The following is a 57,671-nucleotide window of genomic DNA, read 5'->3' as shown; positions in this document are numbered from 1 at the left end:
CGGCGCGCCGTTCGCCGGCGGCCTGAAGATGGTCACGCCGATGGGCGCGATCTACACGACCAACATCACGCCCGACCCGGACACGGGCATCGGCGGCTATACCGAGGCCGAGTTCGCGGGCGCGCTGCGCTCGGGTGTCGCGAAGGACGGCCATCACCTGTATCCGGCGATGCCGTATCCGTCGTACGCGAAGCTGCGCGACGACGACGTGAAGGCGCTTTACGCGTACTTCATGCACGGCGTCGAGCCGGTGAAGCAGTCGAACCGCGCGTCCGACATTCCGTGGCCGCTCAACATGCGCTGGCCGCTGGCGCTGTGGAACGCGGTGTTCCTCGACACGACGCCGTACACCGACAAGCCGACGAAGGACGCGACGTGGAACCGCGGCGCGTACCTCGTGCAGGGGCTCGGGCATTGCGGGTCGTGCCATACGCCGCGCGGCGTCGGCTTCCAGGAGAAGGCGCTGGACGAAAGCGGGGCGGCGTTCCTGTCGGGTGCGCCGATCGACAACTGGTTCGCGTCGAATCTGACCGGCGAGCACAATACCGGGCTCGGCCGCTGGAACGATGCGGATGTCGCGCAGTTCCTGAAGACCGGCGCGAACCAGCATGCGACCGCGTTCGGCTCGATGGTCAGCGTGATCAACCACAGCACGCAGGAGCTGACCGACGAGGATCTCGCGGCGATCTCGCGCTATTTGAAATCGCTGCCGGCGGCGGGTGGCACGGGCGCGCCGCCTTACCGTTACGACCCGAAACCGACGCAGGTTGCGTTGGGCCGGCCGGCGAACGATCCGGGCGCAAAGGTGTATAACGCTTTCTGCATGAATTGCCATGGCGCGGACGGTCGCGGCTACGCGCCGCTGCTCGCACCGCTCGCGGGCAATCCGAACGTGCTCGAGGCCGATGCATCGTCGCTGATCAACGTGACGTTGAACGGCAGCGAGTCGCTCGTGATCGGCGGCGTGCCGTCCGCGTATCCGATGCCGGCGTTCGCGAACCAGCTGAATGACCAGCAGATCGCCGACGTGCTGACGTTCATGCGCGCCGGCTGGAACAACGGCGCGCCGGCCGTGCAGGCGGCGGACGTCGCGAAACTCCGCAAGGCGACGGCGGCCGCGCGCTGAGCGCGGCCGAACGTGGCGGATGACGACGGGCATGCGTGCCGCGTGCGCGTCGTCGAAGGTTGCCGGGGGCAGGGCGCCCGGCAACATAGTGCTTTCTGTCAACCGGCGTGCGGCCGTACGCGGCAGCGCGCGTTTTATCGACGCAAAACTGGGGTGTCTGGATGGCTAACGTGACTTATACGGATACACAACTGCTGATCGACGGCGAGTGGGTCGACGCCGCGAGCGGCAAGACGATCGACGTCGTGAACCCGGCGACCGGCAAGACGATCGGCAAGGTGGCCCACGCGGGCATCGCCGATCTCGACCGCGCGCTGGCCGCGGCGCAGCGCGGTTTCGAAGCATGGCGCAAGGTGCCCGCGCACGAGCGCGCGGCGACGATGCGCAAGGCGGCCGCGCTGGTGCGCGAGCGCGCCGACACGATCGCGCAGTTGATGACGCAGGAGCAGGGCAAGCCGCTGACGGAAGCGCGTGTCGAAGTGCTGTCAGCAGCCGACATCATCGAATGGTTCGCGGACGAAGGCCGCCGCGTGTACGGCCGGATCGTCCCGCCGCGCAATCTCGGCGCGCAGCAGACCGTCGTGAAGGAGCCGGTCGGTCCGGTCGCAGCGTTCACGCCGTGGAATTTCCCGGTCAACCAGGTCGTGCGCAAACTGAGCGCCGCGCTCACGACCGGCTGCTCGTTCCTCGTGAAGGCGCCGGAAGAAACCCCGGCGTCGCCGGCCGCGCTGCTGCGCGCGTTCGTCGACGCGGGCGTGCCGGCCGGTGTGATCGGTCTCGTGTACGGCGATCCGGCGGAAATCTCGTCGTACCTGATTCCGCATCCGGTGATCCGCAAGGTGACGTTCACGGGCTCGACGCCGGTCGGCAAGCAGCTTGCGGCGCTCGCGGGCCAGCACATGAAGCGCGCGACGATGGAGCTGGGCGGCCACGCGCCGGTGATCGTTGCCGAGGACGCGGACGTCGCGCTGGCGGTGAAGGCCGCCGGTGGCGCGAAGTTCCGCAACGCCGGCCAGGTGTGCATTTCGCCGACGCGTTTCCTCGTGCACAACAGCATTCGCGACGAATTCACGCGCGCGCTGGTCCAGCATGCGCAGGGGCTGAAGATCGGCAACGGCCTCGAGGAAGGCACGACGCTCGGCGCACTGGCGAATCCGCGCCGGCTGACCGCGATGGCGTCGGTCGTCGAGAACGCGCGCAAGGTCGGCGCGAGCATCGAGACCGGCGGCGAACGGATCGGCTCGGAAGGCAACTTCTTCGCGCCGACCGTGATCGCGAACGTGCCGCTCGAAGCGGACGTGTTCAACAACGAGCCGTTCGGCCCGGTCGCGGCGATCCGCGGTTTCGACAAGCTCGAGGACGCGATCGCCGAAGCGAACCGTCTGCCGTTCGGGCTGGCCGGCTATGCGTTCACGCGCTCGTTCGCGAACGTGCATCTGCTGACGCAGCGCCTCGAAGTCGGGATGCTGTGGATCAACCAGCCGGCGACGCCCTGGCCGGAAATGCCGTTCGGCGGCGTGAAGGATTCGGGCTACGGGTCGGAAGGCGGGCCGGAAGCGCTGGAACCGTACCTCGTCACGAAGTCGGTGACGGTGATGGCGGTCTGACGACCGTTCGACCACGCGCGTGCCGCCGTTTGCGCGGTGCGCACGCGGGGTAGCGTTGCCGAAGGCCGGGCGTTCTGCCCGGCCTTGTTGTTTCTGCGTCGCTGGCGGTCGGTTTCGCCCGGGAATGGCGGTCGTTCCCGTCGCGCACGGGACCTGCGACGCCCGCCGCTCAATGCCGGCTGCTGCCGCGATAGCTTTCCACCTCCGCGTCGTACGCGGCGAGAAACGCCTTGCCGAACACCGACGCGAAATCGTCTTCGATCGCGAACACCGTGTCGCGATGCGTCGCCGCGTAGCGGTCCCACATCCTCGCCTTGTACAGCGCGGGCACGCGCTTCTCGTACCAGCGCATCGCATCGTCGCGCTCGCGCAGCCGTTGCGGCGAAAAGCGCGTCAGCAGGTCCATCAGCGCGGCGCGCATGCCGGCGACCATGCCGATCTGGTGCGCGTGCAGATCCTGGAACGCGTCGCTGACCGCGCTCTGCGGCGACATGAAGCCGGGCAGCGGCAGCCCGAACATCTGGCGCAGCACGGCGCCGCCGTCCGGCAGCAGCTTCAGCGGATTGTTCTCGCGATCGAGCAGCATCGTCATGTGCGCCTTCACCTCACGCTTCAGGATGCTGCGCGACGACAGCAGCTCGACCGTGCCGTTCGCGAACAGCGCCAGCAACTGCCCCGCGATGTACAGCTGTTCGGCCGACCATTGATGCGACTCGGCGGCGGTATCGAGTCCGGCGCCTTCGAAGAACGCGTTCAGCAATTCATCGGGCGTCGGCGCGCGGTTCGCCTGCGGTGCAGGCTCATCGACGGGACGTGGCTCGGCATGCGCCGTCGCCGGTTGCACACGTACTTGCTGCGTCCACTCGGGCGCATGATCGGCTTGCGTCGCGGACGACGACGCGGCGCGATCCGCCTCGCCGCGTTCGGGCGGAGACGTCGAACCCGATCCACCGATATCGGGCGACGACTGTACAAACAAGTCGAGCGGGTCGGTCGACAACTGATTCAGGTCGCGTGGCGACGGCGCGGCCGGCGCGGCGTGACTCGCGGGCTGCGCCGCCTCCCTGCGCGCCGCAGTGCCGGATCGCGTGCCGGTGTCCGCCGCCTTGCCGCGCGGAGCGAGGCGATCCTGCAGCAGGCCCCACAACCGATTGCCGGTCGTCTTCGCGTCGACGTGCGCGTGTGCGGCGGTTCCCGACGTGCCTCGCGGGTCGGCGCTCGCGCTGGAGGCGGTGGGCATGTCGACGACCGGCGCGTCATGTCCGTCGTCACGCTCGGCACGCAGCACGTACGGCCCGATGCGGATGATGTCGCCGGTATTGAGCGGGCGCTCCTGTGCATAGCCGACGGGCTCGCGGTTCACCTCGATCGTCGACACGCTGCTCAGGTTCTTCAGCAGGCACGCATCGTCACCGACCTGCAGCAGGGCCTGCAGCCGGGAAATCTGCCGGGTGTCGTCGCGCAGCACGAGATGGTTGTCGGTTGCCCGGCCGATGGTGCCGCCGGGCGGGTGGAACACGACGGCGTCGTAGGTGTCGCTTTCGACCGGCTCGCCGGCATGTTCGATCACGATCAGTTGCATGTCATACGTCGCTCGGTAAGGAAACGCTGGCGGGGATTCCGGTTCGGTCAGGATGACGACGCATGCCTGCGGCGCGCGAACTCGAACGCGGGCCCCCAGATCGGATGTCCCTTCTCGGCGGGGGACAAGTCGAAGCGCGGGTTGAGGTCGAGAATCTTCGAGAACTCGGCGCGGCACTGCGCGATGCGGTTCGTCACGCAATAGCTGAACGCGAGCAGCTTGTGCGCGGTGACCTGCGTGTCGGTATCGGCCCCGTCGATCTCCTTCGCTCGGCTCAGGACCGCGATCGTGCGTCCGTAGTCGCCGGCACCATACGCCGCGCGCGCGCTGTCGACCGCGGCGCGCGCCGCCGATTGCGTGGGGGACGTGCTGCACCCGCCGATTCCCAGCAGCAAGGCGCCGAGGAAAATCACGATCGATGAACGGCCTTTCATTCTGAAATGAAATATGTGCGTTATTGGAGGGTGGTGCACAAGCGCTGTTGGATTCTAGTGCCAATCAAGGCGGTCGATGTTGCCGTTACGTTTTGTTTCATTTTGAAAATTGCGTTCGAGTTTCCGCTCAAATCGATTCCGGGTTTTCGACTTGTTAATCCATAAAATCGATTCTATAGTTCGCTGTGCTTTTTGGGATTCGTCAGTTGTTTGCCCGGCACCGGTCAATGATCGGAAAATCCGGCCCTCCGTTCGGGCAGCGCAAACAGCGTGACATGACCCGCAGGGGCGTAGCCACCGACCGCCGACGGCCGTCAGGCTTGGGTTCAACGTCCATATCGCAAGTGAACCTGCAATAGAACCGGGCCGCCGTGGCGAACCGGTCGGATTAACGCGCCTTTTCAAAATGACAGAAATCAATCCAATTCATCGCCATTTCCCCAATTTCGATCTCGTTCCGTAATTGGCGATTTGACCCGTCTTTTTCCAAGAATAAATTGCCGAATGAAATTTAAGCGGAAGGATATGCAAGTCACATAATTACCGGTCAATTAATTGTCCCCTTTTAATTAGAGGTGTCGGTTTCGCGTACGGAAATCGACGGGGGAATTATTGCGCTGCGAGGATGAAATATGCGCTGGCGGTCGAGCGGGTTCATCGTATTGGGATGTGCATTGCTGTTGCCCGGATGCGGCGCCACCGAGCGTGCCGCCGCTGTGCCGTATGCGATCACCGTCGACGTGGCGCCCGACGTCAATCCGGACCTCAACCGCAAGCCTTCGCCGATCGTGCTGAAAGTGTTCCAGCTGCGCGCGGCATCGGCGTTCGACGGCGCCGACTTCTTCTCGCTGCAGGACAAGCCCGAGAACATCCTCGGCGCGGACCTGCTCGGCACCGACCGCGTGATCCTGCGCCCGGGCGAGTCGCGCACGTTGCATTACCGCGGCAACGTCGAGGCCGGCGCGGTCGGCGTGATCGCCGAATACCGGATGCTCGACAAGAACCGCTGGCGCCTGACGGTGCCGCTGCCGCGCGCGAAGCAGCTCAACGTATACAAGTTCTGGCAGACGTCGCCCGGCGAGCTGAAGCTGTCGATCGCGGTCAGGAACGGCGGTCTCGCGCTGAACGACACGCGGGGGCGCCCATGACCGAACCGACGATGTCCGCGACGCCGGTCGCCGCACTGCGCCAGCGCGTGGTGTGGACCGAAGGGATGTTCCTTCGGCCGCAGCATTTCCAGCAGCTCGAACGGCACTGGGAGCGCTACGTCGCGCTGCGCTGCCTGCCGCTGCAGGGCTTCTACTGGGGCTTCGACACGCTCGAGATCGACCGGGAGCAGCTCGCGCTCGGCAAGGTCGCGCTACGCGCGGCGGCGGGCGTGATGCGCGACGGCACGCCGTTCGACCTGTCGCATCCCGACGATCTGCCCGAGCCGCTCGACGTGCCGCCGGATGCGAAGGACCAGCTCGTCGTGCTCGCGTTGCCGTTGTGGCGCGGCGGCGGCGAGGAGGTGTCGTTCGGCGGGAACGCAAGCGGCAACGACGGCGCGGACGTCGCGCGCTACGTCGTTCGCGAATACGAAGTGGCCGATGCGAACGCGGTCGCGCTCGGCCCCGCACTGCTGCAAACGGGGCGCCTGAACGTCCGGCTGATGCTCGACACCGAGCTGACCGGCGACTGGCATGCGCTGGGCGTCGTGCGGATCGTCGAGCGGCGCACCGACGCGCGGCTGCTCGTCGACGACGGCTACATTCCGCCGCGCCTGGTCGCACAGCGCGACGCGGCGTTGCTGGCATACACGCGGGAGCTGCACGGATTGCTGACGCAGCGCAGCGACGCGCTGGCCGAGCGCCTGTCGGAGCCGGGGCGCGGCGGCGTATCGGAAGTCGCGGATTTCCTGCTGCTGCAACTGGTGAACCGCTATCTGGCGCTGACCTGGCACGCGCAACAGGACGTCGCGACGCATCCGGAGGCGCTGTTCCGCGACTGGCTGAAGCTCGCATGCGACCTCAGCACGTTCACGGCGGCCGGCCGGCGCCCGCAATCGCTCGCAGTCTACGTGCACGACGACCTGCGCACGAGCTTCGCCGAATTGATGACGGAACTGCGCCGGTCGCTGTCGACGGTGCTGGAGCAAAACGCGATCCAGATCGAGCTGCGCGACGCGGGCAACGGCATCCGGGTCGCGACGCTCGCCGATCCCGCGCTGCGCGACACGGCCGGCTTCGTGCTGGCCGTGCGCGCGGACGTGCCGGCCGACAGCCTGCGCGCGCGGTTTCCGGCGCAGGCGAAGCTCGGCCCGGTTGAGCGGATCCGCGACCTGGTGCAGTTGCAACTGCCGGGCATCACGATGCGCCAGTTGCCGGTCGCGCCGCGGCAGATCCCGTATCACGCGGGTCATACGTACTTCGAGATCGACAAGGGCAGCGAGCTGTGGAAGCAACTGGCGCGCTCCGGCGGTCTCGCATTTCATTTCGCCGGCGAATTTCCGGGGCTCTCGATGGAGTTCTGGGCGATTCGCGGGTGACGGCGGGGCAGCGCGATGAATTCTTCCTCCGATTCGATTTCCGCCGGCGCAGGCGGATTCGTGCCGCCGAATCCGGGCGGCATGCATCCATCGGCTGCGTCCGGCGCGGCCGGGCCGACGGCCACGCAGCCGCGCCCCGGCCGCTGGGCCGCGAGCGGCACGAATCCGCTCGTCGCGGCCGCCAACCCGCTGCTCAATCTCGTGCCCCAGATCCGCTCGACCGTCCATCATCCGAATCCGGCGTGGCTGCGCGAGCATCTCGTCGTCGAGATTCGTCAGTTCGAGGCGCGCGCGCAGGAAGCCGGCGTGCCGTCGGAGGCGATCATCGGCGCGCGCTACTGCCTGTGCACGGCGCTCGACGAAGCAGCCGCGCTGACGCCGTGGGGCGGCAGCGTGTGGTCGTCGCACAGCCTGCTCGTGTCGTTCCACAACGAAACCTGGGGCGGCGAGAAGTTCTTCCACCTGCTCGAACGCCTATCCCAGCAGCCGCGCCAGCACCTCGACCTGCTGGAGCTGCTGTATTTCTGTCTCGCGCTCGGCTTCGAGGGCCGCTATCGGGTGCTCGACAACGGTCATGCGGAACTCGACGCGCTGCGCTGGCAACTGGCTCACACGATCCGCTCGGTGCGCGGCGAATTCGAGCCCGCGTTGTCGCCGCACTGGCGCGACGTCGTCACGCGCGACGTGTCGCGTCGCTTCGTCGTGCCGCTCTGGGTCTGCGTGGCGCTTGCGCTGCTGATCGGCTTCGGCGTGTTCGTCGGGCTGCGCATTGCGCTGGCCGGGCATTCGGACCGGCTGTTCGCGTCGATCGACGCGCTGCACGTGCCGAAGCTGCAGCCTGCTCAGGCACCGCCGCGCCCGGCGGCGGCGCCGCGCGTCGCGAAGTTCCTGGCGCCGGAGATCGCGGCCGGCCTCGTGTCAGTGCGCGACGACGCCGATCGCAGCGTAATCGTGCTGCGCGGCGACGGGCTGTTCAAGTCCGGCTCGACGTCGGTGATCGACCGTTACGCGCCGGTGCTCGCACGCGTCGCGGATGCGCTCAACCAGGTGCCCGGCAACGTGCGCGTGACCGGCTATACCGACGACACGCCGGTGCACACGGCACGCTTCGCGTCGAACTGGGACCTGTCGCGCGAGCGCGCGGAGGCCGTGCGCGGCATGATCGCCGCGCGCCTCGACCATCCGGAGCGACTCGCGGCCGAGGGGCGCGGCACGCTCGATCCGGTCGCGCCGAACGATACGCCCGCGAACCGCGCGCTGAACCGGCGCGTCGAGATCACGCTGCTGCCGGCGCCCGGCAGTGCCGCCGTCGGCGCGACGCAGGGAGCGCACTGACATGAATCAGGCTGTCGCGCGTTTCGTCCGGCCGTTGCCGTCGCGGGAGATCTGGACCTTCGCCGGTCTCGTCGTGCTCGCGTGTTTCGTGTGGCTCGCCGGGCCGCTGTTCGCGTTCGCCGAGATCCGCCCGCTCGAAAGCGGCTGGGCGCGCACGGTGACGATCGCGGTGCTGTTCGCCGCGTGGGGCGCACGCGTGGCGTGGCGAAGCTGGCACGCAAGCCGCTTGAACGCGCAGTTGCTGAACCAGTTGCGCGAGGCCGCGCCCGGGCCGGCGAACGCCGACGATCCGGCCAAGGCCCAGCTCGACGAGCTGCGCAGCCGCTTCGACGAGGCCGCGGCGCTGCTGAAGAAGGTCCGCTTCGGGCAGGCGGACACCGCACGCAAGGGGCTGGCGCGCTGGTTCGACCGGATGTCGCGCCAGTATCTGTACCAGTTGCCGTGGTACGTGTTCATCGGCGCGCCAGGCTCGGGCAAGACGACCGCGCTCGTCAATTCCGGGCTCAGTTTTCCGCTCGCCGAGCAGTTCGGCCGTGCCGCGATTCGCGGTGTGGGCGGCACCCGGCACTGCGACTGGTGGTTCACCAACGACGCGGTGCTGATCGACACGGCCGGCCGCTACACGACCCATGAAGGCAACCGCGCACTCGACGAAGCCGAGTGGAAAGGCTTCGTCGAACTGCTGAAGAAGTACCGCACGCGCCAGCCGCTGAACGGCGCGATGCTGACGATCAGCGTCGCCGACCTGGTCGGCGCGTCGGAAGCCGAGCGCACGCAGCACGCGATGGTGCTGCGCAAGCGGCTGCTCGAGCTGCGGGCGCAGCTCGGCATCCGGTTTCCCGTCTACCTGCTTGTGACGAAGGCCGACCTGCTGGCCGGCTTCGCCGAGTATTTCGGCGGCTTCGGCCGCGCGGAATGCGCGCAGGTGTGGGGTTTCACGTTCCCGCTGGCGCAAAGCGAGGCGCCGGGCTTCGACCTGCGTGCCGCCTTCGACCGCGAATACCGGCTGCTGCACCAGCGGCTGAACGACGGACTGCCCGAGCTGCTCGCCACACAGACCGACGCGCGCCAGCGCGAGATGGCGTATCTGCTGCCGCAGCAGGTCGCCGACCTGCAGGACATGCTCGGCCAGTTCGTCGCCGAAGTGTTTTCCGTGTCGAGCTTCGAGCCGATGCCGATGCTGCGCGGCGTATACCTGACGAGCGGCACGCAGGAAGGCACCGCGTTCGACCGCGTGATGAGCGGCATCAAGCGCTTCCTGAAGATCGAGGGCGTGCCGCCGGTTGCCCAGGTCGGCTCGACCGGGCGCAGCTTCTTCTTGAAGTCGTTGCTGCAGGAGCACATCTTCCGCGAAGCCGCGCTCGCCGGCAGCGACCTGCGCTGGCATCAGAAGCGGCGCGTGTTGCAGATCGCCGGGTATGCGCTCCTCGCGCTCGCGAGCGTGGTCGTGCTGGCCGCCTGGCTGCGCAGCTATGCGAACAATCGCGCGTATCTCGACCGGATCGCGCAGCAGGTGCCCGCCGTCGATGCGCAGATCGCCGGTGCGAAGTTCTCGGATGCGGCCGACATCGCGCGGCTGCTGCCGGTGCTCGACGCGCTCGGCGGGCTCGCGAATGCCGGCGGCGTCGACCGCTCGCATCCGCCGCTCGCGTACCGCTGGGGGCTGTTTCAGGGCGAGAAGATCGACGAGGCCGTCGACGCCGTGTACCGGCGCGCGCTCGACGACGTGCTGCTGCCGATCGCCGCGCGCCGGATGGAGGCCGCGCTGAGCGATGCGCGGCCGGACGAAACCGACTACGCGTATGCGGCGCTGAAGGCCTACCTGATGCTGTACGACAGCGCGCATTACGATCCCGCGTTCGTGCAGGCCGTCGTCGACCTGGAAATGGAGCGCTCGCTGCCGCCCGATTTCTCGCCGGCCGAACGCTCGACGCTGCGCGCGCATCTCGCCGCGCTGTTCGGAAACCGGGTGGCCGTGTCGCCGTATCCGATGAACGAGCGGCTCGTGGCCGACGTGCGCGACCGGCTGCGGCAAGTGCCGTTCTCGCAGCGGCTGTATCGCCAGCTCACGCGCACGCTGCGGCCGGCGACGTCCGCACTCGATTTCAGCGTCGCGCGCGCGGTGGGGCCCGACGCGTCGCTCGTGTTCCGCCGCCAGAGCGGCAAGCCGCTGTCGGAAGGCGTGCCGGGCCTGTACACGCGCAACGGCTATCGGAACGTGTTCGCGCCGCGCCTCGCGGGCGAGGTCGACGCATACGGGCGCGAGGAGGTGTGGGTGCTGAATCTCGGGCTGTCCGAGATCCCCGGGCCGAACGACGCCGCCGCATGGGCGCGCGACATCCGCCAGTTGTACCTGAACGATTATCTGAAGATCTGGGACGACTATCTCGCCGACATCAAGCTGCAGCGCACGGCGACGCTCGCGCAGAGCATCCAGGTCGCGCGCGCGCTGTCGTCGGCGGATTCGCCGCTCACCCGGCTGATGATCGCGCTCGCGCGCGACACGGCGCTCGGCGATGCGCCGGGCGGCGCGCGCAATCTCGCGTCGCGCGCGCAGGACAAGGTCGACGAGGCGCGCAGTTCGCTGTCGCAGATCTTCGCGGGGCAGGGCGCGAGCGACGCGAATCCGTCAGCCGTGGCGCCCGCGAGCCCCGAGCAGGTGGTCGACAGCCACTTCGCCGGGCTGCGCGCGTTCGCGCCGGGCAGCGGCGATCAGGCGCAGGCGTTCGACGCGGTGCTGAAGTCGATCGACGCGCTCTATACGTACCTGACGGCCACCGACGATGCGCTGCGCAGCGGCGCCCAGCCGCCGCCGTCCGACGCGCCCGCGCGGCTGCGCGCGCAGGCCGGGCGGCTGCCGACGCCGTTCCGCGACGTGCTCGACGACCTGTCGAACGTCGCGAACGGCAGCGTCGCGACCGTCGAGCAGCGCAGCGTCGCGCAACGGGCCGGCGCGAACGTCGGCGATTTCTGCCGGCAGGCGATCGCGGGCCGCTATCCGTTCGCGCGCGGATCGTCGCGCGACGTCGCACCGGCGGATTTCGCGCAGATGTTCGCGCCGGGCGGCCTGATGGACGATTTCTTCCAGAAGAACCTGCAGTCGATCGTCGATACGACGTCGCATCCGTGGCGTTTCGCGAACCGCAATGCGGACGCCGATCCGGCGGCCGCCGCGATGCTTTCGTCGTTCGAGAAGGCCGCGGTGATCCGCGACGTGTATTTCGGCGGCGGCGCACGCACGGCGCAACTGAAGGTGCAGATCCAGCCGCTCGAAATGGACCCGTCGCTCACGGAGATGGTGCTCGACGTCGACGGCCAGATCGTCCGTTATGCGCACGGCCCCCTCGTGCAAAGCGCGGTGGACTGGCCGGGCACGCGCGGCAGCAATCAGGTCCGCCTGCAGGTGTCGGGGCAGGCCGGCGCGACCGACGGCTTCACGACCAACGGGCCATGGGCGCTGCACCGGCTGTTCGACCGCGCGGCCGTGTCGGCCGGGCGCGGGTCGGACCAGATGGTCGCGCGCTTCACCGTCGACGGCAAACCGCTCGTGCTGCAGGTGAATGCGGGCAGTGTCCACAATCCGTTCAGGCTGCCCCAGATGGAGTCCTTTACATGCCCTCCGAAGCAATGAGCCGCCTCCCGCCGCTCACGCGCGCCGATGGCGACGCCCCGGCCTGGTACGGAAAGATTCCCGGCGCCGGCGACTTCGTGAACAGCCGGCTGCCGCATGCGCTCGCGCAGTGGTGGGAACGCTGGCTTCAGCAGGGGATGGCCGCGATGCGCCAGCGCGGCCCGGACGAGATCGCGCGCCACTACACCGTCGCGCCGGTCTGGAATTTCCTGGTGCCGGCGGGCGCCGGCGCGTCGTGCGTGCAGGCAGGTTGTCTCGCGCCGAGCTGCGACCGCGTCGGGCGTTACTACCCGGTGATCGTCACGTTGCCGATGCCGGCGGCCGACTACTGGAACGGGCTGCCGGACGCCGCCGACGCGTTCTACTGGCAGATCGGCCATGCGTTGCTCGATGCGATCCGGCATGCGCGCGCGCCGGTCGACCTCGAAGAGACGCTCGACCGCGTGCGGCTCGCGCCGGGCGGCGGGCCGCCGGCGGAAGTCGTTGACGGGATGCCGGCGACGCTGCCCGAACGACCGGCGCTCGCCGCGTGGCCCGGGCTGTCCGGTTATTTCGATCCCCACGGCGGGACGAGCTTCTGGTGGACCAATCGCGCCGACGGCTCGCCGCTGCGCACGCACGCGCATACGGGTGCACCCGACAACGCGCTGTTCCTGACGCTGTTCGGCGGTAGCTGACGGTGCCGGTCGGCGGTCGGCGCCAGGCAACGCAGGCAATACGGATGCGGTATCGCGAGGTAGACATGAAGGACCCTTCATCGAGAGACAACGAGCACGATACGGCGACCCGCGGCGACGCGCCCGAATTCACGGTGCGGCCGCTGCCGCTCGGTCATCGCCTGGGCGAGCTGCAGCTCGACGAGGTGCTGGGCATCGGCGGTTTCGGCATCGTCTATCGCGCGTTCGACCGCACGTTGCGGCGCGCGGTCGCGATCAAGGAATACATGCCGTCGATGCTCGCGACGCGCGGCGGCGACTACACGGTGTCACTGCGCTCCGAGCGGTTCGCCCAGGCGTTCGACGCGGGACGCGGCGCGTTCCTCAACGAGGCGCGCCTGCTCGCGCAATTCGACCATCCGGGGCTCGTGAAGGTGCTGCATTTCTGGGAGAGCCACGGCACCGCATACATGGTGATGCCGTTCTACGAGGGGCGCACGCTCAAGCAGCTGCTCGACGGCGGTGTGCGGATGAGCGAGACGCAATTGCGCAACATCGTCGGCGCGCTGCTCGGCGCGCTCGACACGCTGCATCGCGCGCAGTGCTTCCATCGGGATGTCGCGCTCGACAACGTGCTGATCCGCCCGAACGGCAGCGCGATCCTGCTCGACTTCGGCGCGGCGCGCAAGCGGATCGGCGATCTCGTCGACGACGGCGCGATGATGATCAAGCCCGGTTACGCGCCGATCGAGCAATACACCGACGACCCCGCGTTCAGCCAGGGGCCGTGGACCGATCTCTACGCGCTCGGCGCGGTGATGCACGCGTTGATCACAGGTGAACTGCCGCCCGCGGCCGTCGTGCGCAGCATCAAGGACACATACCGGCCGCTCGCGTCGCGCGAGTTGCCGGCCGGCGAGGTGTACAGCCCGGCGTTCCTCGCGGCGATCGATCACGCGTTGCAGTTGCGGATCCCGGATCGGCCGGAGTCGGTCGCGGCGTTCGCGGCGGAACTCGGGTTGCGCGATCTCGACCGCACGGGCGGCGGGTATGGTGCGGCCTTTGTGCCGCCGGCCACCGATGCCGGGGGCGGCGGAGCAGGGAAAGTGGCTTCCGGTGTTTCGGGGGTGGCTGCGGTGTCGGGCGATGCGACACCGGATGTGCGGCCGTCGCAGCCTGAGCGGGCGGAAGGCCGGACGAGCACTTCCGATACGGCGTCTATCGGGTCCGCCGGGGCTGGCGACAAGCCGAACGATCGCGGGCCTTTGGCGTCGACGGCGGATGCGCGAGCCCTGGATTCATCGGCTTCGCCCACGTCTGCAACTGCTTCGTCATCCATATCGCAGGCGTTGTCGGCTTCCGCGAAAACAGGGCGATCCGACGGGCGTGAAGGTGATGAGGGGCGTGCAAAGGAAGAGGCGAACGACGAGCGGTCGGCTTCGACGCCCGAGGCGCGTGAGGATGCCGGCGTGCGATCGAGAAGCGCCGGGGCGGACAGCGGGCAGGGCCGTGCAACGGATACAGGAAACCTGAACGCAACTGCAGTGCCGATTGCTGGCGCTGCTGGCGCTGATGGCGCTGATGGCGCTGATGGCGCCTCCACATCCACGCCGTCGCCGGGTGCATCGCCTCCGATCCGCCCGCCGCGCCGCCCATCGTTCACCGCGGCGGGCAACCGGCGCACGAAGACCTACGTGGGTGGCGCGTTGGCAGCCCTGATCGTCGTTGGCATCGCCGCGACCTATCTGTCGCGTCCCGCGAAAGTCGCGGGCGAACCGGAAGCGGGCGCAAGCCAGCCGCTGGCGGGCGTTGCATCCTCGGGCGTGGCGTCGGACGCAATGCTCGCGCAGCGCGGCCCGACGCCGATCGTCGTGCCGCCGTCGAGCCTGTCGGCCGGATCGTCCGCGCAGGTGCCGCCGCCATCGCTGGCCGCCGCGCCGGCCAGCACGCCCGCTGCGGGGGCGGCCGTGCCCGCGCCGCAGGTCGCGACGACCGCAACGGACATCGCCGGCGTCACACCGTCGCATGCGGGCTCGAGCGCGACCATCGCACCGGCCGGCAGCCTCGACACATCGGAACGCGTCGTCAACGTGCCGCCCTCGGAGGCCGCTGCGACGCCGTCGCCCGCACCGGTGCCCGCACCGGTGCCCGCACCGGCGTCGCCATCGGAAGCGGCGACGGCCGTTGCCGCGATCAACGCGCCGGCCGTCGAGCAGCGCCCGCCGAAACAGGAGACCGTCCAGGTCCGTTTCAACGTGCGTCCGTGGGGCGACGTGTACGTGAACGGCGCACGGCGCGGCGCGAGCCCGCCGCTGCGCTCGGTGTCGCTGACACCGGGCGTCTACCAGATCGAGATCCGCAACGGCTCGCTGCCGCCGTTGCACCGCACCGTGGCGATCGACTTCGGCAGCAAACCGGTCAACATCGACTATGCATTCGAATGACGTCAGCCAGGCGGCGCTGGCTGCCGCCGCATTGTCCTCGCCGTCGCCCGGTTTGCCGGCCGCGACGCCGCGCGCCGAGTTGATCGGCCGGCTGCTGGCGGAGGTCTCGCCCGAAGCCCCGTGCGGTCGGAACCTCGAATACGACGCCGACTTCCTGCAGCTTCAGGAGCGGGCGACACCGCGCGCCGAGCAGCAATACGGCGACACCGTGATTCCGGCCGAGATGCCCGACTGGCGCGCGGTCGAGCGCCTTGCGCTCGCGCTGGGCGAACGGACGAAGGACTTGCGTGTCGCCGCGTATCTCGCGCGCAGCTGGACCGAGCAGCACGGCATTCCGGGCTACGCGGACGGGCTCGCGGTCGTCGCCGGCCTGATCGGGCGCTGGTGGGACGACCTGCATCCGCGCCTCGACGCCGATGGCGAACCGGATCCGACATTGCGGATGAACGCGCTCGCCGATGTCGCCGGCGCGCACGAATGCGCGCGCGCGGCGCGGCGCCAGCCGCTGTTCGACGGCGGCCCGAGCGTGCGCGACGCCGAACGCGCGCTCAACGGGCGCGACGAAGCGGGCGGCCCGGCCACAGTCAGCCGCGACGGCCTGGTCGCTGCGCTGTCGACCGCACGCGACGATGGCCGCGTACCGATCGACGCGGTGCGCGCGGTGCTGGGTGCGCTGAATGCGATCCGCGCGCACATCACGGACCAGCTCGGCAGCGAATGGTCGCCCGATGCGAGCGACACGGAAAAGGCGTTGCAACGGATCGTGCACGAAATGCCGGAGCCGATGCACACGGCACGGCCGGCGGACGGTTCGATTCCGGCGGCGCCGGCCGCATCCGGCGCCGCGCACGCCGCGTCCACGCCGACCGCGTTGCCGAACGGGCAGGCCTGGCGCGATGCCGAGGTCGCGAGCCGCGACGACGTGCGGCTCGGCATCGACAAGATGTGCCGCTATTTCGAACTGCACGAACCGAGCCACCCGGCGCCGCTGCTGCTGCGGCGTGCGCAGCGGCTGCTCGCGCTCGACTTCTACGAAATCATCCGGGATCTCGCTCCGGAGAGCCTGCCGAAGCTGGACCTGCTGAGCGGCGAGCGGAGCGAATGAGGCAAGCCGCCCGGCGGCGGCGACGTACACGCAATCTGATCGATGTGAAGGAGCGGACGATGACGGACAGAACCAAGGCGGCAGGCAGCGGACAGAAGTTCATCGCGCGCAATCGGGCGCCGCGCGTGCAGATCGAGTACGACGTCGAGACCTACGGCGCCGAGCGCAAGGTGCAGCTGCCGTTCGTGATGGGCGTCATCGCGGACCTGGCGGGCAAGCGCGCCGAGCCGCTGCCCGATTTACCGGAGCGCAAGTTCCTCGAGATCGACGTCGACAACTTCGACGAACGGATGAAGTCGGTCGCGCCGCGCGTCGCGTTCCAGGTGCCCAACACGCTGACGGGCGAAGGGATGCTCAACGTCGACATGACGTTCGAACAGATCGACGATTTCTCGCCGGCGGCGATCGCGCGCAACGTCGACGCGCTGCGCCGGCTGCTGGATGCGCGCACCGAGCTGTCGAACCTGCTGTCGTACATGGACGGCAAGCACGGCGCCGAGCAGCTGATCGAGCGCGCGATCAACGATCCCGACCTGCTGAAGACGCTCGTGCGCGAACCGCGCGCCGACGCGCAGGCCGGCGACGCGACCCAACCGGAGGCCCGCGATGAATGACCCTGTCCAGTCCCGCGCAGAAGCTCGCAACACCCGCGACGCCGCGCAGCCGGCCGTGGCGCACGGCGAGTTCGCCGCGCTGCTGCAGAAGGAGTTCAAGCCGAAGACCGCCGAGGCGCGCGAATCGGTTGAGCGCGCGGTGCGCACGCTCGCGCAGCAGGCGCTCGAACATACGGTCGGCATGACGACCGACGCATACGGCAGCGTGAAGCAGATCATCGCGGAGATCGACCGGAAGCTGTCCGAGCAGATCAACCAGATCCTGCATCACGACGAATTCCAGACGCTCGAAGGTGCATGGCGCGGCCTGCATTACCTCGTCACGCACACCGAGACCGACGAGCTGCTGAAGATCAAGGCCTTGCCGGCATCGCGCAACGAGGTTGCGCGGATGCTCAAGCGCTACAAGGGCGTCGCGTGGGACCAGAGCCCGCTGTTCCGCAAGATCTACGAGGAGGAATACGGGCAGTTCGGCGGCGAGCCGTTCGGCTGCCTCGTCGGCGACTTCTACTTCAATCACAGCCCGCCGGACGTCGAGATGCTCGGCGAGCTGTCGAAGATCGCGGCGGCCGCGCACGCGCCGTTCATCGCGGGCGCGTCGCCGGAACTGATGCAGATGGATTCGTGGCAGGAGCTGTCGAACCCGCGCGACCTCACCAAGATCTTCCAGAACACCGAATACGCGGGCTGGCGCAGCCTGCGACAGTCGGAGGATTCGCGCTACGTCGGCCTCGCGATGCCGCGCTTTCTTGCGCGGCTGCCGTATGGCGCGCGCACCAATCCGGTCGACGAATTCGACTTCGAGGAAGACACCGACGCCGCGAATCACGACCGCTACACGTGGGCGAACTCGGCTTACGCGATGGCCGCGAACATCAATCGCTCGTTCAAGCTGTACGGCTGGTGCTCATCGATTCGCGGTGTCGAGTCGGGCGGGGCGGTCGAAGGGCTGCCGAGCCACACGTTCCCGACTGACGACGGCGGCGTCGATCAGAAATGCCCGACCGAGATCGCCATCAGCGACCGCCGCGAGGCCGAGCTCGCGAAAAGCGGCTTCATGCCGTTCGTGCACCGGAAGAACTCGGATTTCGCGGCCTTCATCGGCGCGCAGTCGCTGTACCAGCCGGCCGAGTATCACGACCCCGACGCGACCGCGAACGCGCGGTTGTCCGGCCGCCTGCCTTACCTGTTCGCGTGCTGCCGCTTCGCGCACTACCTGAAATGCATCGTGCGCGACAAGATCGGCTCGTTCCGCGAGCGCGACGACATGGAGCGCTGGCTCAACGACTGGATCATGAACTACGTCGACGGCGACCCCGTGAACTCGTCCCAGGAAACCAAGGCGCGCAAGCCGCTGGCGGCCGCGCAGGTGGTCGTCGACGAGGTCGAGGACAACCCCGGCTACTACACGTCGAAATTCTTCCTGCGACCGCATTACCAGCTCGAAGGGCTCACCGTGTCGCTGCGGCTCATCTCGCGGCTGCCATCGGCGAAGGCGGCGAACGAGTGAGCGGCACGCGGCATTCGATACGGCATTCAACGTGATTTCGCACCGAAACGGAGACGGCAATGGGCGTGGCAATGTTTATGAAGGTGGACGGCGTGACCGGCGAATCGGCCGACGCGCAGCACAAGGGCTGGACCGATATCGAATCGTTCACGTGGGGCGCGAGCCAGCCGGGCGCGATGGCGAGCGGCAGCGGCGGCAACGCGGGCAAGGCAAGTTTCAACGATCTCGTCGTGGCCGCGTACATGGACAAGGGCGCGCCGGCAATCGTCAAGAACTGCGCGAGCGGCAAGCACTTGCCGAAGGTCGAGATCTCCGCGTGCAAGACCGGCGGCACGCAGGTCGAGTTCATGCGCGTGACGCTGCAGGAAGTGCTCGTCACGTCTGCGCAGGTCGCGGGCATCGACCCCGGCGACGCGGCCGACCGGCTGATGATGCACTACGGCTTCCAGGCCGCGAAGGTGAAGAAGCAGTACTGGCAGCAGAACGACAACGGCGGCAAGGGCGCCGAGGTGTCGGTCGGCTGGAACATCAAGGAAAACACCGAGATGTGACGGCGGAGCGATGACGATGGACGCCCCGCAAGCCCGCGCCGGCCGCCACGCCGGAGTGCGCGACCGGCTGCAGCCCGCGCTGCTCGACCGGCTGACCGACGACGCGCCGCAGCGCACGGCCGATCCGCCCGGCACGCAAGGCGTCGGCGCCGAGCGCCTGCGCGCGGCCGTGCTGCGCGATCTCGCGTGGCTGCTCAATACGCGCAATGCCGAGGACGGCTTCGTCGACTGGGCCGCGTTCGCGCACGCGCAGGCCTCGGTGCTCAACTACGGAATGCGGCCGCTCGTCGGCAAGCCGATGTCGGGCGTCGAGCGGATGTCGGTCGAGGCGTCGATCCGCGACGCGATCGTGCGCTTCGAGCCACGCATCGCGCCGGACAGCGTCGAGGTCCGCAGCGTCGCCGATGCATCGGACGGGCGTGCCGGCGAACGGCGTCACAACGTGCTGCTGTTCGAGATTCGCGGCACGCTGTGGTCGATCCCGCATCCGGTCGAATTCGTGCTGCGCTCCGACCTCGATCTCGAGACGGGCGCGATGTCGCTGCGGTCGGCGGCGGGAAACTGACACGATGGATACGCGCCTGCTCGACTACTACAACCGCGAGCTCGCGTACCTGCGCGAGCTCGGCGACGAATTCGCGCAGCAGTTTCCGAAGGTCGCCGCACGGCTGCGGCTCACCGAACCCGGGCCGCCCGATCCGTACGTCGAACGGCTGCTCGAAGGCTTCAGTTTCCTCACCGCGCGCGTGCAGCTGAAGATGGACGCCGAGTTTCCGCGCTTCACGCAGGCGTTGCTGGACGCGGTGTATCCGGGCTATCTCGCGCCATTGCCGTCGATGGCGATCGTGCGGTTCGCGCCGATGCTCAACGAAGGCAGCCTCGCACAGGGCTGGCGGCTGCCGGCCGGCACCGCGCTGCGCGCGCGGCCCGCCGCGTCCGAGCAGACCGCGTGCGAATTCCGTACCGCGCACGACCTGACGCTGTGGCCGCTCGAGCTGACCGATGCGGCCGTCACCGGCGCGCCGTCGTGGCTGCCGCGCGGCGCCGTGCCTGCGCGCCAGGACGTGCGCGGCGCGCTGCGCATCCGGCTCAAGGCGCGTGGCGGCGCCAGGCTGTCGCAACTGCCGCTCGAGCGGCTGACCTTTCATCTCGCGGGCCCGGAACGCGATGCGCTGCACCTGCTCGAACTGATCGCCGCGCATGCGCTCGGCGCTGTCTGCCACGATCCGGGGCAGCCGCCGCGCTGGCTGCATGCGCTCGACGCCGATGCGATCGTCCATGAGGGTTTCGATCCGGCGCAGGCGATCCTGCCCGACGACGGGCGCAGTTTCCACGGCTACCGGCTGCTGCGTGAGTATTTCGCGTTTCCGGCGCGTTTCCTGTTCTTCAGTATCGGCGGGCTGCGCGCCGCGCTCGCGCGCGCCACCGGCGACGAATGCGAGCTGACCGTGCTGTTCGATCGCCACGACGCCGCGCTCGAAGCGGCCGTCGATGCGCGGCATCTGGCGCTGAACTGCACACCGGCCGTGAACCTGTTCGCACGTCGCGGCGACCGGATCCTGTTGCAGCCGGGCGCACGCGAGCATCATGTCGTCGTCGACCGCAGCCGGCCGCTCGATCACGAGGTCTATGCCGTGCAGCGGCTCGCGAGCGAACAGCGCGACGATGGCCAGTCGCGCGAATTCAGGCCGTTTCATGCGTCGTTCGCGCGCGACGACGGCAACTACGGCGCGTACTACACGGTACGGCGCGAGCCTCGGCTGGTGTCCGCGCAGGCACGCGCGAACGGCACGCGCACCGGCTACGTCGGCAGCGAAACCTACGTGTCGCTCGTCGACAGCCAGTGCGCGCCGTACGACGAGACGATGCGCTATCTGTCCGTCGACACGCTGTGCACGAACCGCGATCTCGCGCTGCTGCTGCCGCCGGGCGACGCGAACGCGTTCACGCTGCGCATTTCGGCGCCCGTCGAGCGCATCGTCGCGATTCGCGGCCCGTCGCGGCCGCGCCTGCCGATCGCCGATGCGCAGACGGCCTGGCGGCTCATCCGCCATCTCGGGCTCGCCCGGCAGACGCTGACCGATCTCGACGACGCGGAGGGCGCGCATGCGCTGCGCGAGTTGCTGGGCCTGCATGCCGACCCAGCCGATGCCGCGATGCGCCGGCAGATCGACGGCGTGCGGCGCGTCGCGTTCTCGCCGGTGTTCCGGCGGCTGCCAGCGCTCGGCCCGCTGATGTTCGGGCGCGGCGTGCAGGTCGACGTGACCGTCGAGGATCATGCGTTTTCCGGCGACAGCCCGTTCCTGCTCGGCGCGGTGCTCGAACAGTTCTTCGCGCGGCATGTTTCGATCAATGCGTTCGCCGAATGCGTGCTGACCAGCGTGCAACGCGGCACGCTCGCGCACTGGCCCGCGCGCATCGGCCGGCGGCCAGCGATATGAAACACGGCACGCCACCCGGCGCTCGATCGGCCGCCGAATCCGCCCGCCGCGATGCGTGGTGGGCGCGACTGCGCGCCGCACCGCATGGCTACGACCTGTTCCAGGCGTTGCGCTGGCTCGACGCGCTGTCGTCCGGCCGCGCACCGCTCGGCCATGCCGCGCGGCCGCGCGACGAACCGGTGCGGCTCGGGCAACAGCCGTCGCTCGCGTTCGCGGCGTCGATGGTGGCCGGCGCATACGATGGGGACGGCAGCGCCACGCGGCCGCGCATCGCGATCCACGGTTTCGGGTTGTTCGGGCCGAACGGTCCGCTGCCGACCCACCTGACCGAATACGCGCACGAGCGCGCGGCCCAGCACGACGACCCGACGTTCGCCGCATTCGCGGATCTGTTTCATCACCGGCTGATCCTGCTGTTCTACCGTGCGTGGGCCGACGCGCAACCGACGGTGAGCCTCGACCGTCCCGGGCGCGCACGGTTCGACGCGTATGTCGCGAGCCTCATCGGGCGCGCCGCGCATGACGACAGGCCGGCCGCGCAGGCCGACGCGGAACGCACGGCCGCAGACACGCTCGCGCCGCATGCGCTTTATTTCCACGCGGGTCATCTCGTGCGGCACACGCGCAACCCGGAAGGGCTCGTGCAGATCCTGAGCACCCATTTCGGCGTCGACGCGCGCATCGTCGAGCACGTGCCGCGCTGGGTCGCGATCGAGCGCTCGCAGCGCTGCGTGATCCGTGCGACGCGGCCGACCCTGCGCGTCGGCGGCGTCGCGCTCGGCATCGCGGTGCGCGACGCGCAGTCCCATTTCCGGATCGTGCTCGGGCCGCTGTCGCTCGACGCGTACCGGCGCTTCCTGCCGGGCGGCCCGCACGCGCGGCAACTCGCGCACTGGGTCCGCGAATACGTCGGCATCGAGTTCGACTGGGACGTCCAGCTCGAACTGGCGGCCGACGCGGTGCCCGCGATCGCGCTCGGCGCGCCGCAGGGCCTCGGCCGTACCGCATGGCTCGGGCAGCGGCTCGACGCGGGGCCCGCGCGCGATCTCGTCGTCCGTTACGACGCGCGCCGTGGCGGGCCGCCGCGCACCGGCGCCGTCCCTCATCGCGAAACCGCCTAAACGGGAACCGTCATGTCCGATATCGGCCGCGTCAACCTGTTCGGAAAGCTCAACCCGCTCCTCTACGAAACGCTCGAGCAGGCGACCGGATTCTGCCGGCTGCGGGGCAATCCGTACGTGGAGCTCGCGCACTGGATCAAGCAGCTCCTGCAGCGGCCCGACGGCGACCTGCAGCGCGTGCTGCGCCGGTTCGAGATCGACGAGGCCGCGATCGAGCGCGGCCTCGTCGCGTCGCTCGATCGGCTGCCGCGTGGCGCGGGATCGGTGTCGGACCTGTCCGTGCACATCGACGACGCGGTCGAACGCGCGTGGGTCTATGCGACCTTGAAATACGACGCGACGCGGATTCGCGGCGCGGTCCTGCTGCTCGCGATCCTGAAGACGCCGCAGTTGCGCAACGTGTTGTACGCGATCGCACGCGAGTTCGAGCGCATCGTGCCCGACGTGCTCGCCGACGAACTCGCATCGATCGTCGACGGTTCGCCCGAGGCGCAACCGGCTGCGCGTGCCGATCCGGGCTCGGGTACCGGCTCCGGCGACGCCGCGATGCGCGGTGCGCCAGCCGCGGAAGGCGCGGCCCTGGCGCGCTTCGCTGTCGACCTGACCGCCCGTGCGCGGGCAGGCGAGATCGACCCCGTCGTCGGACGCGACGCCGAGATCCGCCAGATCGTCGACATCCTGCTGCGGCGACGGCAGAACAACCCGCTGCTGGTCGGCGAGGCCGGTGTCGGCAAGACCGCCGTCGCGGAAGGCTTCGCGCTGCGCATCGCCGCCGGGGACGTGCCGCCGTCTCTGCGAGACGTCGCGCTGTACCTGCTCGACATCGGGCTGCTGCAGGCCGGCGCGAGCGTGAAGGGCGAATTCGAGAGCCGCCTGCGCGGCGTGATCGACGAAGCGATGTCGTCCGAGCGGCCGACGATCCTCTTCGTCGACGAAGTCCATACGCTCGTCGGCGCGGGCGGGGCGGCCGGCACCGGCGACGCCGCGAACCTGCTGAAACCGGCGCTCGCGCGCGGCCTCCTGCGCACCATCGGCGCGACCACGTGGTCCGAGTACAAGCAGTACATCGAGAAGGATCCCGCGCTGACGCGGCGCTTCCAGCTCGTCCACGTGCTCGAACCCGAGGAGGCCGCCGCCGTGACGATGCTGCGCGGCCTCGCCGCGAAGCTCGAAGCCCACCACTGCGTGCTGGTGCTCGACGATGCGCTGCAGGCCGCCGTGACGTTGTCGCATCGGTATATTCCCGCGCGGCAGTTGCCGGACAAGGCGATCAGCCTGCTCGACACGGCCTGCGCGCGCGTCGCCGTCAGCCAGCACGCGGTGCCCGCGCCGATCGAGGATGCGCGCCGACGCATCGACGGCCTGCGCGTCGAGCGGGAACGGATCGCGCGCGAGTGCGCGCTCGGCAACGGCGACACCGCGCGGCGCGACGCGATCGATGCCGAGCTTGCCGCCGTGCAGACGGAGCTCGATCGGCTCGAAACGCGCTGGCAAGCCGAGCGCGACGCATTGGCCTCGATCGTCGAATCGCGCGCCGCGCTGCTCGACGACGCGCCGTCGAGCGAGCTCACCGGCGACGCACGCGCCGATGTCCTGTCGCGCCTCGCCGCCGCGCAGCAGGCGCTCGCCGAGATGCAGGGCGACGCACCGCTCGTGCTGCCCGCCGTCGACACGCATGCGGTCGCCGCCGTCGTCGCCGACTGGACCGGCATTCCACTCGGCCGGATGGTGCGCGACGAGACGCAGGCCGTGCTCAAGCTCGCCGAGACGCTCGGCGAACGCGTCGTCGGCCAGCACCATGCGGTCGAACTGATCGCCGAACGGATTCAGACCGCACGTGCGAAGCTCGACGACCCGACCAAACCGCACGGCGTGTTCCTGCTGTGCGGGCCGTCCGGCGTCGGCAAGACCGAGACCGCGCTCGCGCTGGCCGACACTTTGTACGGCGGCGAGCGCAACGCGATCACGATCAACATGAGCGAATTCCAGGAGGCGCACACGGTATCGACGCTGAAGGGCGCGCCGCCCGGCTATGTCGGCTACGGACAGGGCGGGGTGCTCACCGAGGCCGTGCGTCGTCGGCCGTACAGCGTCGTGCTGCTCGACGAGATCGAGAAGGCGCATCGCGACGTGCACGAAATTTTCTTCCAGGTGTTCGACAAGGGCTGGATGGAAGATGGCGAAGGGCGCGACATCGACTTCCGGCATACCGTGATTTTGCTGACGTCGAACGTCGGCGCCGATCGCGTGATGCAGCTGTGCCGCGCTCCCGAGCGCCTGCCCGACATGCAGACGCTTGCCGATGCGCTGCGCGCGCCGCTGCTCGACGTGTTCCCCGCCGCGCTACTGGGCCGGCTGACCGTCGTGCCGTACTACCCGCTGACCGATGCGACGCTCGCGCGCATCGTCGAGTTGCAGTTGCGGCGCTTCGAGAAACGGATCGACCTGCATCACGGCATCCGGCTGCGCTGCACCGATTCGGCGACCGCGCTGATCGTCGCGCGCTGCCGGACGATCGAATCCGGCGGCCGCATGGTCGACGCGATCCTCACGCATACCGTGATGCCGCGCATCGGCCGCGCGATCCTCGAGGCCACGCTCGAAGGCCGCGCGCTGAGGTCGATCGAGGTGAGCGCCGCCGGCGGCGAATTCGCTTACCGGTTCGACGAGGAGGGAACGACGTGAATCGCGTATTCACACTCGACAGCCCGCATGGCGACGACTTGAAATTCCATACGCTCGACGGCAGCGACGAACTCGGTCGCCTGTTCGAATTCCGGATCGAGGCGCTGGCTGACAGCCACAGCCTGTCGCTGAAGGACATGCTCGGCAAGCCCGTGACCGTGCGGATCGAACAGCAGGACCTGTCGACGCGCTATCTGAACGGAATCGTCGTTCGGGCGACGCTAGCCGGCCGGCGTGCCGAGCGGCACTACGGTTACGAACTGGTCGTGCGGCCGTGGCTGTGGCTCGCAACGCGCCGCTCCGATTGCCGGATCTTCCAGAACCGCACCGTGCCCGACATCGTGCAGGAAGTGCTCGCGCCTTACGGCTTCCCCATCGAAAACAAGCTGACCGAAGCGTACGTGCCGCGTGAGTTCTGCGTGCAATACAACGAGACCGACACCGCGTTCGTGATGCGATTGATGGAGTTCGAGGGCATCTATTTTTATTTCCGGCACGCGGCCGACAGTCACACGCTCGTGCTGTGCGACGCGATGTCGTCGCACGTCGCGTTGCCCAGCTACGAAACGATCCCGTACATCGCGCAGGATCGCACCGCGATCGCCGACGAGGAGCACATCGACGGCTGGCTGCCCGCGCAGGCGGTGAGCGTCGGCAAGCATCAGACGACCGACTACGACTATACGAAGCCGCGTGCCGATCTGTCGTCGCAGAAGGTCGATCCGCGCGGCCACGATCACGACAGCTTCGCGTCGTTCGAATGGCCGGGCGGGTACCGCGACGATGCGCCTGGTGCGCATTACAGCCGCGTGCGGCTCGAGGAGCAGCAGGCCGAACATGAGCGGGCGAGTGCAGATACCGACGTGCGCGGCGCCGCGCCGGGTTATCTGTTCACGCTTGCGCATTGCCCGCGTGCCGATCAGAACCGCGAGTACCTGATCGTGCGGTGTCGGTACCGTTTCCAGGAGAACGCGTATGCAAGCGATCAGGGCGCGGAGGCTGTGGTGCATCAGACGATGATGCTCGTGCAGCCGTCGAGCCTGCCTTATCGATCGCCGCGTGAAACGCCGCGGCCGCGGACGAACGGGCCGCAGACGGCTACCGTGGTCGGGCCGCCGGGGGAGGAAATCTGGACCGATCAGTATGGGCGGGTGAAGTTGCAGTTCCGCTGGGATCGGTATGGGCAGAGCAACCAGGATTCATCGTGCTGGGTTCGAGTGTCGAGTCCTTGGGCCGGCGGTGGCTTCGGTGGCGTGCAGATTCCGCGTGTCGGCGATGAGGTTGTCGTCGATTTTCTCAACGGCGATCCGGATGAGCCGATTGTGACGGGGCGTGTGTACAACGGCGAGAAGATGCCGCCGTGGGGGTTGCCGGGCAGTGCGACGCAGAGCGGATTGTTATCGCGGTCGTCACCGGGCGGGACGACCGACCATGCCAACGCCTTCCGGTTCGAGGACAAGAAGGGCGCCGAGCAGCTGTGGATGCATGCCGAGCGCAATTTCGACGCGGAGACGGAGGCCGATCACACACTTTCCGTCGGGAACAACCATACGCATACCGTCGGGAACGACGAAACGATGCAGGTGAAGAACAACCGGCAACGGAGTGTGGGGCAGAACGAGACGGTGAATATCGGCAAGAACCGGGTCGCGCAGATCGGCGTGGATGAGACGCATGGGGTCGGTGGAAACCGGACGCGGACGGTCGGGAAGAACGAAGCCGTGACGATTGCCGCCAATCGCGACGCGACCATCGGCGGCATTCACAACGAGACGGTTGCGAAAGCCAAGACGGAAACGATCGGTGAAGGCAAGACGCTGAACGTCGGACAGATGTATCAGACGACGTCGCAGGACATGAAGACGCTGGTTGCGTCGTCGCATACCGAGGAAATCGGTGCACGTACATCGACGATTGCCAACGCCCATACGCACACGGTCGGCGGTGAGCACACTGTCAACGTCGGCGCGAACCATACGACGAACGTGCAGCATCAGGTGCTCGTCAACGCCGGCGATCAGCTTTCGCTCGTCTGCGGGATGTCCAGCATCGTGATGAAGCGCGACGGAACGATCACGATCCAGGGCGTCAACGTCGCTTCCGCCGGCACCGAAAGCCATACCGTAAACAGCAAGAAGGTGACGTCTTCCGCGTCGGTCGAGCATACGGTCGAAGGGACGATCCTGAAACTGAATCCATAACGGAGGCTCGCACGAATGCAGAACTGGCAGCCGACCAATCCGATAGAACGCAGGTTCATGGATGCGCATTCGGACTGGATGAGTTTCGCGAAGGAACCCGACGCGAGATTGATGATCTGGCAGACCGACGAGACTGATGCGGAACTCGTGCGGCTGTATTTCCAGGTTCAGGACGAGACGTCGTGCGCGGTGCGGACGATGCGGGCGTCGTTCGCTAATGAAGCGAGTTATGCGAAGGCCTTGGCGGACGAGCTCATTGCGTTCTACGACAGCCGCCGCGAAGGGTCCCGTGCGCATGGGGTGCGGGCCGATTGGCAAGCTCCGTACGACGATGGCAAGAATCCGGTGCTGTATCTGTTCACGGTTGCCGACAGCCTGATGCAGCACCATCCGGATGTTTTTCCGGCGATGGTTTTCGTGCTGGAACCGGCGAAAGTGCGGGATGACACGGCATGGGTGCGATGGCTCGACGATTTGCTGTCGATCATTGCGGTCGCGCCGCAGCTTGCCGAGCGCGTGCGTTTTGTCGTGCCGCGTACGGATATCGTGCCGTTTGCTGCGTTGATGCAACGGCATCGTGCCGCGGTGCGGGTCGTGCACGGCAAGTACTCGATGGCGAGCGTGCCACGTGAATTGCTGGCGGAATCGGGCGAGCGCGGGCCGAGCGGAGAGTTTCGACGGCATTTCGTGATGCTGACCGAGATGATCGAAGGCGGTAATCCTTCTCGGCTGGAGGAATTGCGTGCGGCGGCGCTGAAGGTTGCTGAGCGCGAGCAGTGGTTTGATCAGTGTGTTGTCGTGCATTTGATTGCGGGGGCGGCTTATCTGAAGTGGCGGGATCGGGAGCAGGCGATCGATGCGTATCGGAGCGCGGCCAGCAGCGGGATGCGTGCAGTTGAGGCTGGGCATCCGGCCGGACACAAGCTCATCGCGAACGGATTGTTCGGCGAGGCGAGCGTGCATTTGACGCATAAGGACTATGCGCACTCGGCTTATTGCTACGAGCGTGCGGTCGCGTCGACCACGGCGGCGAAGGATGGACTGATGACGGTCGAGGCGTGGCGGATGAGCGCCGTGTGCTGGGAGCGGGCAGGGGAGCGCGAACATGCGCTGGAGGCCGGATTCAATGCGCTCGATGCGGGATTGATGATCGACGAGCCGATGCGGGCGAACAGCAATCTGCCGATGGTCGTCGAATGGATGGTGTCGCAGTTGGGTGCTCAGGACCGGCGGCGCAACGCGTTGAGCGAGAAAGTCGCTGCGTTGCGTGGTGGGCGCTGAGCGCGAACGAGGGCTGAAATCGTGGCACTCCCGGCCGTCAAGCATCTCGATCCAGTCGTTGGCGTCGACGTTCATTCGGTACTGGTCACGCCCGGTACGCCACCCGTGTTCCTGCCGCACCCTCATGTCGGGTTCATGCTCGATCTGCGTGAGTACGTTCAAGCGGCAAAGGCCGTGGTTGGCTGCATTGCAATGATGATCGTGCAGGAGAAGGTGACCGAATACATCGAAGATCATCCCGAAGATGTGGAGAAGCTGGCGCATCTGGCCGATGAGGCGAACCAGCAGGTCAATGACTTGATGGGCGGCGGCAAGCTGCCGGACTTCAAGGACGACCCCAACGTCGCTGAGGGGATGCGGCTGGCGAAAGAGGCCAACAAGATCAAGAACCGCATAAGCGATGATCTTGGTTCGAACGTCGGGTCGGGGGGGAGCAGCGGCAGGCCGATTTTTGTGAACGGGATGATGCGGGCCACGGCCGGGACGCATGCTTATCACGTACCGGGGTTGCATTTCCCGCTTGGAGAATCGTTTGCTCCGCCGCCTGAGGAGGTTGAACCGTCGAACGACGGGGAATCGTTCATGGGCAGCAAGACGGTGCTCGCCAACAACGATCCGATGTCTTACATGGCGCTTGAGGCGTTGAGTTGCTGGTCGGTCGGCATGGAGCCGCCTCCGCACAACAGCGCGCATACCGATCGGACTTATCCGTCGATGCCGAGTTCGGTGATGTTGCCGATTCCGGCGGGGCGGCCCGTTTTGGTGGGCGGGCCGCCGATCATGAACATGGCTGCGGCGGCGAAGGGGTTGTTCAAGGCGTTTCGGGGATCGAAGTGGGCGAAGGCGCTGGCGGATAAGCTGAATCTGAAGTCGGGGTTCTTGCGGTGCAACGTGCTGAAGGCGGAGCCGGTGGACGTGACCACGGGCGAGGTGGTTGTGCAGCAGAACGACTTCACCGTGTCCGGCCGTTTGCCGCTCGTGTGGGATCGATATTACGCGAGTCACAATCGCCATGCAGGCGCTGTCGGCTTTGGTTGGCAGACACCGGCCGATATTCGGCTCGAACTGATGCGGAACCAAGACGGGATCGGTGCGGCTGTTTTTTTCCCGGATCATGCGACCGCTTTCAACGTGGTGCCGTTGGACGATGGCTGGACGTCGCGCACGTATGACTGGCAGCATGGGCATGCGTTGTATGACGACGACGGGCGGATGGTGCTGCGCACGCGTGAGGGAATCGAATACGGATTCGTGCTGCCCCCCCGTTGGCGAGAGGCTGCTTCTGCGCTCGATGCCGATTCGCGGCTCACGCTGCTGCTCGACCGCATGGCCGATCTCAATGGCAATGCATGGGAATTCGAGCGCGACGCGTATGGTGGACTCGCTCGTCTCGTCGAATGGAAGCGCAATCGGCGGACCGAGCGCGTGGTCGAATGCGGTACGGGCCGCGGGCTGAACGCTGGGTTGTTGACGTCGCTAACGCTGATCGATGCGCGCGAAAACGCACATCCGCTCGTGAGCTACGAGCATGATCGCGAGCGCAATCTGGCAGCCGCGATTGACGCGATGGCATATCCGCACCATTTCGAGTATGCAGTTGGGCATCGGATGGTGAGGCACACGAGCGCGCGGGGCGTGTCGTTTTACTACAGCTACCAGCAGGGCGACGACGGCGTGTGGCGTGTCGATCGTGCGTGGGGTGACAACGGCCTATTCGACTATCGCTTCGCCTACGATCGCGCGCGGATGGAAACACGCGCCACCGATTCGCTTGGGCATACGACGATCACGCAGATGAACGGGCGCGGGATGCCGGTGGCGGAAACCGACCCGTTGGGTGGTGTGACTGCATACCGATATGATTCACACTCGCGCACGAGTGCGCAGGTCGATGCTGCTGGCCGCACGGCCTCGTGGGACTACGACCGGTACGGCAACGTCGTCGCGCGGACGCTGCCCGACGGCAGTGTGATCCGCACGGAATACGATGTACATCAACATCCCGTCTGCATGACGTTGCCCGGCGGCCGGCAGTGGCGGTACGAATGGGACGCTCGCGGCAACTTGCTGGCGCAGACTGAGCCGTCTGGCACGACGTCGCGCTACGCATACGATGCATACGGCCAGCCCGTCGAACATTTGGGGCCGCGCGGTGCGCTCACTCGGTTCGACTATGACCGCGACGGCTATCCCGCCGCGCGGACGGATGCATTAGGTTATCGCACGCAGTTCGTGCACGACGCGACCGGGAACCTTGTCGAGGTGGTCGACCCGCTCGGACAACACAGTCACTACGAGTACGACCGCAACGGTAACTTGACGCGTGCGATCGAACCGGGCGGGCGCGAGCTTCATTTCGTTTACGACGCCGACGGGAACCTGGTGCGGTATCGCGACCCCGCGGGCCAAGTGACACAGATGGAGTATTCAGCGCTCGGGCATTTGAGCCGGCGGCTCGCGCCGGACGGCAGCACCGTCGAATACTGGTACGACACCGAGGAGCAACTGGTCGGCGTCGTCAACGAGCGCCGCGAACTGTACCAACTGAAACGCAATGCGTTGGGGCGGATCGTCGAGGAGGTCGATTACTGGGGGCAGGCGCGTCGCTACGAGTATAGTGCGGCGGGCGAATTGCTACGCAGCATCGATCCACTGGGGCAGACGATCGACTACGAAACGGATGCGCTGGGCCGTATCGTGCAAAAGCGGGTGCCTGACCCGCGGCAACCTGATGGAGCCCGCACCGAAACCTTCTCGTACGATCGCAGTGGCAACTTGGTCGTCGCCGCGAATCCGGACAGCCGGGTGGAACTGGAGTATGACGCGGCCGGTCGTGTCGTTGAGGAAAGGCAAGGCGACCACTTCGTGATCGCCAACACGTACGACTCGGCGGGCAATCGGATTGAACGCCAGACCCGGCTCCAGGCCGGTGGCGAATTCATCAATGCGCATACGGTTCGCTACGATTACGACGCGCTCGATGCGGTCAGATCGATCCAAGTCGACGAGGCTGCGCCGATCACATTTGAGCGTAATGCGCTCGGACAGATTTGCGTCGAGCACCTTGGGGCCGAGCTTCGGCACGAGCTATCGTACACATCTGATGGGTTACTGGCGACGCAGGCGCTGTTTTCTGGCACAGGCGCCCTGTTCACCAGCGAATACGTGTATGACGCCAATGGGGAAATGCTCGAGAAGCGCGATTCCCGCCTGGGCATCGAGCGCTATCAATACGATCCGATGGGCAGGCTGATCGGACACAGCGATCCGGTCGGGAAACTGCATCGGTTCTTGTATGACCCAGTTGGCGATCAGTTGAAGACATCGATTCGTAAGGCCCTCCAGCCCAATGTATTTGGCGAGGATACGAAGGCCGATGCGTGGATCCGGGAAGGCGAGCATGACGGCTGCTATTGCGCATTCGACCGCATCGGCAATCTGGTGCGCAGGCAGGATCGGCAACAGGACCTGATGCTGCGCTGGGATGGTGACGGGTTGCTGATCGAGTCGTTGACCGTGCGTCAGGCGGCGGAGTCCGTGGGGGATACAAGCGGCACGTTGAGCATCTGCACACGCTATGCGTACGATGTGTTCCATCGGCGTACGAAGAAGACCACGCGGATTCAGCACGATCCCGGCATCCGGACGGGGGCTGCGTCCGATCGGACGGCGCTGTCCCAAACCAGCTATTTCTTCTGGGAAGGGGATGCGCTGGTGGGTGAGCTCACGCAGGGAGATCAGGAAGCCGGCAGGCTACTGTCGGACGCGTCTTCCGTCGCAAACACGGTGCCGGAGGACGCTCTCGTCCGAGTGGACGGCTTGAACGACGTCCGCCCGGGGGCGGGCGGCCAATGCGGCGCGGCATGGGAGTGGGTCCACTATCCAGACAGCTTTCGGCCGCTGGCAAGGGTTAGTTCGGCGTCTCGGTCAAACGATATTTCTTTCTTCGAAACCGGTTTTAACGGTGCGCCGGTTCGGACGATCGATGTGACGGGTATCGTCGTCTGGGAAGCCGCATATTCGGCCTGGGGACTAGCATATCAACGAGGCACGAGGACACACGATCAACCTTTTCGGTTGCAGGGGCAGTATTTTGATCAGGAAAGCGGTTTGCACTACAACCGCTACCGGTATTACGATCCGCACGCCGGCAGATTTGCGAGTTGCGATCCCATCCGCTTGGCCGGTAGCACCGGCTTGTACAACTATGCCAAAAGTTCGATCACCTGGATCGACCCCTTGGGACTACATGCCAGCGGTGGGGACATTATTGTGCGCGGAAGTGCCGGTCAGATTATTTCCGTCTCTGGGACGATCGATCCCTCGCACCTTCGTCGCGGCGTGGGTACGGGCACAAATGCGACGTCTCGAGCTTGGGCGCGCAGTCTTGGGCGCCTGACCGACGACGCGGGCCACACACGAGGATGTCGGTTGGGGGGCAGCGGCGGCAAAGACTATGTGTGGGCCCAAGACCCGGGTATCAATCGTGGCCGCTTCCGCGTTTTCGAAGGAGAGATAGCCGACGAAATCACCTCCAGCCGGCGGGGCGTGGATTTCGAACAGACTCACTTATTCGGCAACTCCGCAACGAGACCGGATCACGTCAGATACACGTACACGAAAACGCGCCCCGGATTGATCGTCGCTGTGACTAGAGTTTTTCCGAATCCCTAGGCTAGTCCCTGGGGGGTGTAGAGCAAATCAATTCTGTCGCTCCAGAATCTCCATATATAAATTTTACATAACATGAATTATCGATAAGTTTTGTTGTAGTGGCTAAGTTGTAATGTCCGTTTCTAGCCAAGTTCAAATGTCCGCTTTTCGACTCATCGTAAGCTGATCGGCCGCTGGGAATCCAGCGCCGGAGGCTGCGATGGCTGCAACGGAGCGGATCACGATGACGATGCGCGAGCTGGACCGATTCAAGGTCATTCAGGACGTCGCGGACGGCAAGCTTCAGCCGTGGCGCGCGGCCGAGCGACTCGGGCTGACAACGCGGCAGATTCGGCGACTGGTCGGCCGATTGCGTGAGCACGGGCCGCGAGGTCTCGTGTCTCAACGACGCGCGAAGCCCAGCAACAATCGATTGGACAGCACGACGGCTGGTCGGGCGTTGTCTATCACGCTGGCTTGTGGCTCCCACGTCGACAGCGACCGCTTATGCGCCGTGCGACGGCAAGACACCACCCGCGTTCCATCCGCCCCTTCACCCGACAATCACCTGCTGCCCCGGATTGATCTCCCCCGGATTGCTCGCCAGGTTCCGGTTGAGCTGCAGGATCTCGTTCAACGCGACGTTGATCCGCTGACCGTCCGACATCCGCTGCTGTTCGTCGGCCGGTATGCGAGCGGCTGCAAGCAACGATCCTTCGTGAGTTTCCGCAATGGTCCACAACGAATCGCCGGCGACGACATTCACCGTCAGCGGAGTGGGCGTCGGGCTCGGCGAACCCGTCGACGGCTGCGCCGATGAGGACGGTGTCCCCGACGGCTGCGCATTCGGCGTCGATGACGCGGACGGACTCGGCTGAGCCGCCGGCGCCGTCGTCGCCCCGGGCGTCGGTGAGAGCGAGGCCCCGGGCGTCGGCGTCGTGCTGCTGGAACCCGAAGGCGTCGGCGACGGACCGGAACCAGGATGCTTGTTCTTATCGTCCGATCCCGTCAACGCCGAGATCACGCCGTACCCCTGCATGATCCCGAAGATCGCCACCGGGAACAGCGCGATGCCGGTCGGCAAGCGCGCGAGCCACGGCGTGGCATTCGGGAATTGCGTATGCAGACGCCCGGCGCCCAGCAACGCGCCGGACATTGCACCGAGCATGCCGGTCATCCCCTCGCCGAACGTATGCGCGGCCATTGCGCCGTGGATACCGCTTGCCAGGCCAACGGCCGATGTCACGTAGTCGCCGGTCGCGCTCGCGATCCGCGCCAACTGACTGCGATTCTCCGCATTCACGCCGCGCGAACCACCCTTGTAGACGATGCCGGTAGAGATGGCGCTGATGATTCCGCCCAAGGCCTGCCCGCCGGCCAGCCCGTCGCCATGGAGGAACTTGGCGCCGTTGATCGTGATCGAGCCGCCGTACCCTCCCAGTGCGAGCAGCCGCCCGACCCGACCAACCGAGTGCCGCGGGCTGCCATGGTGCAGCAGTTTCAGCGACGTCCCGCCGACCACGCCCTGCATCTGCGCGAGCATGTCGGCAGCGATCGCCTGCGTATGCGTCGCGGTTTCGTCGAACGACAGCGTCCCGTCCTCGTTGAGCGCGCGCAGCTGCGCGGCGGCGGCCTTGCCTTCGTGTGCAATCTGTTCGAGCTGCGTGCCGCGCGCGGCGGCGTCGAACCCGTTCGCCTTGAGTTGCTTCTGCAGCCCGCGCACAAGGCGGTCGACGGCCCGATCGAACGCGCGCGGATCACCGTTCTTCAGGCTGGCGACCGCGCCGTGATGCAGCGCCTGGAACACGCGACCGACCCGCAGGCCGGCGTACAGCGAATTCGTCGCGGTGCCCACGAATTCGTTGCCCGTCGCGACAAGCGCACCCGCGGCGGTCCCGCCGGTCAGTGTGGCCGTGGTCATTTCGCCGGCAACCCGCCGTCGCGACGGCGGGCGTCGGGTCGTGCCGATCGGCTCGTCGTGCACGCGCAGTGCGTGCAGCTCCGCCTGCGCGCGCTTTGCGTCGGGAATCTCGACCTTGGCGAGCTGTGCGGTCTCCCGCCGGCTTGTACCGATCGGCTTGGTGCCATCGTTGATCAGCGCGGGATCGCGCACGACCGCGCGCCAGTGTTCGGCCGGGTCCGCGGCGGATGGCTGCGCGCGCGTGGTCACGCGGTCGGGCACGCTGTCGCCGTATTGCTTCAGCCAGCGTGCGGAGAACGTGCGCGCGCCCTTCTCCGTCTTGTTGCCGGGCCCGTTGCCGTCGCCCTTCCAGTGTTCGGTCGCATGCTCGATCGTCGCCTTGCGCGCCTGGTTCAGCCATACGGTCGTGTTGCCTTCGTAGAGCTTCTGGCGCAGCGCGGCCACTTCGGCGGGCGTCATCCCTTGCGCGGCACCGATCCGCTCGACCTCCGCGAACAGCAGCTGATGCTGGTTCGCCAGCGTCTGCCGGTCGACGCGCTCGAACACGCGCGTGAGCGCATCGGCACCGTGCAGGCGATCGATGATTTCCGGTCGCGCGCGGTTCTCGACGATCAGTTTTGCGAGCGCGCCGGTCAGGTCCTGGTTGCCGATGAAGTCGGCGCCGTGCGTGCCGAGCGACAGCCCGACGTGGACCCATTCGAGCCCCTCGCGCTCGAGCACGGCGCGCAACAGCTTCTCGTGCCCTGCGCCCGGCACCGATTCGGGCACCGCGTCCCAGCCGTGGAACGTGACCATCACGTTGGGCGCCGTCGTGTCCGGATGTTCGTTCGACCACTTCTCGAGCGCCGTCATGACGCGCACGTAGTCGTGGTATGCGTCGTTGGTGCCCGACTGGTAGCGGTAGTCGGTGCCGGACACGAGCGCGCGCGACGGCGCCGTTTCGAGTCGGATCGCGAAGCCGGTGTGCGCCGCCTCGTCGAGCCAGCGATTCAGATGTGCGAGATGATCGAGCGCGAGCGCCGTCCCGTCCGTGCCGGGCGCCGGATGAATCACCCCGTTCTCGCCGTCGAACACGGCGTGCTTCTGGTCGCCGAGCGCCTTCACCGCACGCAGGAAATCCGAGTCGTGCGCCTTGCCGAGCACGGCCGCGAGCAGATGCGGATCGACCACGAGCGTGACGACCGGCGTCACACCACCGTATTGCTCGACGATCTTGCGCATCAGCGCCGGATCGTCGCTCAGCGACAGCGAACGTGCCATCGGCACCATGCGATCTTGCAACGCCTCGCTCGAGCGCGTGAAGAAATACCGGATCCGCTGATCGGCGACGGTGGCCGCGCCCAAGCGCCGGGTGCGCGCGCGCAGCTTGCCCGGCACCGGCAGGAAGCGCGACGCCGACGTCGACACGTCGCGCCCGACATACAGCTTGTTGAGCAGCGTGCGCCACATGCCCGGGTCGACCATCACGGCCTGCGGCTCGCCCTTCAGCACGAGATTCACGTTGCCGGCGCGCTGCGCCTGCTTGTTGTAAGCCTCGATCTGGTCGTGCGTCGCGAAATAGTGCTCGGTCTTCGCGGCACCGTTGCGCAGGTTGAACGCGACGACGGTCGACGACGACAGCCCGGGCTGGTACGGCTCGATCGACAGCGGCGCGGGTGCGGTGCCGCTGCGCCGCAAGCGCTGCAAGTCGTTCAGCACCTCGCTGTAACCATGCCGCGTCCGGGCCGCGAGCGCCCTGAACGGCGCCGAATGCTGGCCACGCGCTTCCGCGTCGGTCAACTGCTCGCGCAACGCCTTCGCGCGCGCCTCGAGCGCCGCGACACGCGTCGGCCGCGCACTCCGCATGAACGCGCGCGGCGGCAGTTGCGTGAGCAAGAAATGCACGTCAGTGCCGAACCGGTCGTTGCCGATCGGCATTTCGTCGAGCGGTATGCCCTGATGATTCGGGTTGTTGGCGTGCCGGACCGCGTCGAACCACCGCATCTCGCCGTTGCGCGCGGCGATCACGCCGACCGGATCGTCGAGCGCCTCGGCCACGGCGCCGTCCGTCCTGAACACGTAGATCACGTGCTGGTTGCCGTCGACCGCGCCGTTCCGGATCGCGGTCAGCAGGTGCGGCACGCTGTTGCCGCTGAAATCGACCGCGTTGAGCGCGGATGTGCTCGACGGCAGCAAGTGCGGATCGACCGGCGGCCGCGTTGCCGTGTTGCTTTCACTCCCCTGCTCCGCCTGCGTGAGCGGCCGGCGAAGCGGCACCTTCGACTGGAAAAGATCGCCGAGCGAACGGTGCGGCGGTTTCTCTGCCGCGGTGGCTTCCTTCGCCGGCCGGAAGCCGCCGATTCGATCGACGGTTTCCGGCTTGACGTCGCTGACGACGAACCGGATGCCGCGTCGCGGTGAGCGCAGGACCGGAATGCCGCCCCTGCGCCGTCGCCGGAACACCGTGCGCAGATCCTGCTCGGGAATCTCGGTATCGCCGAGCGGCGCCTTCTCGTAGTACTTCCATTCGTGGTTCGTGTTGCGCTCCGCGTAGCCGAGCACCTTGCCCGTCTCGTCTTCGACCACGTGAATCCAGCGCTGCTCTCCTTCGACGGCTCGCACGGCCTGACGCGGCCGCTTGAAACCCGGTGCGTCGTGCAGTTTCGCCACCTCTGCGGCGAGCGCGGTGTCGACCGGATGCCCCGACGCGGTCACGGACCACGACGACTTGCCGTCCCGCGTCTCGATCTTCGACGCGCCGCCGAACTGCATCAGCTCGTCGTGCGCGACCGGCGACACGAAGAAATCGAACTGACGGCGCGCCGTGCGCCCGCTGCTGCCGGTCTTCACGAGCGCCTTGCGCAGCGCGCGCGGCACGCGCTTGCCGTCCAGCATCCGCACGGGGCCGAGCGCGCCGTGCTCGTCCGTCTCGAGCACCGCGACGAATGCCGGCGCCGCGTGTTCGGCGTCGGCGGCGGGCGCGTCGGTATGCGCGGTGATCAGCACATGCGCGTTCGGGCCGAGCTGGCGCCCCAACCCATCGAGCGTCGGCGCGCGCTGGCCGTCGACGCGCGTGAGCGTGCGCCGGCCGAGGCTGTCGAGCCACGTCGCGGCAACCGCCTGCGGATCGCTCGCTTCGGCCACCGCGGCGCCCTCCGGCACGGCCGGCGGGTTCGCATGACCGGATACGGCGGCAGGCGCCGCCGCGCCGGACGATTCGCCGGCCGTACCCGCAAGGCGGCCGGCCGCCGGCCCCGCGTGGCCGATCGTCGGCCAGGTCGGGCGGCCGTCGGTCGCCCCGACCGCACGCATGCCGCCCGCATGGACGGCCGTATAGCCTTCCGGCAAGCCCGAGCGATCGATGCCGACGAGCCGGTACGACACCTCGCCGGTCGCCGCGTCGCGGGTGCGCACGACGTACATGTCGACGCCGGCGGGCTTGACCAGTTCGCCGCCATCGGGCGTGGTGATGCGCAGCGCGCGAGCCGGATCGTGGCCGAGCGCCGACAGCAGCACCACGTCGGTCGGCGCCGCGCCCTCGACCGCGGCGAGGTTCGCGGACGCGCTGGCCGCGACGCGCTCCTGCGGCGTCAGGTTGCCCTGTGCGAACGCGGTGCCGTCCGGCAACGCGTCGGTTTGCACGTAGGCGTGGTTCCGTGGGCCGGTATGCGCGGCATCGATTGCCTGCCCGAGATCGTCGTGCGCGACCGTCCGCGCGCCTTCCGGCAACGCGAGCCGGGCATCGGCCGCCGAACGGACCGGCGCGTGCGTAGCGGCGGTAGCCGGTGCATCGGGCACCGTGCCGCTGAACCGGAACCAGCCGTCCTCGGGATCGAGCGCGCCGAAATCGGTGCCGCTGCCGAGTTCGATGCTGCCGTCGTGCGTCACGAATTCCACGCGCAGGTTGGTCAGCCCGGCCGCGTCGAACGCCTGCATCACCCCGTCGATCACGCGGGTCGGCTCGGGGCCGTCGAGGAAATAGCTCGGCCAGCGCTGGCTCACCGTGCCGCCGGGTTGCGTCACGCGCGCCGCGTCGCCGATCACGCCGGGCCGGTCGGCCAGCGCGGTGCGGAACGGATGATCGAGCGTGACCGATTCGAACGTGTCGTCCGGAATCGCGGTGAAATCGTAGTCGGGATCGGCAAACGTCGGATCGGCCACGCGCGGCACCGTCGGGCGCGGCGGCGGATCGCCGAGCGGGCGCGACGCGGTACGGGCGGTCGTCGCGGCCGGCTCCGCGTCGCGGCCAGCGGGGAGCGCCGGCCGGCCCGCGCGTGCCGGATCGCCGCGGAAGCTTTGCATCGGCAGACGATCCTTGTCGACCTGGCCGGTCAGTCGCGTGCCGCGTACCGTGGTCGAACCGTCGGGCTCGACGAGCAGGATGTCCGGCGGCGCCCAGACCGATGTCGGCCGTCCGGTCAGCTCGGACAGGCGCTGCGCGAGTGCCGCCGCGAAGGTCGTGCTGGCCGCCCGTACTTGCCCGGGCGCGATGCGCAACGGATCGTGCTTGTTCGAACCGCCGAAGCACGAATACAGCGTGACGTCCTGCCCCGGTTCGAGATGCGGCGCCACGCGCTCGGCCACCTCGTCCGGCGTGAGCGGACGGCCTTCCGGGCCCAGCATCGCGTCCGCCGATATCCCGTGGCCGAACACGACGTGATGGCCGGGCGGCGACATCAGCCCGCGCGCGCCGATCGGATGGAGCGGATCGTCGGGCGGCATCAGCAGCGTATCGGCCGGACGCAGGAACTCGGGGTGTTGCGTCGCGTCGACGCCGGTCACGTCGTCGAATCCGGGCTGCAGCACCGACTGACCATGAACCGTCGTCGTGATGACGCCGTCGTTGGCGATCCTGCGGTCCGTATAGACGCGGCTGGTCTTCGGATAGATTTTCTGCGTTTTCCCCGACAGGCCGTCGTCGGCCTCAGCTTCGGCGACCTGCTCGACGCGCGCGGCCCATTCGTCGGCCGTGAAGATCTGCCCCGGCCCGACTTCGACGATCGGAGTCGTCTCGTAGACGGGCGGTTCGCCGGGTTCCGCATCCGGAGCGAGCCGCGGATGCGCGGGCCCGCCCGGCGTCACGCCCTGGCGTCCGGCATCGCCTTGCGTACCGCCGACGCCGCGTCGGCCGCTGTCCGAGTCCGGATCGATCTGCGCGTCGATCGCGCGCACCGGTTCGACCGGTGCATCGCCATGCACGGCCGTGCGCGCCACCGGTTCGCCACGCTGGGCGAACACCATCGGCGGATCGCTCGCGTCGGGCGCCTCGGGCAAATGCAGATAGAGCCGCGTCGCGACGTCGGGATCGTTTGCCGGCAGGATGATCTTGTCGTCGATCGGATACAGTTCCAGCGCACCGGTGCCGCGCACGGAGTTGGACGTGATCGACGCGATCACGGGCACCTGCAGTTCGTACGCGAGTTCCTGCGCGAACGAATAGCCGCCGGCGCCGAGATAGCAGCCCGTCAGCAGCACGCCGTTGCCTTCCGTATAGGCCGGATCGTCGAGCAGCTTGCGCGCGAATTGCCGCGGCGAAATCGTCTTGCCGCCTTCCGTGACGGCGGCCGCGCTGTCCAGCGTCACGTCGCGCGGCGCCGTGCCGTGCGACTCGGCGATGTCGAACCCCGACACCTTCAGGAACTGGCGCGCGGTCGCATGGCCGAGCAGGTTCACGATGCTCGAACCCGGCACGGGCCGCAGTTCCAGAGGATTGATCCGAATCGGCTGCGCGCCGCCCGGCGAGAACTTCCCGTTCACGTCGGGCTCGATCTCGAAGCGCGCGAGCCGCCGGCCCGGATTGGGCAGCGCGCGCCGCCATCCGGCCGCGTCGTCGTCGCCCAACCGGCCGAATACCGGCGCCTGGATCAGATCCGCGAATTCCTGCAGCAACTCGGGATTGGCGCCGCTGTGCGGCCCCTCCAGCGCGATCGGCGTGCCCGGCGTATAGCCCTTCCACGCCAGCTCTTCCAGCGCATGCGTCATCTCGAGCGCGCTGGCCGACCGGCCGCTGCGCGGATTGATGATCGAGCCGCGCTTCGTCAACAGGCGCCACACGTACACGCCGATCGGCACGCGCGCATCGCCCGTGGTGGCGCTGCCGCCCCACTGGTTCGATACCGGCCGCGGCGCGACGCTGCTCCAGTTGACCGGATGCGCCCCCTGGTCGATGACCGCCAGCGCCGGCGAGAACCGGTACGTACGCGGTTCGCCGCTGACCGAATGGTCCGGCACGCCGGCCTGATCGGGCGCGCCGGGCTCGATCAGGATGCCGCCCGTATAACCGGAGTCGGGGCTGCCGTCGGCCCGGTAGCGCGGCGAACGCCATGCGACGAAACCGCTTGCGCCGTACACGTCCACGCCCAGCACGTTCGCGAGCAATTGCGCGAGCGGACTCACGCGCGTGCCGGCGCCGCACGCATAAAGAATGACCGGCGACTTGCCGTCCCAGCCGCTCTGGCGAATCAGCGCGGCCATGTCTTCGGCGCTCATCGCCTTGCCGGTCGCGCTCGCGAAGGCGTCGGCCCATGCATGCGCGTACACGGCGAAGTAGCCGGGCGGCACCGGCATCAACGGCCGCTCGCCCGCCGGCAGCCGGTTCTCGGGCTGGTTCGGGTTGTCCGAATAGATCGCGAGGTCGGCTTCGCGGCGCGGATACGCAGCCCACTGCGTTTCGCGCATGCCGAATGGCGCGTTGATCACGTCGACGCGCCGACCGCCCTCGTAGCGAATCAACGGCTTCTGCGGATCGAAGCCGCGCGGGTACACGACACGCAGCGTGCGGTCGTACGCATCGTTCATCGACAGCTTGAATGCATCGCCGGCGTCGGTCAGCCCGACGTGGCCGACCACCGCTTCGGGCGGCACCGAGCCGTCCGCGGCGAGCGCGCCGTGATCGACCAGCGCGATCCGGTAGCGGCCGCCCGCCACGCCGTCGGCGCCCACCATCAGCGCGTCGTGATACGTCGTGTAGCGCGTCACGCCGATCGTGCCGCCTTCGTCGGGCGCAATCGCCGCCCGCGCCTTTGCATCGTCGGCCGCGTTCGCACGCCGCTGGTCCGCCCGCGCCGCGCTCAGGTCGTCGACGATGTTGCCCTTTTCGGTCGCGGGCAGCCCGTCTTCCTCGGGGTTGCGTACGTTGCCTTCCGGGTCTTCCAGCGCGTACACGTAGTACTCGACGTCCTCGAGCCGGTTGCCGCTCTCGATGATTCCGCCGACCACCTCGCTCAGCATCGCCGGATCGGCCGCCACATGCGCGGGGATCTCCCAGGACGCCGGATGCGCGCCGTTTGCCGGCATGCCGGCCCTGGCTGTCGATGCAACGTCGCCAGCCAGCGCATCGGCGACGGCCGGCGTCGCTTCGCCGTCGGGCGCGAGCCGCGGCACGATCGCGGCTGCGTCCGGCGTGCCCTGCATGCGGTGCGCGCGAAACCACGACGCGATGCGCGCCCGCAGCCCCTTGTCGGCCGGCGCGACCGCGCCGCCGTCGTCGACCGGTCCGCCGAAGCTGTTCGCCTGCTCCTCCGCGTGCTGCCACGGGTTGCCGATCTCGCCGACCGCGAGACGCTGGTTCGCCAGCCCGTTGCCGTACAACGTATCGACGACGTTGATCGCGACCGGCCGCGACATCGTCGACGGTGCGGGCGTCTTCGTGATCGCGCGAATCGGCCGCTCCATCAGCGTGTGCGAGCCGAGCCCCATCTGCGCGATGCCGATGCCGAGGTTGAGCAATTGCTGCGCGCGATCGGAATCGGACATCGCGTCCCAGTTCTTGACCAGCGACACGCTCTGATCGGCCATCTGGTAGCCGCCGATCACGCCGCCCGTGACATTGAATACGCCGGCGGTCTTGCCCGTCGTCTGCGCGAGCGACTGGAACGCGTCGGCTTCCTGCGTGAAACGGCCGAGGCCTGCCACGTCGGCCGCGGCGCCGTCGCCGCGCGATGCGACCGTCAACAGGTCGGAGACCCGCCCCGTCGTGCGCAGCAGCGACGATGCCTCCGCGAGCGACTTCGCCGCCACGCCGAGCCCGCCGCCGGCGATGCCCGCGCCGCTGCCGATCAGGCTGATCCAGTCGCCGCGCGCCTGTTCGTTGCCGAAGCCGATCGACTGGCCGTGATCGCTCAGGTTCTTCAGGTCGCCGATCGCGGCAGGCACGCCGACGGCCATGCCCGCGCCGACGGCAGTCCACGCGGCACCGAGCATCAGGCCGCCGACCGGCGCCCCGATGCCGCTCGCGACCAGTACGACGCCACCGGCCGCGGCAAGAATGCCGGCGCCCATTTCGAGGATGTGTTCGGCGTGCTGGTACCACTCCGTCTTGTGCGCATCGATCGGCTGGTATTGCGAGAAACCGCCGGACGCCGGCCCGTTCGTCAGGCTTTTCGGCACGTACAGCTTGCCGTCGTCGGACAGCGCATTGTTGTGCTGATAGTCGTCGACGGAGTCGTACTTCCAGCCGCGATCGTCGATCAGCTTGTACTGGTCCGGATGCCCCTCCACCTGCACCTTGAACAGCGCGCTCGGCGCGGTGCCGGTCCCCTTCGACACGTAGTAGATCGGCACCAGCGACACAACCGCGTGGTCGCCGCCGACCTTGCGGATCTGATCGACGACAGTCTGGATCATCTGCGTCGCGGCCGAATTCCTCGCGTACAGCGACTGACTGTTAACCGCCGTGCCATTCTGCAACTGCCCGTTGCCGACGATCAGTTGCTCGAGCATCGCCATCGACGGCACGTCGTTCCGGTCGGTCGGCGTCGCGCCCGGATCGTCCGGCTGAATCCCGAGCCCGGCGCCGACGAAGTTCGTCATCTGATTGGAGCCGGTGGTGAACGTATAGGACTTGTCGTCGAAGTGCTTCTGGAAGTCGTCGAAATACGCCTTCAACTGCTTGTCCGGATCGGCCTGGAACAGCTTGTAGCTGGCGTTGGCGGTGTCCTTGTTCTGCTTGTCCTGGGCATTCTTGGTGCCCTGGTCGTAACGCAGCTGGAAGTCGTTCGCGAAGCCCGAACGGAACCGGTCGTCGTTCTGCATCTTCGACAGCAGCGCCTTCGACAACGCCGGATCGACGCCCGACGACAGCGCCTGCCGCACGCCGTCGAACCCGTAGCCGGCGTCGCCGCCGCGCAGCGTATAGATCATCGTCTTCGCGTTGCCGTTGGCGTCGAGCAGCCAGCTCGCGACGTCGTCCTCGCGCTGCACGGGCACGCCGCTCGCGGTCGGCTGCTGATCGGCGAGCCCGACCGCCGTGCTGAGGCCCTTATAGAACTCGATGCCGTCGCCGTAAGGCTGCGGCCTGCCCGTGTTCGACTGCGTCCACTTGTTGCCGAAATCCTTCTCGACCGTATCGAGCACGACGCCCGCGAATTCGGGCGGCGCATTGGCGAGGATGTCCTGCATCCACTTGCCGGCCTTGTCGGCATTCATCCGGCCGTCGACACGTGCCTGCATGCTGGCCTGGTCCGTCGCTTGCGAATCAGGCTTCTGCATCAGCGGATCGATCTGCGAATGGATGAAGTTCGCGTTGAAATGCGGCTGGCCCGCCTGCGTCCACAGCGCCTGGCGTTCGTCCAGCGAGAACGACGCGTTCATGTTGGTCTTCAGCACCTGAAGCGCCGCGCCCGGATTGCTGCCCGGATTCTCCATCAGCCGCGCGACCTGCTGCTTCGTGTACTGCAGCCGCACCTCGGGCGCCGCCGCAAGCAGCGTCTGGATCTTCTGATAACCGGGATTGTTCTTGTCCGCCTGCGCCTTCGCCATCGCGTAGGCAAACACACCGCCCGCCTGGTTGATCTGCGCGTTCAGTGCGTTGGCGTCGGCGTCGCTCAGGCCGTCCGTGCCGACCTTGATACCCGTCAGCTTGACGAACGCCTCGGCGAGCGGATTCTGCTGGGCGAGGAGCTTCTCCTGCGACGACAGCTTCGGATCGTTCGGATCGACGGTCACACCCGTGTCCTGCATCAGCGCGAACGTGACCGGGTCGGACTGCGCGAGCTGTTTCATCTGCGGCGACAGCGACGGATCGTCGGGATTGATCGTCGCGATCGTGCGCTTGAGCTGGCTCTCCTCGCCCAGCGCGTCGACGAGGCCGGTGTACCACATGCCGTCGTGATTCTGCTTCACCGACGCGACGACCTGCTTCTGCTCGTCGGCCGTCACGTAGGTCAGCGCGGTGTCGTCGCCGCCCGTCACGACCTTGTCGTACTGGCTCTGCGCCTGCGACAACGCCTGCGTGATGTCGGCCTCGTCGGCGCGGCGCAATCCGCCGGGCTCCTTCTGCCACGCCGCATAGTCGGCCTTCGCGTCGTTCAGGCGCAGCGTCGCGGCCGACGTGCTGTATTCGTGGCGCAATGCGGTGGTGAGCGCCGTGTAGGCGTCGTTGGCGTTCGTGTCGGCCGTGGTGGCCGCCTGGCGCAATTGCGCGCCGGCGTCGGGATCGGCGCGCCGGATGCCGCCCGGCAACGCGTTGTAGCGCTGCACGTCGGCGTTCGCGTCCTGATCCTTCTGCATCGCCACCGCGAACTGGAACGCCTTCACGTTGGTCGCCCGCTCGGGCGCCGATTCCGCCGACACCGCCTTTTGCGCATCGTCGAGCACCGAGCCGAGCACCGGATCGTTCGGCGACGCATTGCGCAGATCCGATGCCACGCCCGCGATCGCCTTGTTCGTGTCGCCGCCGCCCTCCGCCGCGACGCGCATCTGGTTCTCGACGGCCGCCTGCACCGAGCCCCATGCGGCTTCGGCCTTCTTCACCTGGTTGTCGAGATCGGCCTGCGACGCGCCCTGGTCGTGCAGACGCTTGAGCGCCGCCATTTCGGCCTGCGCGAGCTGCAGCAGGCGCTGCGTCTCGGCCTGCGCGGCCGCGAGGGCCTGCTGCTCCGGCGTCTGGGCCGGCGGGGCGCTGCCGGCCCCGTTCGTCGGTGCCGGATTGTCGTCATTCTGCGGCTGCGGCACGTTCACCGGTCCGCCCCCGCCCACAGCCATCAACACCATATCCGTTCTCCCGCGGCATGCGTGACGTGCCGGCACAGCGGCAGGCGGGCCACGCGCAATAGTCCATTGTGCAGAACGGCCGCGCGTGAAAAAGTCGTGCATTACGTAGTCGCCGGCCGGGTTGCGGCGGCGCGGGAAGGTTCATGCTACGAACGCAATGAACCCGATGCGGCGATTCGGCCCTTGCCGTTTCGGGCGGAAAATTTTGCTGGTCACCGCGCGTGACGTCAGAAATACATGGCGCCTCCAACGGGCAACGCGGCAATGCACGACCTTGCGCGCTGCAACATCACGCGGACGGCTCCTGAAAATGCCGACGCTCACGCTGAACCGCCTCGTAAATGCCGAATCCTTCCGCACACGCGATGGTTCCATTCCGTGCCGATTCGACGAAAACACCCTGCGTCGAACCGCCGCGATTCCACGCTATTTCGCAGAGGACCTTTCCTGTGCAGCGCCTTAATCGACGGTCGCGCGATCTCCAATAATGGCCGCTCGATCCGTCGGCCGGCGCGCCGACGCGACCCACCGGCGATCGGGCCGGAGACCAACGATAAAAAATCCTATGCATTCCTATAAAACCATGCGGCCCGTCAACGCGCGCGTTGCCACGCCGCATGCCGTCCGCCGCGGCCGTCGTACCGGCGTGCTCCCGGGGACCGTGCTCGCCGCCTGCGCGGCCGGCCTGATTCCGTGCGTCGCGCACGCGCAGAGCAACGTGACGCTGTACGGCCTGATCGATACGTCGATCACCTACGCGACCAACCAGCGTACGCAAGGCGCCGGTTCGCCCGGCAGCGGCAGCGTCGGGCTGACGAGCGGCGCGTTGAACGCGTCGCGCTGGGGGGTGCGCGGCCGCGAGGATCTCGGCGGCGGGATGGCGGCGGTCTTCACGCTCGAGAACGGCTTCTCGGGCACGACGGGCAAGCTGTCGCAGAAAGGCGTCGACATGTTCGGCCGTCAGGCGTGGCTCGGCGTAAGCTCGCGCACGGCCGGCACGCTCACGTTCGGCCGCCAGTACGACCTGATCCTCGATTTCGTGACGCCGCTCGGCGCGTCGGGCCCCGGCTGGGGCGGCAACCTCGCGGTGCATCCGTACGACAACGACGACTCGAACCGCAACCTGCGTATCAACCACGCGGTGAAGTACACGAGCCCGACGTATCGCGGGCTGACGTTCGGCGCGATGTTCGGATTCTCGAACACGGCCGGCGCGTTCTCGAACAACGCCGTGTGGAGCGCGGGGCTCGGGTATGCGAACGGGCCGCTGAAGCTCGGCGCCGGCTACCTGAAGATCAGCCGCGACCGCAATGCGCCGAATCCGGACGGCGCATTGAGCACGGTCGACGGCTCGGCGACGATCACGGGCGGCAACCAGCAGATCTGGGCCGTGGCCGGCCGCTATGCGTTCGGCCCGCATTCGGTCGGCGCCGCGTGGTCGCACTCGGCCACCGACGGCGTGAGCGGCGTGCTTCAGGGCAGCGGCATCACCCCGTTAAAGGGCGAATCGCTCGTCTTCGACAACTTCTCGGTCGATGGCCGCTACTTCGTCACGCCGGCATTCAGCGTGGCCGCCGCGTACACGTATACGATGGGCCGTTTCGACACACGCACGGGCCAGACGCGCCCGAAATGGAACCACGTGGTCACGCAGGCCGACTATGCGTTCTCGAAACGCACGGATGCGTATCTCGAAGCCGTCTATCAAAGCGTGAGCGGCGGCAACGGCAATCCCGCGTTCAACGCGACCGTCTGGACGATGACGCCTTCAGGCAACAGCAACCAGCTGGTGGTCGCGCTCGGGTTGCGGCACAAGTTCTGACGCCCCGCGATGCGTGACACGCCCGCACCGGCACGGCACATCACGCATCGCCGTGCATGCCGCGGTTTCCGCGCAAGCAAGAATGCGTCCTGCGTCGTTCCCGTGTGAAAAATGAGAGAAACTGGTCACGCTGTGACATTTTTCCTAATCTAGTTGCAGCGGCGCCGTGCTTCGGCGTTCCGGCCGAGACAATCTTTCATATGGCGCATCGCCGGCTTACGAAAGCGCATCGCGCACGGAAGCCGGCACTTTCGCGCCGTCTCGCCGGATGCGTGACGCGGCAGTTCGCGCGCACCACGCTTTCCTCGCAGTCAACCGCAGGAGACGCACGATGAGCAAAACGAACCGATTTGCGGTCATGGCAGCCTTCGCGCTGCTGGCGGGTTGTCACCACGCGGCGAAAACGCCGGAGAATGCCGAGATGGCGCCGGCGCCATCGAGCGAAGCGGTCGCGACGGTGGCGGCCGACGATCTCAACAATCCGAACAGCCCGCTCGCGAAGCGCAGCGTCTACTTCGATTTCGACCAGTACTCCGTGAAGCCGGAATACCAGACACTGCTGCAGGCGCACGCAGACTATCTGCGCAGCCACCCGTCGCGCCGCGTGCTGATCCAGGGCAACACCGACGAACGCGGGACATCCGAATACAACCTCGCGCTTGGCCAACGCCGATCGCAAGCCGTGATGAGCGCGCTCGAGACGCTGGGCGTGCAGGCCTCGCAACTCGAGGCGGTGAGCCTCGGCAAGGAAAAGCCCGTCGCGCTCGGTCACGACGAGGATTCGTGGGCGCAGAACCGCCGCGCCGATCTCGTCTATCGTTGACCGGAGGCCGCCGCGACGGCGGCATTCCGGCTACGCATCCCGTGATGTAGCGAATCCGCGGGCGCGCGCGCCCCCCGCGGCGTGCGCGTGCGAACGCGTGCGCCGCTCCGTTTTGCCTTGTGCCGAACGCAAAAAGCATGGAATAAACCGCCCGCCGGAAACGTTTCGTCATCGCGCGGTCGCCGGTTCACGCGAACCGCCCGGCCGCGCGGCCTTCTCGGCGAAAGGAGAGTGAAATGAGTTCCGCAAGATTGGCCGCGGCGCTGCTCGCGGCGCTGATGCTGGTGCTGTCGGCCGGATGTACGTCGTCGGGTGGCGGCATGTCGCAAGGCCCCGGCATGAGCCGGTATGGCGGCGCGGGCGGTAGCGGAGGTGGCGGTGGCGGCGGAGGGGGCGGCGGCTACTGAAGCGCCGCCGGAAAGGCTCGAGCGGGGCGTCACGCACGAGCGCAGCCGGAAACCGGCCGCCTCGCGCGCGACGCCCCGCTTCGTCGCACGACTTACCGACGCATGGCCTTCACGTCGGCCGGCGTAACGCTCGCGGGCTGGCCGCCCCACGTCGCGCGCAGGTAATTCGCGAGCTGCGCGAGTTCGTCGTCGCTCAGCGTGTGCGCGAAACCCGGCATCGGCTGGAGGTTCTCGAAGCCGGCGAACTTCTGCTCGTCGATGCCGTCGAGCATCGCGACCAGCAGGTTGCGCGCATCGCCCTGACGCAGCGTCGAATTGCCGTTCATCGGCACCGCCACGTGCGGCTTGCCTTCGCCGTCGAAACCGTGACAACCCGCGCACACCGCGAGATACACCGAGCGGCCGGCCGCGAGCTGCGCGGCATCGGCCGACACCGGCTTCACCGGCTGCGGCGCCGGCGGCGTATCGCCGAGCAGGTACACGGACAGCGCGCGCAGATCGTCCTTCGTCATGTATTGCGTGCTCAGATGCACGACCGGATACATTTCGCCGAACGCCGAGCCTTGCGGTGCGATGCCGACGCCGAAGAACGTCTGCAGGTCGGTGCCCGTCCAGCCGCGCGCGGCGAGGCCGGCCGGCGTGATGTCCGGCGCGGCCACGCGGCCGAGCGCGGCGCCCGCGAACGGCTTCGCGCCGTCGAGCTGCCCCGTGAACGCACGCGGCGTGTGGCATTCCGCGCAGTGGCCGAGCGCGCCCGCCAGATAGCGGCCGCGCTGCCAGTCGGCGGACTGGCCGGTCGATGCGTCGGGCAGGCTGTCCTTCAGGAACGCCATGTCCCAGAACCCCATGCCGAAGCGCAGGTTGTACGGGAACTTGAGTTCGTGCGCGCGGTTTTCCTGCGCAACCGGCTTCACCGTCTTCAGGTACGCGTACATCGCGTCGGTATCGGCGCGCGTGAGCTGCCGGTACGACGTGTACGGCATCGACGGATACAGACGCTTGCCCGGCGCCTTGCCGTCGTGCAGCGCGGCGTAGAAGTCGTCCGCGCTCCAGCCGCCGATCCCGTGGTCCTTGTCGGGCGTGATGTTCGAACCGTAGAACGTGCCGAACGGCGATTCGAGCGGCGCACCGCCGGCGAACGGCGCGCCGTCCTTCGCGGTGTGGCACGCCGCGCAGTCCGCGGCCTTCACGAGATAGCGGCCGCGCGCGATCTGGTCGGCACCCGGCGCGCCGGACGCCGCGTTCGAAGCCGGCGCGTCATGGCCGCCGCAGGCGGCGAGCAGCAGCGCGCAGGCGGCCGCGAGTGCGGGCAGGCCCGCGGCCCGCGCGGCACGATGGGCGAATGTGCGTTTCATGCGGCGTCCTTCACGAGTCCCGGCGTCGTCAAGATCACGTCCTTCACGGCTTCGTAGTAGCGGACGTAACCGGTGCAGCGGCAGATGTGCGCGTTCAGCGCGTCGGTGATCGTGCGCTCGACGTCGGCCTTCGCGACCGGCTCGCGCTTCAGGCGTTCGATCAGCACCGTCGCCGCGTTGACGAAGCCCGGCGTGCAGTAGCCGCACTGGAAGCTGAAGTGCTCGAGGAACTTCTGCTGGATCGGCGACAGCTCCACCACTTCGCCGGCTTCGTTGCGCTTCGCGTGACCTTCGATCGTGCGGATCGAACGGCCGTGGAAGAAGTGCGCGCCGGTGATGCACGTGCGCATTTCCTCGCTCGTGCCGTCCGGCTTGTCGACGATCACGACGCACGCGTGGCAGATGCCCTGCCCGCAGCCGAGCCGCGAACCGGTGAGGCCCGCATACTCGTGCAGGAACTCGATCATCATCAGCCCTTCGGGTACCTGCATCGGGCCGACGGACTTGCCGTTGATGTTCACCGACAGCGGTTTCTGCTGAAAGCGGACGAGCGGACGCTCGACGGCGACCGGTGCGGCAGCGGGTGCCGATGCCGGGGCGGCCGAAGCCGCATTCGGCGCGGATGCGCCGGTCGCGGCCGCGCTGGCGCTCGCGGCCGACGCGGCGGTTTGGGCGGTCGTCATGCGAGCACCTCCTGAATCTTTTGCGGGGTCACCGGCAAGTCGGTGAAACGATGGCCGATCGCGTGCGCGATGCCGTTCACGATCGCGCCGACGACGGGGATCATCACCACCTCGGCGACGCCCTTCGGCGGATCGGTCTCGGACAGCGGCGGCAGGATGTCGCCCGTCTGCGACCACACGGCGACGTCGGTCGCGCGCGGCAGCTGGTAGCGGTTGAAGTTCCACGTGCCGTTGCCGGGGCCGTCTTCGTAAAGCGGCAGGTATTCGTGCAGCGCATGGCCGATGCCCATCGCGAGGCCGCCCTGCAACTGGCCCGACACGAGTTGCGGCGAGATCTGGTTGCCGCACTCCATGACCGAATGATGCGTGAGCAGCTCGACCTTGCCGGTCGCTTCGTGCACGGCCAGCTCCACGAGCGTGCCGACCGCCGTGTAGTACGTGACGGCCGCGTTGTTGCGGCTCGTCGGCGGGATGAACACGCGTTTGCGGTCCAGCACGCGATAGCCGTTCGCGGTCGGCGCCAGCGTGCCGTGCATCGCGGTCGCGCCGGCCGGCGCGGCGGTGCCCAGCATCGGGCCGTCGTCGCCGGTCTTCGGCGCGCCGACCCGCAGCGACAACCCGTCGATCGGCAGACGATCGACCGCGCCGCCCACGTCGAACTCCGCGTCGGTCCATTGCCAGCGGTTGAACACGTGCACGACGGCGCCGGTCGGCAGGCCGAGCGCATGCGCCTGCTTCGCGAGCTGCTCGAACGTCAGCGGCTCGAGGCCGTCGGCGGTCAGCTTGCCGTCGACCCAGCGCGCGTCCTCGATGCGGATCGTGTACGGCGCGGCCTGGCCGCCGCCCAGGCCGCGCGTCCAGATCGACATCGCGGCCGGCCACAGCCCGTAGCGGAACACCGCGCGCGCGGCTTCGCGCGTGCTGTGCGTGAAGTAGTACGCGGAGTTCGTCGCGCTCGACGGCGACGCATAGCCCGGCGACCAGCGTGGATTCGCGCTCAGCCGGTCCTGGTCGGCCTGTGACATCAGGTACGGATCGCCGCTCGTCTCGACCGGCAGATCGGGCCATTCGGTCACGGCAACGCGCACCTCGGTCGCCGGGCGGCCGAGCCACTTCGCGACCGCGACGGCCTGCGACGTCGACATCCCCGTGCCGATCTCGGCCGCCGTGTGATGCAGCGACACCTTGCCGTTCTCGTCGAATTCGACCTTCGCGAACGATGCCTCGGCACCCGTGCCGAAGTCCTTCTGCACGCACGCGAAGCCGACGCCGTAGCGCTTGCCCGGGTTCGCCGCCTCGAATTCGGCCTTGCGCGCCGCACGGCGCGTCCACAGCGGATGCTGCCTCGCGCGCTCCAGCACTTCGTCGACGCGCAGCGCGCCGGCGGGAATCGCGCCCTGCGTGTTCTTCATCCCCGAACGCAGCGCGTTGCGCAGGCGGAACTCGATCGGATCGAGGTTCAGTTGCGCGGCGATCTCGTCGACCGCCATCTCGGTCGCGGCCATGCTCTGCAGCGTGCCGTAGCCGCGCGCGGAGCCGGCGTCGATCGCGCGCGACGCGATCGCGACCGCAGCCAGGTCGCTCTTCGGGAAGTAGTAGATCGATTGCGCGGCCGTCGCGCCGACCATCGCCACCGACGGCGAGAAGTTCGAGCGCCCGCCGCCGTTCGCCTCGAAGTCGCCCTTGAACGACTGCATGAGACCCGTGTTGCGATCGACCGCGATCCGGTAATGCATCTTGAACGCGTGGCGCTTCAGCGATGTCTGGAACTGCTCGTAGCGGTCGTTCGCGAACCGCACCGGGCGGCCGTCCGCGTAGAGCGCGCAGACGAGACCGTAGAACGGCACGTTGCAATGATCCTTCGAGCCGTAGCCGACCGTGTAGCACGGATGCACGAACAGCTTCTTCACCGGGAAGCGGCATTTCGCGACCATCGCGGCCGCGTTCTCCGCCACTTCGAGCGGCGACTGGGTCGGCACGACGAGGTGCATCGACTGCGTCGCGGCGTCGTACCAGCAGTTCGCGTTGTCGGGTTCGAGCGCGGCGGTATCGACCGACTGCGTGCTGTACTCGCGATCGAATACGAGCCAGTCGGCCGACGGACGATCGAGCTCGGCGGCGATCTGGCCGGCCAGGAACATCCCCTGCTCGTCGAGCCTGCCGTGCTCCTTGCCGTCCGGCCAGACCGGCAGGTGCTTGCGCATCATGCTCGGGAAGATCGGTGCATCCTTCAGGCTCGAATAGACATCGTCGTCGTAAGCCGTCTTGCCGCCCACCCGCACGTAGCGGAACGTGCCCCACGGATCGCGCTCGAGCGGGCCCGTGACCGCGCCGTAGCGGATCACGTCGTCGCGGAACTTGAGCGCGTTCTTCGCGAAGCGGAAGCGCGCGAAGTCGTGATAGATGAGGATCGCGACCGCATGGCCAAGATACGCAGGGGTCTTGCCGGCGGGCAACAGCATGTCGTCGCCGTAGAACGTCGGGAACGCGACGCCGTCGCGTGCGAGATCGTCGGCCGTGACCACGCGGTCCGGCTTCAGTTCGTCGCCGAGCAGCGACAGGTCGAAGCCTTCGTAGATGCGGTCGGCCTGCGTGGCGCGGAGGATCAGCGCGTGCGACTGCTGCTGCGGCCAGTGCGGCATGTCGGCTGCGCGCACGTCACGGGCGAACACTTTCGAGCCCGTGACCTTCGCGATGCCGTCGATGCGGAATTGGGGGATGCCGGTGACGCTATCCCATTTGACGGGGGTGAGGAGTTTTTCTTCGAAGAGCGCCGCGAACGCGCGGCTGCCGATGGGCGCGACGTAGACCGCGACGCCCGCCAGCACGCTGGCTTTCAGAAAACCCCGCCGTGACAGGCCGTGGTTTTTCATGTGGGGGGGAACCTCCTGATGCGGCTCGGACGGCGATCGGGTGTCGCGGCGTTCGGAGCGGCGCGCATTCTGGCATTGTTTTCGATATATCGCCTATAGTATTTCCCACATGAATTACTTATTGAATTTCTTATAACGGGATTCAGACGGGCTGCGGCGTCCGGTCGCGGGCGACATACGGGCGCGATCCGGCGGTGTCACGGCGGGCGCATCGATCGCCGCCATGGGCGAGCCATGTGCGGCGCGCTGAAACCGGTCCGCGGGCGGCCGCCCGAGATCGTCCCGTGGGCAACGACGCCTGCCCCCGCGTCGGCGAATGCGCAAGGCGCGCGCCGGCGTGGTCGACGACGACTCGCCGGCGCCCCCACACGACACGCGCGGCCAACGTTTCATGGTAATGTCGTGCGCATCCGGCTCGCCGGTCACTCCGCCACGTGCCGTGCGGGGCGGCCGGCAATGCGCCGCATCGTGTCGAGGTCAAAATAGCCATGGCAGTCAAGGCAAGCCTCCTGAATGCCGTTCTCGCCACTCCCCCCTGCGGCAATCACCGCGTGACGGCCGCGCTGCGCCCGTCGATGCTCGTCACGCTGTTCGAGGACGTGCGCCCGATGGCGCTGTCCGGCCTCGCCAGCGCGTTCGTCGCGGCGATCGCGCTGATCCGGCTGCAACAACTCTGGTGTTTCGTGTGGCTCGTCGTCGACGTCGGCCTGCTCGCCGCGCGGCTCGCAATCGCGCGCGCGTATGCCGTGCACCGTGCCGCCGGCGACGATCGCGCCGAATACTGGGCGCTGCGCTATGCGCCTGTGTCGCTCGCTGCATGCTTCGTGCTCGGCCTCGGCGTGATGGGCTGCGTGGAGGCGCCCGACGCCGAGCTCGGCACGCTGTCGGTGATGGTCGCGGGCGGCGTGTTCGGCGGGATCGCGTCGCGCAATTCGGCGCTGCCCCGGCTCGCGATGACCCAGGTCACGCTCGGCGTCCTGCCGATCGGCCTCGGCGCGGTGCTGGTCGACCGGCCCGGCGCCTGGCTGCTGCTGCCGCCGCTCGCGATCTATCTCGCGGCCATGCGCACGGTCGTCCAGCGTCATTACCGCGTGCTGGTCGCGCTGATCGCCGCGCGCCAGCGCAACGCCGAGCTCGTCGCGCGCTTCGACGCCGCCCTCACCTACATGCCGCACGGCCTGTGCATGATCGACGGCGAGAGCCGCGTGATCGTCGCGAACCGCCGCACCGCGCAATTGTTCGGCTCGCCGCGCGAGATCATGCTCGACACACCACTGCCCGACGTCGTCGCGGCGCTCGGCGTGAACGCGGTGGCCGATTCCGACGGCGCAGGTCTCGCCGCGCAATGCGACGTCTGGCTGAACCATGACGAACCGGTGCCGCTCGACATCACCCTCGCCGACGGCCGACAGCTGGAACTGACGCGCCATCGCGTGCCGGACGGCAACGCGGTGATCATCGTCGAGGACGTCACCACGCGCCGCCGCAGCGAGCAGCACATCCGGCACCTCGCGCGACACGACGCGCTGACGGGTTTGCCGAACCGCCACGAACTGCATGCGCAACTCAAGCGGATGCTCGCGCACCGGCCGCACCTGCCGAGCGCCACGCTCGCCGTCATGTATCTCGACCTCGACGGCTTCAAGGCAATCAACGACCGGTTCGGCCATCAGGCCGGCGATGAAGTGCTCACGCAGGTCGCCGAACGGCTCGGCAAGACGCTGCCACCCGGCGAGCTGGCGGCGCGGATCGGCGGCGATGAGTTCGTCGTCGCGCTCGACGCCACCACGATGCACGCCTGCTCGCTCCTCGCCGCGCGGATCATCCGGCAGATCTCGGCGCCGTACACGTTGTCGATCGGCGAGACCGTCAGCTTCGGGATCAGCATCGGCATCGCGCTCGACGACGGGCACGGCTCCCCCGACGAACTGATCCGCCAGGCCGACAGCGCGCTGTACGACGCGAAGTCGGCCGGCAAGGGAATCTACCGCTTCTATTCGGCCGGAAGCAGCCGCGTGACGCCCGCGACCACGAGCTGAGCGCGCGCCGTTCGCGTTGACGCCGGCGGCCTCCGCGCGTCCCTTCGCTTTCCGCGATCCATTCCCGAAACGCTTTGCGTGACTTCGCGCATACGCGCAGGTGTTCCGCCGCGCGCGCCCGTGTCACGTGACGTGTTCCGTAACATCGGCCCGCGCCGCGCGTCACGTTCGCCGCAGAAGCCCGCACGATCGGGGCGGCGCGCGGTATTTCATGGCTGGCACCCTTATTGCTCCTTGACTGGGAAACAGGATGTCAGGGAGCCCAAACATGAATACCGTCGAAGTCCTCAGCCATGCGGAAGCGAGCGGTCAACTGGACGTGATCGACGGCGCCTCGCTGATCCGACGGCTCGTTTCCGAGCACCGCGCGCCCGCCGCGCGTGAAGCCGCGTGCGTCGTCGACAATCCGCCGCTGACGCTGTACGGCGCATATCGCCAGGGCGTCACCGATCACGCGGCGCGACGCGCAAATCCGTATCGCGCCGGCAGCCGTTTCTGGGCGCTGTGGGAAGAAGGCCGTATCGAAGCTGAAACCTCCGGTCGCTAACGCGATCGCGCGCGCCGGCCCCGTCGCGACAAGGGGCCGACGCGCCGCACGGCATGTGCGCGCCGGCATGCGTTTCAGCGCTGCAACATCGCGTGCGGCTGCTCGGGTTGCGGATGTCGCGGGTTCGCACGCGGGCCGGTTGACGGCATCCGGCATTGCCCGCACCGCGCACGCCGCGCGGCGGTCGTTTCCCGATAAGATGGCAGATTCCGTTCATCGAACGATGCCGCCATGACCGCCTCCTCCTCCCACCGAAATCCCATCCACTGCGAAATCGATCTCGATGCGCAAGGCAAGCATGCGGGCTATCTGCGCCTGCCGCATTCCGTGCATCGCTCCGCATACGGCTGGCTGCCGATCCCGATCGCGTCGATCCGCAACGGCGACGGCCCGGTCGCGCTCGTGATGGCCGGCAATCACGGCGACGAATACGAAGGCCAGATCATCGTGTCGCAGCTGATGCGCGAGATCGATCCGGAGATGGTCAGCGGGCAGTTGATCCTGCTGCCGATGGCGAACTTCCCCGCGGCCGACGCCGGCTTGCGCGTGTCGCCGCTCGACGAAGGCAACCTGAATCGCAGCTTCCCCGGCGACCCGGCCGGCACGCCGACGCAGATGATCGCGCATTACATCGAGCATGCGCTGCTGTCGCGCGCGCAGTATCTGGTCGACCTGCATTCGGGCGGCAGCTCGCTGCTGTACCAGGGCGGCAACATGCTCGCGATC

General features: G+C 67.8%; 31 protein-coding genes and 1 pseudogene (2 of these 32 only partly in view). 26 read left to right on the top strand and 6 right to left on the bottom strand.

Annotated features, from left to right (window positions below; all coding sequences use genetic code 11):
• Positions 1–1,126, top strand: partial view of a cytochrome c gene (locus HWX22_RS09820; RefSeq protein ID WP_175915533.1) — the 3' portion only. Its footprint begins 194 nt before the window's first position; only the last 1,126 of its 1,320 coding nucleotides appear in the window; its start codon lies beyond the left edge, outside the window; it ends in the stop codon at positions 1,124–1,126.
• A gap of 161 nt (positions 1,127–1,287) precedes the next feature.
• Positions 1,288–2,733, top strand: coding sequence for an NAD-dependent succinate-semialdehyde dehydrogenase (locus tag HWX22_RS09815; protein ID WP_059690083.1), 1,446 nt, complete (start codon positions 1,288–1,290; stop codon positions 2,731–2,733).
• 169 nt (positions 2,734–2,902) lie between these two features.
• Here the strand turns inward: HWX22_RS09815 and tagH are convergent, their stop codons facing one another.
• The gene (gene tagH / locus HWX22_RS09810; RefSeq protein WP_175915532.1) at positions 2,903–4,315 is read right to left on the bottom strand and encodes a type VI secretion system-associated FHA domain protein TagH; all 1,413 of its coding nucleotides are present in this window, start codon (positions 4,313–4,315) and stop codon (positions 2,903–2,905) included.
• Positions 4,316–4,362: 47 nt separating this feature from the next.
• Complete coding sequence (locus HWX22_RS09805) at positions 4,363–4,749, bottom strand: TssQ family T6SS-associated lipoprotein (protein WP_059525484.1); 387 nt, start codon at positions 4,747–4,749, stop codon at positions 4,363–4,365.
• A 632-nt stretch (positions 4,750–5,381) separates the two neighbouring features.
• On the opposite strand from HWX22_RS09805, the gene tssJ reads away from it, so the two are divergent.
• The 18 genes and pseudogenes from tssJ to HWX22_RS09715 form a co-directional block, all read left to right on the top strand.
• Positions 5,382–5,897, top strand: coding sequence for a type VI secretion system lipoprotein TssJ (gene tssJ, locus HWX22_RS09800; protein ID WP_059690085.1), 516 nt, complete (start codon positions 5,382–5,384; stop codon positions 5,895–5,897).
• Entirely contained in the window at positions 5,894–7,276 is a 1,383-nt protein-coding gene (gene tssK / locus HWX22_RS09795; protein ID WP_175906966.1) for a type VI secretion system baseplate subunit TssK, read from the top strand. The genes tssJ and tssK overlap by 4 nt, the downstream gene beginning before the upstream one ends.
• A 15-nt stretch (positions 7,277–7,291) precedes the next feature.
• The gene (locus tag HWX22_RS09790) at positions 7,292–8,611 is read left to right on the top strand and encodes a DotU family type VI secretion system protein (protein WP_059525491.1); all 1,320 of its coding nucleotides are present in this window, start codon (positions 7,292–7,294) and stop codon (positions 8,609–8,611) included.
• Between the two features lies 1 nt (position 8,612).
• Positions 8,613–12,242: a type VI secretion system membrane subunit TssM gene (tssM, locus tag HWX22_RS09785; RefSeq protein ID WP_175915531.1), complete on the top strand. Its 3,630-nt coding sequence runs from the start codon at positions 8,613–8,615 to the stop codon at positions 12,240–12,242.
• Positions 12,224–12,919, top strand: a complete 696-nt coding sequence (tagF, locus tag HWX22_RS09780; protein ID WP_156437139.1) for a type VI secretion system-associated protein TagF — start codon at positions 12,224–12,226, stop codon at positions 12,917–12,919. Before tssM ends, tagF begins: the two co-directional genes overlap by 19 nt.
• A gap of 65 nt (positions 12,920–12,984) precedes the next feature.
• Positions 12,985–15,342: a serine/threonine-protein kinase gene (locus HWX22_RS09775; protein ID WP_175915530.1), complete on the top strand. Its 2,358-nt coding sequence runs from the start codon at positions 12,985–12,987 to the stop codon at positions 15,340–15,342.
• Positions 15,329–16,447: a type VI secretion system protein TssA gene (gene tssA, locus HWX22_RS09770; RefSeq protein WP_175915529.1), complete on the top strand. Its 1,119-nt coding sequence runs from the start codon at positions 15,329–15,331 to the stop codon at positions 16,445–16,447. Before HWX22_RS09775 ends, tssA begins: the two co-directional genes overlap by 14 nt.
• A gap of 59 nt (positions 16,448–16,506) precedes the next feature.
• Positions 16,507–17,061 (top strand): type VI secretion system contractile sheath small subunit, encoded by a 555-nt coding sequence (gene tssB / locus HWX22_RS09765; protein WP_059525499.1) that lies wholly within the window; start codon positions 16,507–16,509, stop codon positions 17,059–17,061.
• Positions 17,054–18,571, top strand: coding sequence for a type VI secretion system contractile sheath large subunit (tssC, locus tag HWX22_RS09760; protein ID WP_175915528.1), 1,518 nt, complete (start codon positions 17,054–17,056; stop codon positions 18,569–18,571). Before tssB ends, tssC begins: the two co-directional genes overlap by 8 nt.
• Positions 18,572–18,630: 59 nt before the next feature.
• Positions 18,631–19,122 carry a type VI secretion system tube protein Hcp gene (locus HWX22_RS09755; RefSeq protein WP_059525502.1) on the top strand — a complete coding sequence of 164 codons (492 nt, stop codon included), beginning with the start codon at positions 18,631–18,633 and terminating at the stop codon, positions 19,120–19,122.
• 16 nt (positions 19,123–19,138) lie between these two features.
• Complete coding sequence (gene tssE, locus HWX22_RS09750; protein WP_175915527.1) at positions 19,139–19,687, top strand: type VI secretion system baseplate subunit TssE; 549 nt, start codon at positions 19,139–19,141, stop codon at positions 19,685–19,687.
• Positions 19,688–19,691: 4 nt separating this feature from the next.
• A complete protein-coding gene (gene tssF, locus HWX22_RS09745; RefSeq protein WP_175915526.1) occupies positions 19,692–21,563 on the top strand; it encodes a type VI secretion system baseplate subunit TssF in 1,872 nt (623 codons plus the stop codon).
• Positions 21,560–22,684, top strand: coding sequence for a type VI secretion system baseplate subunit TssG (tssG, locus tag HWX22_RS09740; RefSeq protein WP_175915525.1), 1,125 nt, complete (start codon positions 21,560–21,562; stop codon positions 22,682–22,684). Before tssF ends, tssG begins: the two co-directional genes overlap by 4 nt.
• 12 nt (positions 22,685–22,696) lie before the next feature.
• Positions 22,697–25,369 carry a type VI secretion system ATPase TssH gene (tssH, locus tag HWX22_RS09735; RefSeq protein ID WP_175915524.1) on the top strand — a complete coding sequence of 891 codons (2,673 nt, stop codon included), beginning with the start codon at positions 22,697–22,699 and terminating at the stop codon, positions 25,367–25,369.
• Positions 25,366–27,570 (top strand): type VI secretion system tip protein VgrG, encoded by a 2,205-nt coding sequence (tssI, locus tag HWX22_RS09730; protein ID WP_175915523.1) that lies wholly within the window; start codon positions 25,366–25,368, stop codon positions 27,568–27,570. Before tssH ends, tssI begins: the two co-directional genes overlap by 4 nt.
• Before the next feature lie 15 nt (positions 27,571–27,585).
• The gene (locus tag HWX22_RS09725) at positions 27,586–28,851 is read left to right on the top strand and encodes a hypothetical protein (protein WP_175915522.1); all 1,266 of its coding nucleotides are present in this window, start codon (positions 27,586–27,588) and stop codon (positions 28,849–28,851) included.
• A 21-nt stretch (positions 28,852–28,872) separates the two neighbouring features.
• Positions 28,873–33,525 carry an RHS repeat-associated core domain-containing protein gene (locus HWX22_RS09720; protein ID WP_175915521.1) on the top strand — a complete coding sequence of 1,551 codons (4,653 nt, stop codon included), beginning with the start codon at positions 28,873–28,875 and terminating at the stop codon, positions 33,523–33,525.
• Positions 33,526–33,724: 199 nt separating this feature from the next.
• Positions 33,725–33,973 (top strand): annotated as a pseudogene (locus HWX22_RS09715) (helix-turn-helix domain-containing protein); the annotation flags it as partial.
• Positions 33,974–34,057: 84 nt separating this feature from the next.
• Here the strand turns inward: HWX22_RS09715 and HWX22_RS09710 are convergent.
• On the bottom strand, positions 34,058–46,396 hold the full coding sequence (locus HWX22_RS09710) for an LWXIA domain-containing protein (protein WP_175915520.1): 12,339 nt from the start codon (positions 46,394–46,396) through the stop codon (positions 34,058–34,060).
• A 565-nt stretch (positions 46,397–46,961) separates the two neighbouring features.
• On the opposite strand from HWX22_RS09710, the gene HWX22_RS09705 reads away from it, so the two are divergent.
• The 3 genes from HWX22_RS09705 (at position 46,962) to HWX22_RS09695 (ending at position 49,448) form a co-directional block, all read left to right on the top strand.
• Positions 46,962–48,218: a porin gene (locus HWX22_RS09705; protein ID WP_175915519.1), complete on the top strand. Its 1,257-nt coding sequence runs from the start codon at positions 46,962–46,964 to the stop codon at positions 48,216–48,218.
• Positions 48,219–48,549: 331 nt separating this feature from the next.
• Complete coding sequence (pal, locus tag HWX22_RS09700) at positions 48,550–49,041, top strand: peptidoglycan-associated lipoprotein Pal (RefSeq protein ID WP_059468012.1); 492 nt, start codon at positions 48,550–48,552, stop codon at positions 49,039–49,041.
• A gap of 236 nt (positions 49,042–49,277) precedes the next feature.
• Positions 49,278–49,448, top strand: coding sequence for a hypothetical protein (locus HWX22_RS09695; protein WP_175906937.1), 171 nt, complete (start codon positions 49,278–49,280; stop codon positions 49,446–49,448).
• A gap of 92 nt (positions 49,449–49,540) precedes the next feature.
• Here HWX22_RS09695 and HWX22_RS09690 read toward each other — a convergent pair whose 3' ends face one another.
• From HWX22_RS09690 to HWX22_RS09680, 3 genes are read right to left on the bottom strand one after another with little or no spacing between them, the layout of a single operon-like run.
• The gene (locus HWX22_RS09690; RefSeq protein WP_175915518.1) at positions 49,541–50,803 is read right to left on the bottom strand and encodes a cytochrome c; all 1,263 of its coding nucleotides are present in this window, start codon (positions 50,801–50,803) and stop codon (positions 49,541–49,543) included.
• Complete coding sequence (locus tag HWX22_RS09685; protein ID WP_175915517.1) at positions 50,800–51,486, bottom strand: (2Fe-2S)-binding protein; 687 nt, start codon at positions 51,484–51,486, stop codon at positions 50,800–50,802. Before HWX22_RS09685 ends, HWX22_RS09690 begins: the two co-directional genes overlap by 4 nt.
• Positions 51,483–54,359 (bottom strand): molybdopterin cofactor-binding domain-containing protein, encoded by a 2,877-nt coding sequence (locus tag HWX22_RS09680; RefSeq protein ID WP_175915516.1) that lies wholly within the window; start codon positions 54,357–54,359, stop codon positions 51,483–51,485. The genes HWX22_RS09685 and HWX22_RS09680 overlap by 4 nt, the downstream gene beginning before the upstream one ends.
• A 488-nt stretch (positions 54,360–54,847) precedes the next feature.
• Between HWX22_RS09680 and HWX22_RS09675 the strand changes: the two genes are divergently transcribed.
• The 3 genes from HWX22_RS09675 to HWX22_RS09665 form a co-directional block, all read left to right on the top strand.
• A complete protein-coding gene (locus HWX22_RS09675; RefSeq protein ID WP_175915515.1) occupies positions 54,848–56,398 on the top strand; it encodes a sensor domain-containing diguanylate cyclase in 1,551 nt (516 codons plus the stop codon).
• Between the two features lie 268 nt (positions 56,399–56,666).
• Positions 56,667–56,945: a hypothetical protein gene (locus tag HWX22_RS09670; protein ID WP_175915514.1), complete on the top strand. Its 279-nt coding sequence runs from the start codon at positions 56,667–56,669 to the stop codon at positions 56,943–56,945.
• Positions 56,946–57,176: 231 nt separating this feature from the next.
• On the top strand, positions 57,177–57,671 hold the start of the coding sequence (locus HWX22_RS09665) for a succinylglutamate desuccinylase/aspartoacylase family protein (RefSeq protein ID WP_175915513.1). It continues 540 nt past the right edge of the window; only the first 495 of its 1,035 coding nucleotides appear in the window; it begins with the start codon at positions 57,177–57,179; the stop codon falls past the right edge of the window.

It is taken from the genome of Burkholderia sp. BCC1638 (genome assembly GCF_902833195.1).
Classification (GTDB): Bacteria; Pseudomonadota; Gammaproteobacteria; order Burkholderiales; family Burkholderiaceae; genus Burkholderia; species Burkholderia diffusa.
Note: the sequence above shows the minus strand (reverse complement) of the source record. Positions and strands in the feature narration are given on the sequence as shown.

Excerpts from the sequence above, each read along its gene's own strand:
- HWX22_RS09815 (WP_059690083.1), top strand. The coding sequence starts at position 1,288 with ATGGCTAACGTGACTTATACGGATACACAACTGCTGATCGACGGCGAG.
- tagH (WP_175915532.1), bottom strand. The coding sequence starts at position 4,315 with ATGCAACTGATCGTGATCGAACATGCCGGCGAGCCGGTCGAAAGCGAC.
- HWX22_RS09805 (WP_059525484.1), bottom strand. The coding sequence starts at position 4,749 with ATGAAAGGCCGTTCATCGATCGTGATTTTCCTCGGCGCCTTGCTGCTG.
- tssJ (WP_059690085.1), top strand. The coding sequence starts at position 5,382 with ATGCGCTGGCGGTCGAGCGGGTTCATCGTATTGGGATGTGCATTGCTG.
- tssK (WP_175906966.1), top strand. The coding sequence starts at position 5,894 with ATGACCGAACCGACGATGTCCGCGACGCCGGTCGCCGCACTGCGCCAG.
- HWX22_RS09790 (WP_059525491.1), top strand. The coding sequence starts at position 7,292 with ATGAATTCTTCCTCCGATTCGATTTCCGCCGGCGCAGGCGGATTCGTG.
- tssM (WP_175915531.1), top strand. The coding sequence starts at position 8,613 with ATGAATCAGGCTGTCGCGCGTTTCGTCCGGCCGTTGCCGTCGCGGGAG.
- tagF (WP_156437139.1), top strand. The coding sequence starts at position 12,224 with ATGCCCTCCGAAGCAATGAGCCGCCTCCCGCCGCTCACGCGCGCCGAT.
- HWX22_RS09775 (WP_175915530.1), top strand. The coding sequence starts at position 12,985 with ATGAAGGACCCTTCATCGAGAGACAACGAGCACGATACGGCGACCCGC.
- tssA (WP_175915529.1), top strand. The coding sequence starts at position 15,329 with ATGCATTCGAATGACGTCAGCCAGGCGGCGCTGGCTGCCGCCGCATTG.
- tssB (WP_059525499.1), top strand. The coding sequence starts at position 16,507 with ATGACGGACAGAACCAAGGCGGCAGGCAGCGGACAGAAGTTCATCGCG.
- tssC (WP_175915528.1), top strand. The coding sequence starts at position 17,054 with ATGAATGACCCTGTCCAGTCCCGCGCAGAAGCTCGCAACACCCGCGAC.
- HWX22_RS09755 (WP_059525502.1), top strand. The coding sequence starts at position 18,631 with ATGGGCGTGGCAATGTTTATGAAGGTGGACGGCGTGACCGGCGAATCG.
- tssE (WP_175915527.1), top strand. The coding sequence starts at position 19,139 with ATGGACGCCCCGCAAGCCCGCGCCGGCCGCCACGCCGGAGTGCGCGAC.
- tssF (WP_175915526.1), top strand. The coding sequence starts at position 19,692 with ATGGATACGCGCCTGCTCGACTACTACAACCGCGAGCTCGCGTACCTG.
- tssG (WP_175915525.1), top strand. The coding sequence starts at position 21,560 with ATGAAACACGGCACGCCACCCGGCGCTCGATCGGCCGCCGAATCCGCC.
- tssH (WP_175915524.1), top strand. The coding sequence starts at position 22,697 with ATGTCCGATATCGGCCGCGTCAACCTGTTCGGAAAGCTCAACCCGCTC.
- HWX22_RS09725 (WP_175915522.1), top strand. The coding sequence starts at position 27,586 with ATGCAGAACTGGCAGCCGACCAATCCGATAGAACGCAGGTTCATGGAT.
- HWX22_RS09710 (WP_175915520.1), bottom strand. The coding sequence starts at position 46,396 with ATGGTGTTGATGGCTGTGGGCGGGGGCGGACCGGTGAACGTGCCGCAG.
- HWX22_RS09705 (WP_175915519.1), top strand. The coding sequence starts at position 46,962 with ATGCATTCCTATAAAACCATGCGGCCCGTCAACGCGCGCGTTGCCACG.
- pal (WP_059468012.1), top strand. The coding sequence starts at position 48,550 with ATGAGCAAAACGAACCGATTTGCGGTCATGGCAGCCTTCGCGCTGCTG.
- HWX22_RS09695 (WP_175906937.1), top strand. The coding sequence starts at position 49,278 with ATGAGTTCCGCAAGATTGGCCGCGGCGCTGCTCGCGGCGCTGATGCTG.
- HWX22_RS09690 (WP_175915518.1), bottom strand. The coding sequence starts at position 50,803 with ATGAAACGCACATTCGCCCATCGTGCCGCGCGGGCCGCGGGCCTGCCC.
- HWX22_RS09685 (WP_175915517.1), bottom strand. The coding sequence starts at position 51,486 with ATGACGACCGCCCAAACCGCCGCGTCGGCCGCGAGCGCCAGCGCGGCC.
- HWX22_RS09680 (WP_175915516.1), bottom strand. The coding sequence starts at position 54,359 with ATGAAAAACCACGGCCTGTCACGGCGGGGTTTTCTGAAAGCCAGCGTG.
- HWX22_RS09675 (WP_175915515.1), top strand. The coding sequence starts at position 54,848 with ATGGCAGTCAAGGCAAGCCTCCTGAATGCCGTTCTCGCCACTCCCCCC.
- HWX22_RS09670 (WP_175915514.1), top strand. The coding sequence starts at position 56,667 with ATGAATACCGTCGAAGTCCTCAGCCATGCGGAAGCGAGCGGTCAACTG.